This is a genomic window from Mycobacterium sp. 852014-52144_SCH5372336 (assembly GCF_001665615.1).
GTDB classification, from domain to species: Bacteria; Actinomycetota; Actinomycetes; order Mycobacteriales; family Mycobacteriaceae; genus Mycobacterium; species Mycobacterium neumannii_A.
Genome location: NZ_LZSW01000055.1, coordinates 1 through 57671, shown reverse-complemented (window position 1 = coordinate 57671; position 57671 = coordinate 1). Strand labels below are relative to the sequence as shown.

Sequence of the window (57671 nt, the reverse complement as noted above, 5' to 3'; positions counted from 1 at the left end):
CCGGCGACGCCGTCTTCGCGCCCGGCTTCGATAACCCGGAGTGGCACAACGGCTTCGAACACGACCCAGAAGAGTCGGCCCGCGTACGGATCGAACTTCTCCGGGAACTGGCCGCGACCGGTGAGTCCCTGGTGGCCACTCACCTGCCGTTCCCGTCGGTCTGCCACGTCGCGACCGCCGGCGACGTCTTCCGGTGCGTGCCCACCGTGTGGGACTACTGACGAGAGCGCCGCCGTGCGTGACCGACGACCCGCGCGACTTGTCTGGGGCGCACGAGGCTCGTCCCGGGGTCCACGCCTTGCAGCATGCGCAGGAACGTTTCGGTGAGCGCCATGTCAGTCGATGCGGCGGCCATGTAGGCGGTGGTGTAGCTGTTGAACCCACGCTGCGGCCATGACCTCCATCGGCTCGCCGGGGTGAAGCCGAAGTCGTTGAGCCGGTTGGCCCACCAAAGAGGAGCCAGCCGCCGTGCAACATCGCGAAAATAGTCTTGACTCGACGGTTCACCGTTGGAGGCAAGGGTCTGTCGAAGGCTGCGAGCCTGCATCAGCGCCGATGTCATGCCCTGGCCGTACATCGGGTTCAAGCTGCATACCGCGTCCCCAATCACCAACAGCCCCTGAGGAAATGAGGACGCCCTGTCGTAGCGGCGCCATACGCTGGTCGGAAACTGGCGATGATGCGTCTCCCCCAGCGGTTCGGCGTCGTGAAGCGCTTCGCCGATATGCGGGGGCACGCATTCGGCCACAGCGGCCAACACCTCCGGCAGCTCGGTGGGCAGCCTGTGCCCAGCGACACCTATCAGCGTCACGATCATCGTGTCGTTCTCGTAGGCGAGCATTCCGACGCCAGTTGGGCGTTGCAGCGTCGGGCTGACGAAAACCACCTTGTCGTCCAGCGCCCCCGGCGTCATGCGAAACAACTGACTGGCGTAGCTGAGCTGCACCCGATACGACCGCTCGACGGGACGTGTGAAGCCATGCGCCGCAAGGAAGGCCGGTGTACGCGCCGAGCGCCCCGACGCGTCGACCACGAGATCGGCGGGCAACGTCTGCCGCCGTGACCCAGCCCGGTCGCTGATACGAACACCGCGTACCGCACGATCGCTCAACACGGGCTCGACGACGTCGTGGCCGTCGAGCACCGTGACGTTGGGCAGTGCGTGAACCCGTTCGCGGACAACTGATTCCAGCAGCGGCCTGCTGGCCGGCTGCACAGGCATGGCGTCAGGGTCGGCCAATGCCGCCGTCCGACACAGCGCATGCCCACGGACCTCGACGTACACCGCCGACAGGGTGTGCGTGTCGATGATCGGTGCGCCCGCCGCTTTCAACTCCGTCGTAGCGCCGGGAAGCATCTCCTCGAGGATCTTCAAACCCGCACTGGTCATCATGTGCAGGTGGTGACTCTGAGGCACGCCTGCCCGATGCGACACGTCGACGGGCAGCTTGTCGCGTTCCACGACGGTCACCGAGTCGTACGCGTCTGCCAGCACTCTCGCAGCGAGCAGTCCCCCGATGCTCGCTCCACACACGACCGCTGCTCGCGTCGCCATCGCGCCCCTCTTCGGCAGGCTGTATCCCTACCGTCGCACAGAGAGCGGCCGAGAGTGCCGTTTCATCCGCGACGCGCAGTGGCAGCCGTATCAGAACGCACATCCGCGGTCAGACCCCCAAGCACCACCGGAGCACCGTCAGCGCCGCTGTCTGTAGCGTGGCGACCGTGAAATCCTCGCGTGTGTCTCTTCCCGTCGGACTGTTCGCCTGCACCGCATCGATGGTTCTGGCTCTTGCGGCGTGCGGCTCGGACACGGAAGCGTCATCGACCACTACGACGTCCTCGACGAGCACGTCCTCTCTGGCCGACGAGTTCATCCCCCCACCCGTCGAGACGGGCGATCCCGCCAGCGCGATGTGCCCGACGGCCCCGCCGCAGTTCGGCGGCACTCCCGAGTGGACCCTCAATGGCGAGACCGGCAGCGTCGCCGTCACCGGATCCACCGACTCGACGGCACCGCTGATCAACGTGCAGCCGCCGTTCAGCGTGTCCGAGACCCAGGTGCAGACGTTGAAGCCCGGTGACGGACCGGTCGTCTCCGAGACGGCCACCGTTTTCGTCTGCTACATGGGCGTCAACGGACGCGACGGGTCCGTGTTCGACAACAGCTACGAGCGCGGCATGCCGGTCGACTTCCCGCTCGACGGGGTCGTGCCCGGCTTCCAGAAGGCCATCGCCGGACAGAAGGTGGGGTCGACGGTCGCCGTGGCGATGACGTCTGCCGACGGCTACCCCGAAGGTCAGCCCGCCGCGGGGATCCAACCCGGCGACTCACTCATCTTCGCCATCAAGATCCTCGACGCCTCGAGCTGACCCGTAGCGGTCAGCCGCCGGCGGTGACCGGGTTCTTCGACAGGTGGATGAAGGCGCCGTTCTTCCACACGCCCCAGCGTCCGCCCCAGCCCGAGTGCCACACGACGGGCTCGCCGAGCCAGAACTCAGCGGGCTTCCGCGGTGCCCACGACGGAACCGGTTCCCCGGCCATCGGCCGCGCCGGCGGCGGAGCCACACCGGGCGGAGGCGGTGCATAAGGATTGGGGGCCTCCGCGGCCAGCATCGGCGGTGGGGGCGGCGGTGGAGACGGCTGGGCGCTTGCCGGAGCGGTCAGGCCTAGAGTCGTTGCTGTCAGTCCGCCTGCAATGGCAGCCAGCGTGGTCTTGGAAAACCTCATGAGCATGCCTCCAGCGGTAGTCGCGAATCCGATGCTTCGAATTTATAGCCTGCATTTGCTGCGGCCAAACCCAGGGCGTGTCTGTACCTACTACGGCTCGCGGCTCTCGTCGCGGTCCGACGCGTCGCTGTCCTCGGTTTCTTCCTGTGTGTCCCCCGTCGGCTTCGGTTGCAGCGCGACACTGCGCGTCCGCGGGATGATCTCCGACGGCTGATCCTCGGCCGGCAGCAGGTGCACGACGCGCCCGACAGCACGACGCAGCCCGGGTGGCCCTTCCTTGCGGACGAAGTCGCCGATCCGGCCGGCCCGGTAGCGCAGCGGCGAGCCGATGAACTCACCCAGCACCACGCCACTGCCCAGGGCCAGCGCGATCGCGATCGCCGACATCATCTGCCGGAGGCCGTTGTCGAAGTTGCCGTCGACGGCAAAGGAGAACACCGCGCGAAACACCGCCAGGCCCGGCAGCATCGGCATGATCCCCGCGGTGGCCGTCACCAAGGCAGGTGCTTGCCGACGGATCGAGATCAACGTGGCGACCAGACCGACACCCACCGCCGCGGCACCACTCGCGAACACCTGACCGAACCCCGCATTGCCCAGGGCTATCAGGACCGCCTCGGCGAGTCCGGCTGCAAGCCCTGCGGTGAGGATGGCCCGCAGCGGCGCATAGCTCGCCACGGTCAGGCAGGCGCCCGCCAGCGCCGCGCCGAACACCGCGACCGCGATCCGTACCCCCCCGCTCGGCGCGATGAACGATTCGGTCGCATCGACATGCAGCGAGATGGTCACGCCGGCGATCTCCGCGATCTGCAGGCCGGCGAGGATGCCCACGACGATCCCCGACGTCAGCAGCACCGCTTCGCCCAACCGGGCGAGCGAGGTCAGCATGTAGCCGGTCACCGCGTCCTGCATCGCGCCGACGAACGTCAAACCTGACAGCAGCACCACGATGCCGGTGGCCACCATGACCGTCGGTCCGATATCGGCATACAAAAAGGCCGCCACAGCGACCGAGGTCGCGATCGCCGCGCCTGCGACGTGTTGGAAGAAGAACGGCGTACCCCAGCGATTCAGCCGCCGCCCCACCTGGTCGATGACCCCCGACGTGACTGCGGCCAGGATGCAGGTCAACCAACCACCACCGAGAAGCATGGCGATGCCCAGAGCGAAACCCGCCCAGCCCGCGGTCGCGAGCCACCGTGGGTAGGGGTGCGGCCGCTCGGTCAACTCGTCCATCGCCTCGTGAGCTTGATCGACCGTCACACCGCCGGAGGTGATCCGCTGAACCAGCCGGTCGAGTTCTCCCAGTCGCGTGTAGTCCGTCGACCGGGCGTGCACTGCCCGAACGATGGTGACGGGTGGGCTGTCCGCGGTCGGCAGAGCGGACACGATGACGGTGGTGACGAAGATGTCGACGACACAGTCGGTCAGTCGATATGCCTGGGCGACGTCCTGGGCGGTCGCGACGACGTCGGCGGTGCCCGAGCCCGAAGACAGCATCACCTCGGCGAGGCGGATCGTCAGATCGAGCACCTTGCGGGTGTGCAGGTCGCCCATCCCGTCGGAACGGCGGCGCCGCTGACCCGCGACCGGCGCCGGATCGCGCGGGCCGCGCAGCGCATTGCGTAAGCCGCGGCGGACGCGGCCACGCGGTGTTCGATCTATCGGCATCTCCGTGAACGATACTGACGTGCGGGCATCATGGCCCAGGCGGCTAATCCCGCTGCGGCGCCCGACAACACATGCCAGAGGCCGTGGTACTGCCACAGGCTGTCGGGCCGGCACAGCGGCGAGCCCGTGCGCCCGGCGGCATAGGCGGCCAGGCCGAGCGCGAAGACCGCTGCAGCCGCGAGCCACACCGAGCGCCGCCCTCGCGCGCTGCCGACCACCCCGATCACACACACCGCCGCAAGGCCGACAATCGGCCAGTCGTGCACCGGTCCCGCCCAGTGCGGTTGAGGTCCGTGAAAGACGAAGCTGCCGAAGCCGACAGCCACCAGCGCCACTCCTGCGGCTCCCGCCAGCACCGCTCTACCGCCTAGGGCCCAGCACAGGACGGCTATCCCCACGGCGACGTACGCCAGGCTGGTGAGAGCGAGGACGGGTTGGCCAAGCATCGTGTCGCCAATGCGCTCGCAGTCCGAGCGTCCGAAGGCCGCCGCGGCGGTCCAGCCCTGCATTCAACTCACGATAGCCACCCATGGTGCCGGCGAAGCGAACTGAGCGTATTCCTCTGTGCTACAGCCGTATTGTGTGCGCAACCACCGACCATCCCGCCAGGCAGGAGTGGCCAGATTCCGTTGAATCTTGGCTACTTTGCCACTAGTCGGGCATGTCGGGAACCGGGCACTGTAAAGGCATGCGCACCGAAGACATGGCCACGCTGGCCGACGCGAAAGCCGACATGGACAGCTGGGCCCTACCCGATACCGAAATCTGCTCGGAAGCACTGCGATACGTCATCGACGTCTCCCCGGATTTCCTCATCAACCACTGTGTCCGCAGTTATCTGTTCGCGCGCGAGATCGCCTCGGGCCAGGGTATGCGCAGCGGTACCGACTACGACGACGAACTCGTCTTCCTCGCCTGCCTCCTGCACGACCTGGGTGTCACGGATGGCGGCAGGGGTGATCAGCGATTCGAGGTGGAGGGGGCCGATGCGGCGGCGGACTTCCTTCGCCGACACGGGCTTTCGGGCGATCGGATCACGACGGTGTGGCAGGCGATCGCACTTCACACCAGCGCCGGGTTGGCGAACCGGTTCGGGCCCGAGCAGGCGGTGGTCTTCAACGGAATCGCCCTCGACATCAACGGCATGGACACACACCTGCTCTCCCCCGGCTTCGCCGACCGGGTCCACGCCGCGTGGCCACGTCACGACCTGGGGTATGCGATCGCCGACGCCGTGGCCCGCGATGTGCGCCTCAACCCGATGAAGGCTCCCCCGTTCTCGTTTCCCGCGCACCTGCACGAATTGATCAACGGGTCGTCGTTCTCGTTCTTCGATTTCGTGCGCGCTTCCGGGTGGGGCGATCAGCCTTTGCGCGGCGACGCGGGTATCCCATGACGCCGATGCATGCGCAGATCGTGTTGTTCGACGGCTTCGACCCACTCGACGCCGTCGCCCCGTACGAAGTGTTCGTCGCGGGCAGCGACTTCGTCGCAGGCGAACTGGAAGTCGAGTTCGTCTCGGCCGAGGGTCCGCGGCCGGTAGTCAGCGGTTCGCGGGGGCTGACGTTAAACGCGACCGCCCGACTCGACCCCGCCAAGCCGGGTTTCGTGATCGTGCCCGGCGCGGCAGGCCCTATCGACGGCGACCCCGATGAGGGCGTCGCGACCATCCCCGTCCTGCTCGCCCGTTTCGGCGAGACCGCCGCGGTGCCGATGATGCGTAAAGCCTTCGCCAATCCGGACATCACGGTCGCGACCGTATGCGGTGGGTCGCTCGCGCTGGCGATGGCGGGCCTGCTCGACGGCCGCCACGCCACCACCCACCATCTCGGTGTGGACGTGCTCCACGCGACAGGCGCAATTCCGGTGGCGGCCAGGGTCGTCGACGACGATGACCTGGTCACCGCAGGCGGCGTCACGTCGGGGCTGGACCTTGCGCTCCATCTGCTCGACCGAAGCTACGGTCCGCGCATCGCATTGGCCGTCGAGGAGTTGTTCGCCTACGAGCGGCGGGGCACCGTCTGGACCGACACCGGGCGCGCACCGAAAGCCTCGGCATGACGAGCGTCGTCGGCGACTGGGATGTGCGCATCAAAACACCGGTCGGAACCTTGGAAGTGGTGTACAGCTTCGTCGAACAAAACGGTGCGATCACCGGCACCGCGCAGAGCAACTCAGAACGCGTGCCGCTGAGCGACATCACTCTGGTCGAAGACGTTGACGGACAACGGGTCACATGGCGGCAGACGGTGACCAAACCGATGAGGCTCAAACTCGAGTTCGATGTGCAGGTGCACGGCGACCACCTGACCGGTCACTCGCGTGCGGGACGGCTGCCGCGCTCGGCGGTCTCCGGGGTGCGACGCGCCTGACGGACGACCGTGTCAGCCGTCTTCTGGCGGTGCTACGTTCGCCTGCCACCGCCGGCGTCGCTGCTCGTCGGTCTGCTCCCACCACGGCGGCGAGCCCCGCTCACCCAACGCGACCTTGACCGCGTGCACACCGGCCCGCGCGGTCTGCTCGTCTGCAGTTCCCTTGGTGCGGCGCACTTCTCGGCGCCACGCCATGAGTATCCGGGTCAACTCCGCGCGCCGATCCTCGGGTATGGCCGGATCGGTGGCGCGCCACCGGCGACCGTTGATGACGAGGAAGTGGCCGTCATCGGTCAGCTGGGGCTCACCCATCGGCCGATACTAGCTCCGGGCGAATCCTGCTTTACGGGCACGGCCCGGGGATGAACAGCGACCAGCACCAGCCCGGCGGAAGGGGCGGGGTGAAGCCGGGCGGTGGTGGTGGCGGCGGTGGTGGCGCCTCGCCTTCGAAGATGTTCTGCGCCACGTTGCCCTGCCCGTGGTAGACGTACCAATACGTGTGGCACACGTTGTTGTCCCATACCACCGGATTCACCCGCAGATTCCCGGTCTGCACCGGCGGATCACCCGGGCACCACCGGCAGGGCCCCGACGGATTCTCGTCCGGACATCCGGGCCACGCTTGCTGCGGCGCCGGCCCGCCGGGCAGCGCTTGGGCCGTGCCCGCCAGCGACCCGAAGCCGGCGCTCGTGATCGCGAACGACATCAATGCCGCGCCGAGGATTCGCTTCGATGTGTGAGGTGTGGTCATGTTTCGCCCTCTTGCTCGGTTCGGCGCTCGATGGCCGTCGTCGAGGCAAGTACACGAGATCCGGTCGGCTACCGATCCCAACTCCGCGGTTTCCGTGACAAGGGGTTCGGGTATCGCTCGGCGAGACCATCGTGGACTAGGAGAGAACTGATGAGCTCACCCGAACAAGCCTCCGACGACGCGAACCAGGGTGAGGGCGCGGAGCAAGGCGTCCCGCCGACGGCTCCCGCGTATTCGTCGCCGCCGCCCGAGGGAATCCCTTCGGCCGACGACAAGGACGGAGCCAACTAGCGCCGCCGGCGCACTAGCGGAGGCGGTGCCGAGTCACGACCCCCTGCGCAGATCAGCAAGCGAGTTCTGCACACCGCCGTCCATGCGGATCTGAATACCGGCCACCGCCAGCATTACCGCTGAGGTGACCAGATGCACGATCGCGTCGGTGATGTTGTTGGGGAACGTGAACACGTACGCCACCTGGTGGGAGAAGAACGCCCAGATGCCCGGCAACGCGCCCGCCACCGCCGCGACGAGCAGATACAACACCGACCACGACTTGCGAAACGCGAACACCAGTCCCGGTCCGAACAGGGCGAGACCGGCGACGGCGTGCCAGCCGTTGTAGTCCATTCCGAGTACCTGCGCAGTCGGTGCGCCCGGGCCCGTCGCGAAGCTCGGCTCCACAATGAAGCCGATCACCGCCTGTATGACGTGGAACGCGGCGATGACCAGCAGGCCGACCTGGGCGAAACTCCACTTCACGGTGACACCCTTCTGGTTGTCGATACCTCGGCAAATACTACGCTCGGTAGTAGCACTTTGTTAAGGGGTCGAGTGAAAATCCCGCCAGGCGGCTCGCCCACTCCGTCGCTAACCTGTCCGGGTGGCAGAAGTGCTGTCGGTGAACGTTGCGCGAGTGCGGGTCAATCCCGATGCGCCGTCGAGGTCGACGGGCATCGACAAGGTCGCCGTGGCGGACCGGGTCGCGGTGCGCGCGCCGGGACCGATGCGCGGCGGCCTGGGCAGCGGACTCGTCGGCGACACCATCGGCCATAAGAAGCTGCACGGCGGTGACGATCAGGCCGTCTACGCATACGCGCGAGAAGACCTCGACGACTGGGAAAGTCGACTGGACCGCCGGTTGACCAACGGCATGTTCGGCGAGAACCTCACCACCACGAACGTCGGCGTGACACAGGCGCGCATCGGTGAGCGTTGGCGCGTCGGCACCGACGGCCTTCTGCTCGAGGTTTCGGCGCCGCGCACACCGTGCCGCACCTTCGCCGCCTTCCTGCAGATCGACCGCTGGATGAAAACCTTCACCACAGCCGCCAAACCCGGTGCGTACCTGCGTGTTGTCTCACCGGGAACGGTGGGCGCCGGCGACGAGATCTCCGTCGAGTACCGCCCCGACCACCAGGTGACCGTCGAGTTGGCGTTCCGCGCAAGGATGTCCGACGCGTCGTTGCTTCCACAGCTGCTCGCCGCCGACGCGTTGTCTGCCGAACTCAAGACCTACGTCCGCAAGCGCCTGTCGACCAACGGCAAATAGGCACCACCGCGGCCCGCCAGCGGAACCGTGACGCACCCCACGCTTCGGTAACGGGGCCGCTACCGGTGCCGACATAACCGTCAGCAGCGGCTACGCGCGGCGGGTGTCCCGTATCGCGGCAGGTGTGAAGCAGCAGCGCCTGAACCGGCAGCCCTGACCCGGCTCCGGTCCGCCCATCCGCGATGACCGCTCGGCGGTATCCCTCGACCAGGAAGTTCACAGCGATGACATTGCGACACAGTTGGGCGCGCCGCATGATGGCCGGCGCGCTAGCGGCCCTGCTCATACCGGGCCTGGTCGCGGCGGTGGGTGGCACGTCCACCGCAGCGGCATACTCACGACCGGGCCTTCCCGTCGAAACCCTGATGGTCCCGTCGGCCGCCATGGGCCGCGACATCCCGGTCAAGTTCCAGGGCGGTGGCCCGCACGCGGTCTACTTGCTCGACGGCTTGCGGGCGCGCGACGACAACAGCGGCTGGGACATCGAAACCGCCGCGTTCGAGAACTACTTCGAATCCGGTCTGTCGGTCGTGATGCCGGTCGGTGGCATGTCGAGCTTCTACACCAACTGGCAAGGACCCGCGGTCGGCAACGGCGGGCGCTACTCCTACCAGTGGGAGACCTTCCTGACCTCTGAACTCCCGGCGTACCTGTCCGCCAACAAGGGCGTCTCGCCCAGCGGCAACGCGGTGGTCGGCCTGTCCATGTCGGGCAGCGCGGCGCTGATCCTGGCGGCCTACCACCCCGGCCAGTTCCGCTACGCGGCATCGTTGTCGGGCTTCCTCAACCTCTCCGAGGGCATCTGGCCGCTGCTGGTCGGCGTCGCGATGCGCGATGCGGGCGGATTCAGCGCCACGGCGATGTGGGGCCCGCCGGGCAGCTCGGCCTGGAAGCGCAACGACCCGACGGTCAACGTCGGCAAGTTGGTGGCCAACGGCACCCGCATCTGGGTGTACTGCGGCAACGGTGTCCCGTCCGAACTCGGGGGCGGCGGCGACATCGCCGGCCAGTTCCTCGAAACCATCACGCTGGACAGCAACAAGAGCTTCCAGCAGGCCTACCAGGCAGCCGGTGGAGGCAACGGCACGTTCAACTTCCCCGCCAACGGCACCCACGGATGGGGCTACTGGGCTTCGCAGCTGGCCGCGATGAAGGGCGACATCCAGGCCACGCTGGGCGCCTGAGCTCGCTGACGCCGCTGGGCGACCGCCTCGTGCGGTCGCCCAGTGCGCGTTGGAGACAATCACGGGGTGACGCAGCAGCCGCGACCGACCGTTCCCGCGCTCCTGGCGCATGCATGCCACGAATTCGGCGACCACACCTATCTGATCACCCCGACGGACCGACTCACCTACCGTGAGGCGCACGATCGCTCGGCCCGCATTGCGCGGTGGCTTCTGGGGCAAGGCGTCGGCAAAGGAACTCGCGTCGGCCTGTTCTTTCCCAACGGGGTGGACTGGGTGCTCTGGTGGTTGGCGGCCTCCCGCATCGGCGCGGTGGTCGTGCCGCTGAGCACGCTCTACGCCCCGGCCGAGATCGCCAAAGTCGCTCGGCTGGCCGACGTTGCGCTGCTCGTCGCTCCCAGGCGCGTGCTGAGCATCGATGTCGCCGACCGGTTCGAAGCGGCCTGGCCGGAGTTGACGACCCAGCGGGGCGGAAAGTTGGCCATGACGGGCGCTCCGTACCTACGTCGGATCGTGTTCGTCGACGGCCCGGTCCCCCCTTGGGCCACGCGGTGGGACGGCGACGCCGACGGCCTACCGGACGAGCTGCTGGCCGCCGCGGAGGCCGAGGTGAGCCCCGCCGATCTGGCCGTTGTCATCCACACGTCGGGCTCGACAGCGGACCCGAAGGGCGTCATGCACACGCACGGTACCCTCGTGCGACAGACATCGACATGGCCGAACGCGATCCGCGCGGTATCCAAAAGCGAAGGTGCAGTGCGGATTCTGTGTGCGATGCCGTTCTTCTGGGTCGGCGGGCTGCTCGCGGCGACCGGTGCGCTGCACGAACCCGTCACGGTGCTCGTCATGCCGAAACTGGACGCCGAGGGTGCACTCGATCTGATCGAACGCGAACGGGCAGCTGGAGTCGTCGGATGGCCCGCGTTCACCCAGCGGCTCCGTGAGCATCCGAGCTTTCCCGGCCGCGATCTGGCCTGCGCGCCGATGTTGCGCGACGGACCGCTCGACATCGCGATGGTCGACGTACCCGACGGATATCCGGTCCACCGCACCATGTCCGAGACCGCGGGCGGGTTCGCATACACCGACATGTGCATCGTCGACGACGACGGCGCACTGGTTCCTGACGGGCAGGTCGGCGAACTGCTGATCCGCGGCATCGGCGTGATGGCCGGCTACAACAAACGCGAACGGTCGGAGACCTTCGACGAAGACGGTTGGTACCACACGGGCGATCGCGTCTACCGCAGACCGGGCGATCCGCGGCTGTTCTACGTGGGCCGGACCACCGACATGATCAAGGCCGCCGGGGCCAACGTCTCACCGCTCGAGGTCCAGGCGGTCATCGAGGAATCCCCTGCCGTGGCACAGTGTCTCGTGCTCGGTATCGACGACCCACAGCGCGGGGAGCAGGTGTGCGCAGTCGTCGTGCCCGCCGCCGCACGCGTCGACATCGACGCGTTGGCCGCCCACGCCCGCGCGCACCTGTCGACATACAAGGTGCCGACCCGCTGGGTGCTGGCCTCCAGTGACCAGATCCCGATCCTGCCCAGCGGAAAGTTCGACCGCAGGACGCTGAGCACCATGATCCTCGACGGCGTCCTCGAATCGGTTGTTCGGTGACTGGGATGGATGTCCTGCGAACACCGGACGACCGTTTCGCCGCGCTGCCCGACTACCCGTTCGCCCCCGGCTATGTCGACGTGCAGACACGTGGAATGGGTCCGCTACGAATGCATTACGTCGATGCGGGGCCGTCCGACGCGTCCGTCGTCGTGCTGCTGCACGGCCAACCGACCTGGTCCTATCTGTACCGGCACGTCATCGGTGTGCTGTGCGGGGCGGGTCTGCGCGTGATCGCGCCCGACAACATCGGCTACGGCCGCTCGGACAAGCCGACCGACCCGACCGCCTACACCTTCAAGCGGCACGTCGACTGGATCCACAGTGCCATCACCCGCTTGGATCTCACCGATATCACCCTGGTCGTACAGGACTGGGGCGGGCCCATCGGGCTCAGCGTGCTTGCGCGCGAACCCGACCGCTTCGCCCGCGTCCTAGCCACCAACACGATCCTGCACACCTGCGACCCAGGCCTGGCGGGCAAGCTCGAATGGCCGCATCACGCCGTCGGCGACGGTCAGGTCATTCTTCAGGAGACCCTCCTCGACTACGTGGCGTACTACCAACGCTCACCGGAACTCGTTCCGAGCTTCTTCCTCGACGCGGTGGCCGGACCATTGAGCCCGGACGTGCGAGCCGCCTACGACGCACCCTTCCCCGACCGTTCGTACACCGCGGGCCTACGCCAAATGACCGCGTTGATTCCGTTGACGCGCAACGACCCCGGGGCCGCGATCGGTCGCGAGACCATGGCCGCGCTCGGCCAGTGGCGCCGGCCGTTTCTCACCGCGTACTCCGATGGCGATCCGGCGACGCGCGGTTGGGACAAAATTTTCGCCGAACACGTTCCCGGCGCGAAAAACCAACCGCACACGACGGTCACGGGTGCGGGCCACTTCATTCAGGAGCAGCGGGGCGACGAACTCGGCCGTATCATCACCGAATTCATTGCCCGCACAGGGTGATCAGAGCCCGAACTGGTCGTCGATGATGCCGAGCCACACCTGAGCCGCGTCGATCGCCACCTTCTCGCTGATGAACGCGTGCTGGGTGCCGGTGTACATGTCGCGGAACGCACGTTCCAGGCGGCTGCCCTCGCGGATCGCACTGGTGCCCGCGGCCAGATGTGCCCACTCCGCGCACTGACGAGCCACGTCGGTGGCGTACACCGCGGCCACCCTCATGTCCGCGCGCAGGGTCGGCGTGAGGTCCTCCCCCGCCGCCACACTGGCTTCTGCCGTTGCGAACGCATCGAGCACCAGCAGCCGCGCCGCCCGCCACGCCGCGACGTGATGGGCCAGCCCTTTCTGGAAGGTCGGCCGGCTCGCCAGCGACGCCATGTCGCTCATCCGGAACTTCGTGGCGGCCAGCTCTTCGACATCGTCGAGCATGCTCTTGGCGACGCCCAGCGCCCACGACGCATGCCCGGCGGCGGTGACGGGCATCATCCCCATCCGTGTCGCGGGCGACGATCCGCGCAACGGCTCACGAGTGAACAACGCGAACGTGCGCTCGGCGGGAACGAACACGTCCTCGACGCTGTAGTCGTAGGAGCCCGTCCCCTTGAGCCCCTGCACGTGCCAACCGTCGTTGAAGCTGACCTGCTCACGCGGCAGGATGGCGATCTGCATGTCCGGCACACCTTCGCTGACCCAGCGCATCTCGGTCCCGTCCATCGGCAGGAACCCCGCGGCGACATACTGCGCATGCCCGATCCCCGAACCGAAGCTCCACGACCCGGTCAGCCGGTAACCACCGGGCACGGCGGCGCCCTGACCGTTCGGGAAGAACTGCCCGCCCATCGTGACCCGGTTGTCGTGGGCCGTGAACACCTCGGCGAACCCTGCGTCCGGCAAGTACGCGGCGGCAGCGAACGACGACGGCAGGTTGGCGATGCCGATCCAGCCGAAAGATCCGTCCTGCCACGCCATCTCGATCCAGGTCTCGATCATCTCGGTGAACGACGGTTCGCTGCCGCCGGCGGGAGCGGGGTTGAACGCCGTCATCAGGCCGGTGTCCCACATCGCCTCGACCACGGTCGGGCTCAGCGTGCGCAACCGCTCCGACTCGACGGCCTCGCGGGCGACGAGATCACGTAGCCCGCGCGCTTTCGCCGTGATGTCACCGGCCGATGCCGAGGTCTCCAATGTCGAGGTCATCCGTCTTCTCTATCAGTTGTCGGCGATCGGATGTCACAAATCCGGTCGCTGCATACGTCTGGGGTGTGTAAGGACAGACGAGAAAGGCAGCAACCCATGAAGAACATCGTGATCCTTGGCGGCGGCTACACCGGTATGGCGACGGCCACGGCGCTGGCGGGCCGGTTGAAGCGCCGCGACGACGTGCACATCACGCTGGTCAACGCGCAGACCCGCTTCACGGAGCGGCTGCGGCTGCACCAGGTCGCCTCCGGCCAGGAGCTGAATGACCTGCCGATACCCGACCGGCTCACCGGCACCGGCATCGAGTTCGTCCACGGCTGGGTGACCGGCATCGACGCCGACGCGCAGACCGTTCGCATCGATGACGCCACGATCTTGCGCTACGACACCCTGGTCTACGCGCTGGGCGCCGTCGCCGACAGCAACGGCGTCCCGGGCGTCGACGAGTTCGCCTACACCCTCAACAGCGCCCAGGACGCCCAACTGCTCGCCGAGCACCTGAAGCGGATCGGCGACGGCCCCGTCGTGGTCGCCGGTGCCGGGCTCACCGGCGTCGAGTCCGCGGCCGAGATCGCCGAACAACATCCCGAGCTCGACATTGTTCTGCTGAGCCGCCAGTTTCCCGGCGCAATGATGGGCGAGAAGGCGCGGGCACGACTGCACGCCGGGCTGGAACGCCTCGGCGTCCGGGTGCGCACCGGCGTCGAGATCGTGAAGGTGATGGCCGACGGCGTCGCGCTGGCCGCTGGCGAGGTGGTCCCGGCGCAGGCTGTGCTGTGGACGACCGGGGTGCGGGTGTCACCAATGGCTGCGACGGCGGGGCTGACGGTCGACGAGCGTGGACGCATCGTCACCGACGAGTCGCTGCGCTCCGTCAGCCACCCGAACGTCTACGCAGTCGGCGACGCGGCCGCGGTGCAGCAGGGATACGGCATCATTCACGGCACCTGCCAGAGCGGCATCCCCACCGGTGTGCACACCGCAGCGTCGATCGCACGTGAGCTGAAGGGCAAGAGCCCCAAGCGATTCCGCTTCGGCTACATCCACCAGCCGGTCAGCCTGGGACGTGACGACGCCGTCATCCAGTTCACCCATGCCAACGACAGCCCCGGATGGTTCTATCTGGCCGGCCGGTTCGCCGTCGCGTATAAAGAGGCGGTGAGCTCCAGCCCCTGGACGACTTACCGCCTGCTGAAGCTGATCCCGGCGTTCGGCGCCGCCATGTGGCGCCGCGGGGGCAGGTTGACAAAGTGACCGATGACCAGCAGACGTTCGCCGATCACCGCAACCTGTTGTTCGCGATCGCCTACCGCATACTCGGCTCGGCCGCCGATGCCGAGGATGTGGTCCAGGACGCGTGGTTCAAGTGGTCGGCGGACGACCGCTCCCAGGTATCCGACCCCAAAGCCTACCTGTCACGCATCGTGTCGAACTTATCGATGGATCGGCTGCGCTCGACACAGCGGCAGCGCGAAACCTATGTGGGGCCGTGGCTTCCGGAGCCGATCCTGACCGCGTCCGATGCCGCCGACGACGCCGTCACCGCCGATTCGGTCTCGCTGGCGATGCTCGTCGTGCTCGAGACCCTCAGCCCGCTGGAACGCGCGGTGTTCGTTCTCAAGGAGGCGTTCGACTTCAGCTACGCCGAAATCGCCGAAGCCATCGAACGTTCCGAGTCGGCGGTGCGACAGGCCGCCCACCGCGCACGCGAGCACGTCCAGGCCCGCCGACCGCGGTTCGAGGCCGACCGGACCAAGAAGCGGCAAGTCACCGAGCGATTCTTCGCCGCGAGCGTCGGCGGTGACATCAACGCGCTGTTGGAGATGCTCGCGCCGGAGGTGACCTTGTGGACCGATGGCGGCGGCAAGGTCCGCCAGGCGCTGCGACCGCTCATCGGCGCGGCCAACGTCGCCCGCTGGCTCGCCGGCACCGCCAAGCGGCCTTATGAAGGCATCGAAATCGCCGATATGACAGCTGAAGTCGTGGAGATCAATGGCGGCCCCGGAATCGTACTGAGCGGCGCTGGGCGCATCATCGCCACGCTCACCGTCGACCTCGACGACGACGGCCGCATCGCGACCATCCACAACATCGCAAATCCCGACAAGCTGCGCGCTATCGCCGGCGGTCAGGCCCGATCGCTCACTTGATGATGCGGACCAGGTACGGCGCCATGTCGCTGGTGCGCACCGGGGAGACCGTCACCCCGGTGTCCGCCGTCTCCAGCATCTGCCCGTTGCCGAGGAACAGCGCGACGCTCTGATTCCCGTTGGGGCCGTAGAAGATCATGTCACCGGGCAGCGCCTCGGACGGCAACACCTTCTGCCCGACGTTGTACTGCGCGCCCGAGGACCGCGGCAGCTTGACTCCGATACCGGCGAACGAATAGACCATCAGGCCCGACGCGTCGAAACCGACGGTGCTCAGCGCGGGATCCAGGCCGACGATGTGGCCTTCGCGGTCGAGTCCGGCGACGTTCTCGGGCGTGCCGCTGCCCTTCGTCGGCCCGTTGGCGTCTCCCCCGCCGTAGGAGAAGGGGACGCCGCGCTGCGCGAGACCGCGCGCGATCACGAGGTCGACCGCCTGCTGGTTCGCCGCGGACCGGGAGGATGGTGCAGCGACCGCCACCCCAGGGATGGCCACCAACAGGGCGACACCGATCACCAAGGCGTAGATGCGTCTCATGGTTCGTTGCTCTTTCTTCGTCTGCGCGCATACCGATGGCGCTGTAATCACTTGTACGCGTGGTTTGCTCGTGACGCCAATTCGCGCCTGGCTCAGCGTCAATGAGATGCAGTACCGTAACCGAACAGTGATTACCTCCCTTTGTTGTGGCGCCCGGCGATGACCGAACGGATCGCAGTGGTCGGTGGCGGCATCATCGGTGTCGCGGTGGCCCGCGAGATCGTGCGTCGTCGTCCCGACTCCGATGTCACGCTCTTCGAGAAGGAAAACCGTCTCGCGTCGCACCAGACCGGCCGGAACAGCGGGGTGGTGCACGCGGGTCTGTACTACCAACCCGGTTCGCAGAAGGCCGTGCTCTGTCGTCGCGGGGTGAGCCTGCTCGAAGAGTTCTGCGCCGAGCGTGGCATCCGCCGGATCGCGTGCGGCAAGGTCCTGGTCGCGCTCACCGACGAGGAGAAGGACAGGCTCGCCGACATCGAACGGCGGGCGTCGGCGAACGGTGTACCCAGGGTGCGGATCATCGGACCTGAGGAACTGCTTGAGCTCGAACCCAATGTGCGTGGCATCGCCGCGCTGCACTCCCCGTCGACCTCGATCGTCGACTATGCGGAGGTGACCAGGGAGCTTGCCGCCGACGCCACGAATGCCGGTGCGAAAGTCCTTCTCGGACACGAGGTGACCGGCCTACGGGTGGGCGACTCCGACGTGGTGGTCAGCACCCGTACGGAGGGAATCGGCGACCAGGCCCGGTTCGACCAGGCCGTCGTGTGCGGTGGCCTGCAGAGCGACCGGCTCGCCGAAATGGCCGGGGATGGCCCGAATCCGGTGATCATGCCGTTCCGGGGCGAGTACTACGCGCTGAAACCGCACCGGCGCGATCTCGTCAACGGTCTGGTCTATCCCGTGCCCGACCCGCGCTATCCGTTTCTGGGTGTGCACCTCACCCCGCGCGTGGACGGTCAGGTGCTCATCGGACCCAACGCGGTGCTCGCGCTGGCACGTGAGGGTTACACCTGGGGCACGGTGTCGCTGCGCGATCTGAGCGCGATCGCCTCGACGCCCGCTTTCTGGCGGTTCGCCAGGCGGCATTGGCGCACGGGTGTCCGCGAGGTGTCCGGTTCGCTGTCCAAGCGGCGATTCATCACCGCCGCCAGGGCCTACGTGCCGTCGTTGCGTGACGAGGACGTGGTGCCCGGCACCGCTGGCGTGCGGGCCCAGGCCCTCGATCCCGACGGCGGTCTGGTCGACGACTTCCGGATCAGCGTGCGCGGCCGCGTCGTGGTGCTCCGAAATGCGCCGTCACCGGCGGCGACCTCCGCGCTGGCGATCGCCGAGCGCATCGTGGACACCTTCGAGGCGTCGACGTGACGCCTCCCTGCTGATAACGCCATCCCCGGCAAAGGCCGGGTCGTACTGTGGGGGCATGGCCATCATCGAAACGGACGCCGCGCCTCAGACCCCGTTCGACCAGGAGGTCGCTGCCACGCAGCGGTACTTCGACAGCCCGAGATTTGACGGCATCATCCGCCTCTACTCGGCCCGCCAGGTCGCCGAGCAGCGCGGCACGATCCCCTCCGACTACATCGTGGCGCGCGAGGCCGCCACGGCCTTCTACGAGCGCCTGCGCGAACTGTTCGCACAGAAGAAGAGCATCACCACGTTCGGCCCGTACTCGCCGGGCCAGGCCGTGACGATGAAGCGGATGGGCATCGAAGGCATCTACCTCGGCGGCTGGGCGACCTCGGCGAAGGGGTCGACCACCGAAGACCCCGGCCCCGACCTCGCCAGCTACCCGCTCAGCCAGGTGCCCGAGGAGGCGGCGGGGCTGGTCCGAGCGCTGCTCACCGCCGACCGCAACCAGCAGTACCTGCGGCTGCAGATGACCAGCGAACAACTCGCGGCAGCGCCCCCTCCCGTCGACTTCCGCCCGTTTATCATCGCCGACGCCGACACCGGCCACGGCGGAGATCCGCACGTGCGCAACCTGATTCGTCGGTTCGTGGAGGCGGGGGTGCCCGGCTACCACATCGAGGACCAGCGGCCGGGCACCAAGAAGTGCGGCCATCAGGGCGGCAAGGTGCTGGTGCCCTCCGACGAGCAGATCAAACGGCTCAACACCGCGCGGTTCCAGCTCGACATCATGCGGGTGCCGGGCATCATCGTGGCCCGCACCGACGCCGAGGCGGCCAACCTGATCGACAGCCGCGCCGACGAGCGCGACCAGCCGTTCCTGCTCGGGGTGACGAACCTCAAGGTGCCGTCGTACAAGTCGTGCTATCTGGCGATGATGCGGCGCTTCTATGAGGCGGGCGTCACCGAACTCAACGGCCATCTGCTCTACGCGCTGCCCGAAGGTGAGTACACCACCGCCAACGCCTGGCTCGACCACCACGGCATCGGCGATGCGGTGGCCGAGGCCGCCTCGGAGTACCGGGACCGCCCCGACGGTGAGATCGACGCGATCTTCGACCGGGTCGAATCCAAGGCCGTCGACGCCTGGCAGCTCGACGCCGGCTTGATGACCTACGGCGAGGCGGTCGCCGAGCTGCTCGAGTTCCGCGAGAGCGAGGGTGAGCAACTCGACATGAGCGTCGCGGAGTGGCGGGCGTTCGCCGAGCGCGCCCCTCTCTACACCGCGCGCGAGAAGGCCAGGGAGATCGGGGCGGCGGTCGGCTGGGACTGCGAGCTGGCCAAGACGCCGGAAGGCTACTACCAGGTTCGCGGCGGTATCCCCTACGCGATCGCGAAATCGCTTGCCGCCGCGCCGTTCGCCGACATCCTGTGGATGGAGACCAAGACCGCCGACCTTGCCGACGCACGCGAGTTCGCCGAGGCGATTCACGCCGAGTTCCCGGAAAAGATGTTGGCCTACAACCTGTCACCCTCATTCAACTGGGACACGACCGGCATGACCGACGACGAGATGCGGGCCTTCCCCGAAGAACTCGGAAAGATGGGGTTCGTCTTCAACTTCATCACCTACGGCGGTCATCAGGTCGACGGTGTCGCGTCCGAGGAGTTCGCCACCGCGTTGCGCCAGGACGGCATGCTCGCGCTTGCGCGGCTGCAGCGCAAGATGCGCCTGGTCGAATCGCCTTACCGCACACCGCAGACGCTCGTCGGCGGGCCGCGCAGCGATGCCGCGCTTGCCGCGTCGTCGGGCCGCCTGGCGACCACCAAGGCGATGGGCAAGGGTTCGACCCAACATCAGCATCTGGTGCAGACCGAGGTGCCCAAGAAGCTGCTCGAGGAGTGGCTGGCGATGTGGGGTGAGCACTACAAACTCGACGAGCGGCTGCGGGTGCAGTTGCACCCGACCCGGCCCGGGTCAGACGTGCTGGAACTGGGCATCTTCGGTGAGCGTGACGGTGAGGACGAGAAACTCGCCAACGTGATCGTCGACCCGATCAAGGACCGGCACGGCCGCAGCATCCTGACGGTGCGCGACCAGAACACGTTCGCCGAGAAGCTGCGCCAGAAGCGCCTGATGAGCGTGGTGCACCTGTGGCTGATCCACCGGTTCAAGCCCGAGATCATGTACTACGTCACGCCGACCGAGGACAACATCTATCAGACCGAGAAGATGAAGTCGCACGGCATCTTCACCGACGTGTACCAGGAGGTCGGCGAGATCATCGTGGCCGACATCAACCAGCCGAGGATCGAGGAGCTGTTGGCCCCCGATCGCGAAGCGCTGGGCCGGTTGATCCGCAAGGAGGATTAGGGCCGCTGACCCCCGCGGGGCCGCGGACCCTTGCCCTCTCGCGCGGGGCCGCGGACCGGTGCCCTCTCGCGCCGACCTGCAGCGGACCCTTGCCCTCTCGCGGACTCGGTCGGCGCAGCGCCCACCTATCAGCGAAAAAGTCGCTGGGAGCGAATTTTTCGCTGTGAGGTGGGCATCGAAGGTGGTGCCGACAGCTGGGCGCTGGGAGCAAATGTTTCGCTGTGAGGTAGGCCGCGCGAGCGTGCCTCAGGTGTTCGGCGGCGAGATGTCTACGACCTTTATCACGGTCATCTCGTCGAGTAGTTCCGGGCCGAAGCCGAAGCCGTTACCGCTCGCGCGGCGCGGTTGCGACGCCCCGCCGGGCGCTCCGCCGAACACCTCGTTGATCTTCACGGTGCCCACCGGTAGAGCTCGCCACGCCTCTTGAGCGTGCCCCCTGTCAGCGGTCAGCACGGTCGCGGCCAGGCCGTAGCGGTCGTCGGCGGCTTCACGCAGCGCGGTGTCGAAGTCCGGGACGACGCGCACCGGGGGCCAGAACGGTTATTTCCATGGTCTGCGACACGCGAAGGGTGGTGGTACCCGCTGCGATCGTCATCAACCGCTCCACGCGCCGCGACGTGGCGGCCCTGCGGGATCAGCCGTAGAGCTCTTCGAATTTGCGAATCGAACGTTCGATGTCGCCTTTGACCGCGCGGACCGCCGTCGCGCCGATGGGCCCGAACAGCGGCGCTCCCCCGAGGTTCATGGTGAGAGTGAACGCCGAACCGGCGTCGACCTCGGCGACCGTCATCGTGAGCCCGTACCTGGTGCCGCCGACACCTTTTCCGGTGACCTCGATCAGCTTGGGCGGTTCGAATTGCTTGATGGTCCACGTGACGCGGTTGCGCAACCCCTTGGCCCCCGCGACGCCGACAATCGTGGTGCCGACCGTCAGCTTGTCGGGCAGCTCGCTGCGCCAGCCTTCGTGCATGACCATCCACTCCCCCAACGAGTTGAGATCCGATACGTGCTCCCATGCCTCTTGCGGAGTCAACGTGAGCTGACGTGACAACTCGAGTTTGGCCATCTTCGGATCGTAATCAGTTCAGCTCGGCGCGGGCAGGCGCAACACCAACCGGGCCCCTCCGAGTGGGCCGGCCTCCATCGCGGCCGTGCCGCCGTGCAACTCGGCTTGCTGGGCGACCAGCGCCAGCCCCAGCCCCGACCCGGATCGCGCCGCCGTCGAGCCGCGGGAGAACCGCTCGAACACCGCGGCGCGCTCCTCCTCGGGGATCCCCGAACCGTTGTCGTCGACGGTGATCTGCACGCCTTCACCGGAAGCGATCGCGCCGAGCTGGATTTCGGTGGCGTCGCCGTGCTTGATCGCGTTGGTGATCGCGTTGTCGACGACGAGCCGCAGCCCGGCAGGCAGCCCGACCATGAGCACCGTCGTCGACGACGACAGCGACACCTTCAGCCCGGGATAGTTGCGCATCGCGTCGTGCGCGGCACGGTCCAGCAATTCGGTGATGTCGACGGGGACGAAGTCGTCGACGGTGGTCAGTTCGCCCTGCGCGAGTCGCTCCAACGCCGTCAGCGTCGCCTCGATCCGGCTCTGGGTGCGCATGACATCGGCGATCACCTCCTGGCGCTGCTCGTCACGCATCTGAAGCGTGGAGAGCACCTCGAGGTTGGTGCGCATCGCCGTAAGGGGTGTGCGGAGTTCGTGCGAGGCCACCGCGGCGAAATCCCGCGCCGACTCCAGTGCCGCACGCGTGCGCTGCTGTTCATCACCGATCCGGGCGAGCATCCCCTCGACGGCTTCGGCGATCTCGACGGCCTCCTGAACGCCGCGCACCTGAACCTCTTCCGGTTTGGACTGGGCGTTGATCGCGCGCGCCTGCTGGGCCAGCAAGCGGAACGGGTTGATCATGATCGACCACATGACCCACCCGACCAGCACGGTGCCCACGATCACGCCCCCGCAGATCAGCAGCACCCGTCGGTGCAGTTCGTCGATGCGGCGTTGCGTCTCGGCGAGCGGTGCGCCGATCGCGATCAACGCGTCGCCGGCGGTGAACGTCCGGACCCGGTATTCGACACCGTCGATGGTGGTGTCGGCGTAACCGACGTCGAACCGCGGCAACACGATGTTCTCCGGAATGGAGACCGTGATCTCGTCGACGCGGGCCGTGCGGACCAGGCCGCCGTCGGGGATGGGCGGGTTGACGTCGGCCTGTTGCGCGGTGCGCAGCAGTTCGCTGATGTCGCCGAGGCTGCTCACCGAGTCGAGGCGACGGTCCAGCTGGCTGTACTGGTCGTTGGTGACGCCGAACCACACCCACGCGCCCAGCGTGATCACCAACGCGACCACCGACAGCGCCGCGACGATCACGATGATGCGCAGTGACATCACGCGGGTCAGCAGCTGGTACAGGGGTCCACCGAGTCGCACGATCAGCAACGATAGGACGGATCAGACCCGTCGCGGCAGTTGCGCGCCGATCAATGGCGCAATCTTTTCCGCCATGTAGGTATGACCGGCGTCGGTGGGGTGCACGCCGTCGGGGCCGATGAGCTCGGGCCTGTCCACGAACCACCGGGCGGCGATCGGGTCGACGAACGTCGCGCCCGCCAGTTCCGCCTGATATTTGAGGGTGTCACGGATGCGCATGACCGCGGCGGGAACGTCGGCCGTCGGCCACGGCGGCCCGATCACGAGGAAGAGCGCGGACGGCGCGATCCGCCGGGCCAACAGAAACGTGCCGTAGACCAGCACCGACAACTGTGTCGGGTCGACGTTCTGATCGTTGCGCGAACCGAAGAACACCACCAGCGTGTCGTCGGGCTTGACCGTCGCGGCGGTCAGATCCTCGAAGAGGCTGCCCCGGTTGCCACGGGTGCCGTAGCCGGCTCCCCCTTCGGCGCCGACGACCGCTGTGGTCGACAATCCCTGCTCGGCCAGGATCTGCCAGGCCTGGGTGGTCCAGGATTTCTCGCCGAGCCCGCCTTCCGGGCCGCCGGTCGTGTACGAGTCGCCGATCACCGCGATGCGGTTGAGCGTGAAGCTGAGCGCGTCGATTTCCTTGTGCTCCATCGGCTTCGGATGCTGGCAACCGGTGACCACGAGAATGGCGATCGCCACCGCGACGGTCAGTGCGCTCCTCACCGCGCCGGCGTACGACCGTGAGAACATGGGCGCCAGAAGCGTCGTCACCCGGCGCGGGCCGTCATCACCTCGGACCTTTCGCGCGGGCGCGACACGGTGTGCAACCTGCCTGTCGCATCCGGGATCGACGCGGTGGGGCCGTTCAGCATGCTGCGCATCCATTTCCGGGCGGGCTCCTCGACAAAGTGGTACAGCATGACCGCGCCGATCAGCGCGGTGCCAAGCAAGGCAACCATTATGAGCTTGCCCGTGAAGTCCGATGACAGCGTCAGCCCGAATTGCTGCACCATCCAATTCCAGGTGGTGTGCACCAACTCGTGAACCATGTAGAGGCAGAACGACACATGCCCGAGGTACACGACCGGCCCCAGCGAAAGAAGCCAGGGCAGCGATCCGGCGCCGATGGCCAGGGTGAACAGCAGCGGCACGAACAGCACGTCGACCAGGCCGGCACCGTCGACGATTTTGGGCAGTGGGTGTGCGTCGAGTCGGTAGAGGATCGCGACGATCGCGGCGCCGAGCAGTAGTGCGGCGTACCCGGCGGCGCGCCGAGCCTGATCGCTTGGGTCGAGCTTGCGCACCGCCGCTGCGATCAGGGCGCCGGCGGTGAACTGCATGACGATCCGCGGCAGCCAACTCCACGGGGTATAGAACTGCCCCGACGCCAGCAGAAGCAGGATCGGCGGCATCACGGCGACGAAGGCCAGCGCGATCAGGCCCCTCGCCCTAGTCGACCGAGCGATGCGGAAGATCACCAGGATCAGACCGCCGAACAGCAGATAGGCCAGCCACTCCGCGCTGATCGACCACGCCGGCCCGTCCCAACTGGCGCCGTCGAAGTAGGGCACGAACCACAGTTGGACCATCAGCGCCTGGCGCAGATAGTTCGTCGCCGTCAATGTCTCGGCTGCCGGTGACGGCACCCGGCCGACCTGCAGGGTGAAGATGATCCACAGGGCCGCCAGATGCATCGTCACCAGGTAGACCGGCCACACGCGGGCCAGCCGAAGCCACAGGAAGCGAAGCGTGGCTCGCCACTCGAACGACGGTCCCATGCGGTCGAGATAGTTCCATGCCAGCACGAACCCGCTGAGCATGAAGAACAGGTCGACACCTTGGGCACCGCAGTTGAGCAGCGGCGCGAACGCCGATCGGAACCCCGGCACGGACTGCTCTAGCAGGGGTCGGAAGTGAAAGAGCACCACCCATACGGCGGCGACGATGCGCAGGCCGGAAAGGGCCTTGATTTCTCCGGTGCGCACAACACTCTCTTCGCGGAAGTCCGTAGCGTTTTCGTTCGGGGTCCTGCCTGATAACCACACCGGGTTGGTCCGCTCCCCTGACCACAGACCCCGGCAGCCACCGAAGGGTAGCAGCGGGGCTCGCCGCGGTTCAGGCCCGAAAAGTGCGCGCAGGCGGCGTGCGACGTTCGAAACCGTTGGTAACAAGGCACTTCGGCGACGACAGCAACATCGGTGAAAAGTTGTCCGACACGCCGATGAACCGACTCTGAACACACTCTTGACTGATTCCAGAAAACAGAGCATATTGGCAGCGTGTCCCCCACGCCTGACTACGCGGATCGGCTACGCGCCGCCGATCTTCGCGTGACCCGCCCGCGGCTTGCGGTGCTGGAGGCGGTCTACGGCAACCCCCACGCCGATACGGAGTCGATCTTCGGCGCGGTGCGTCGCGCCCTCCCCGATGTCTCGCGGCAGGCCGTCTACGACGTGCTCGCCGCGCTCACCACCGCGGGGCTGGTGCGCAAGATCCAGCCCTCCGGGTCAGTGGCCCGCTACGAGTCGCGTGTCGGCGACAACCACCATCACGTCGTATGCCGGTCGTGTGGCGTCATCGCCGACATCGACTGCGCCGTCGGCGAAGCGCCCTGTCTGACGCCGTCGGACCCGAAGGGCGCGTTGGACGGCTTCGTGCTCGACGAGGCCGAGGTCATCTACTGGGGCTTGTGCCCAGAGTGCTTGGTATCGCAGGTTTCCCGATCACAACCGTGATCACAGCCCAAATAACCCACCGGAAGGAACGCTGTGTCATCTGATACGTCCGACGCTCGCCCGCCTCATGATGATTCCAAGACAGCCAGCCACAGCGAGAGCGAGAACCCGGCTATCGATTCGCCGAAGCCGAAGTCGCACGCTCCTCTGACGAACCGGGACTGGTGGCCCAACCAGGTCGACGTGTCGGTGCTGCACAAGCAGAACGAGAAGGGCAACCCGCTCGGCCAGGACTTCAACTACGCCGAGGAATTCAAAAAGCTCGACCTCGAGGCCTTCAAGGCCGACGTCCACAAGCTGATCACCACCTCGCAGGACTGGTGGCCCGCCGACTACGGCAGCTACGCCGGCTTGTTCATCCGCATGAGCTGGCACGCCGCAGGCACCTACCGCATCTTCGACGGCCGCGGCGGCGCGGGCCAGGGTGCCCAGCGTTTCGCCCCGCTCAACAGCTGGCCGGACAACGCGAACCTGGACAAGGCGCGCCGTCTGCTGTGGCCGATCAAGCAGAAGTACGGCAACAAGATCTCCTGGGCCGACCTCATCGCGTACGCCGGAAACGCCGCACTCGAAGTATCGGGCTTCAAGACCAAGGGCTTCGCGTTCGGTCGCGAGGACATCTGGGAGCCCGAGGAGATGCTGTGGGGCCAGGAGGACACCTGGCTCGGTACCGATGCGCGCTACGGCGGCACCAACGACAGCGAGCGCAAGCTGGCCGAGCCGTTCGGCGCCACCACCATGGGCCTGATCTACGTCAACCCGGAGGGTCCCGAGGGTAAGCCGGACCCGGTCAAGGCCGCGCACGACATCCGCGAGACCTTCGGCCGGATGGCGATGAACGACGAGGAGACCGCGGCGCTGATCGTCGGTGGGCACACCCTCGGCAAGACCCACGGCGCCGGCGACGGCGATCTGGTCGGGCCGGAGCCGGAGGCCGCGCCGATCGAGCAGCAGGGTCTGGGCTGGAAGTGTGCGTTCGCGTCCGGCAAGGCCGGTGACACGATCACCAGCGGTCTCGAGGTGGTCTGGACCCCGACCCCGACCCAGTGGGGCAACGGGTACCTGCAGAACCTGTACGGCTACGAGTGGGAGCTGACCAAGAGTCCCGGTGGCGCTTGGCAATTCGAGGCCAAGGACGCCGAGGCGATCATTCCCGATCCGTTCGGCGGCCCGCCGCGTAAGCCGACGATGTTGGTCACCGACATCTCGATGCGGGAAGACCCGATCTACGGCCAGATCACCCGTCGCTGGCTCGACCATCCCGAGGAGATGGACGAGGCCTTCGCGAAGGCCTGGTTCAAGCTGATGCACCGCGACATGGGTCCGGTCAGCCGCTACCTGGGCCCGTGGATCCCCGAAGAGGAGATCTGGCAGGACCCGGTGCCGGCGGTGGACCACGAGTTGGTCGACGAGTCCGACATCGCCCAGCTCAAGAGCAAGTTGCTCGACTCAGGCCTGAGCGTGCAACAACTGATCAAGACCGCGTGGTCGTCGGCGTCGAGCTTCCGCGGCACCGACAAGCGCGGCGGCGCCAACGGCGCTCGGATCCGGTTGGAGCCGCAGAAGAACTGGGAGGCCAACGAGCCCGCCGAGTTGGCGCAGGTGCTTCCGGTGCTCGAGCGCATCCAGCAGGAGTTCAACAGCTCGGCGACCGGCGGCAAAAAGATCTCGCTGGCCGACATCATCGTGCTGGGCGGCTCGGCTGCGGTCGAGAAGGCTGCGCGTGACGGCGGTTTCGAGATCAACGTGCACTTCGCGCCGGGGCGCACCGACGCCACGCAGGAGGACACCGACGTGGAGTCCTTCGCGGTGCTCGAACCGCGGGCGGACGGCTTCCGTAACTTCGCGCGGGCGGGTGAGAAGGCTCCGCTGGAGCAGCTGCTGGTCGAGCGGGCCTACATGCTCGACCTGACCGCTCCTGAATTCGCGGTGCTGATCGGTGGTCTGCGGGTGCTGAACGTCAACCACGGCGGCAGCAAGCACGGCGTGTTCACCGACAAGCCGGGTGTGTTGAGCAACGACTTCTTCACGAACCTGCTCGACATGAGCACCGAGTGGAAGTCGGGTGCGGCGGAGAACGTCTACGAGGGTGTGGACCGCGCGACGGGACAGCTCAAATGGACGGCCACCGTCAACGACCTGGTGTTCGGCTCGAACTCGGTGCTGCGCGGCATCGCCGAGGTCTACGCCCAGGAAGACAGCAAGGACAAGTTCGTCGAGGACTTCGTCGCTGCCTGGGTGGAGGTCATGAACAACGATCGCTTCGACTTGGATTAACACCCCGAGTCTGATCGTCGATAACGAAATGCGGCACCCCGCGGGCTCATCGGGCTCGCGGGGTGTCGCGCCGTCTGCGCCGTTTCTGTTGCTGTCCATCCGCGGCGAGGACGCCGCCGCCGAGGATGAGTACCGAGCGATGATGCGCTTCGGCGGTCTGGATACGACGGGCGTGCGCCGGATCAATCTGCTCCACGACTCGCTGGGTTCCATCGACCTCGCCGACTGGTCGGGCATCATCCTCGGCGGCGGACCGTACAACGTCAGCGATGCGCCGGAGTCGAAATCGACAACGCAACGACGGGTCGAGGCGGAGCTACTCGACTTGATCCGGCGCGTCGTGGAGGCGGACTACCCGTTCCTGGGATGCTGTTACGGCGTAGGCACATTGGGCACCGTCATCGGGGCTGTCATCGACCGTACGTACCCGGAACCCGTCGGCGGCATGAAGATCACGGTCACCGACGCGGGACGCGACGATCCACTCTTCGCCGAGCTGCCCGATGTCTTCGATGCCTACGGCGGACACAAGGAGGCCGCGGCGGTGCTGCCACCCGAGGCACTGTGCCTGGCGACCTCACCGCAATGTCCGGTTCAGGCGTTTCGGGTCAGACAGAACGTCTACGCCACACAATTCCATCCCGAGCTCGACCTGGACGGCCTCGACGTCCGCCTCGATGCCTACAAGAACCATGGTTACTTCGCACCGGAGTCGGCGGAGCAGTTGAAACTCGAAGCGCGGCAATGGAAAGTGCGCTATCCGCAGACCATTCTGCGCCGGTTCGTGGACCGGTATGCGCGCTGACGGTTGGTCTTCCTGCTGCCGGGGCACTCCAGGGTGATGCACACCGTCGAGTACTCCCCCGGCCGGTCCGCAGATGTCTACGGCGATCCGGCGCAACCGACAGTCCTGATGTGGCACGGCGCCCAGACCGATTCGCGCACTGCGATGCGACCGCTGGCCGAACGGGTGCACGCGCACGGGCTCGCGGTCGTGCTGGCCGACTGGGACTCACACGCCGATGACCGTGGCCGTGCCGACCTGCTGGCGTCGGCGTCGCATGCGCGCGAACACGCCGGGAATGCGCCGTTGGTCGTCGTCGGGTGGTCGATGGGTGGCCTGGCGGCGGCGGGCCTGACGATTCACGCCCGTGAGTTCGGCGTCGCCCATACCGTGTGCCTGGCGGGCGCATTCGTTGTCACGGACCCTGTCAGCGGCGCGCCGTTGCCTGGTTCGTTGGACGGTGACCCCGCCCCCTTCACGCTGTTGCACGGTGCGCACGACGACGTCGTACCCGCCTCGGTGAGCCGTGATTTCGCCGAGACGCTCTCGGGTACGGGCTGGCCGGTCTCGTGCGTCGTGCTGGAGGCCGATCACGGCTCGATCGCGGGTGCGACATACGACCCTGCCGCCGACCGTTATTCGGCCGCGACCGATGAGGCGTCGCTGGCCGTCGCTGCGGATGTGGCGGCGCGGATCGCTGCGGTGCTGTGATCACTCCGCGGTGTCGATGCGATGGGCCCATCGCAGGTGGCCGCCGCCCATGTCGGTACACACGAACGCCACACCGTCGGAGCCTTGAGCCGACGCGTTCTGTTGGGTGCAGTCCATCGCGACGTTGTAGATACCGATGAGCGGCCCAGCGGGTGTCCACACGCCCACCCGGTTGCAGACGAACGTCGCGCCATCGGAACCGAGCCCGTAGTTGAAGTACTTGCCGGGCTTGCACGGCGCTCCCCCGATGACGTTGCGGGCGACGTTGGGCACGCAGTCGGCGGAATAGCAGACCGCGTCGGCCTCGGGGGCCAGGGCGATGGGTGCCGCCGCGGTTGTGAGGGCCGCTGCCAGCGCCGCGGCGACGTGTGAGCGCGCCATTTTTCGATGGTGACATCTCACCGCTAAGTTTTGTCAGGAATCGCTTGACCTCAACAATGGTTTAGGTCGCAGAGTCGGTACATGACCAGCTCAACGACACAGGAACTGACCCGACTACGCGACGACCTGTGGCAGACGCGAATGGACACGCCGTTTCCCGGCCTCACCACGCACGCATATCTGTGGCGTGGGCCGCGCGGCAATGTGCTGTTCTACAGTCCTGCCACCGAGGCCGAGTTCGATGCGATCGACGCACTCGGCGGGGTCAGCGCGCAGTACCTGTCCCATCTCGACGAGGCGGGGCCGAACCTGGCCCGGATCGCGGAACGGTTCGGGCGCCGGTTGCACGCGCCGGAGGCGGAACTGGAGGCGATCACCAAGCACGCCCGCGTCGACGTGGCCATCGGAAACGTGCGGCACGTCGACGACAACGGTGTGGAGGTGCTTCCCACGCCGGGTCATTCACCAGGCAGCACAAGCTATCTCGTGACCGGTGTGACCGGCGAGCGTTACCTGTTCACGGGCGACACCATGTTCCTCACGGCCTCGGGAACCTGGGCGACGTTCCTGGTGCCGGGCCGCGGCGACGCCGGCCAGCTGCGCGCGAGTGTGGAGCTGCTGGGCACCGTCGATCCCGACCTGGTGATCTCGAGCGCGTTCGGTGGTAAGACGGCGTGGGCGGTCGTCGATTCGCGGTCGTGGGCCGACTGCGTGGCACAGGCGCTGGCGACCGTGCCTTCATAGACCGGTGCGCGTAGCGGTTTCGTGCCGCGATTTCTGCAGGATGGTTGTGATTCCGGAAAATCCGCAGCCCTGCTGCAGATTTCGGTGGATTCGGCTGGCCGGTCAGACCTCAGCACTCACCGGCGCGGTGGCCGCTGATCGTCGGGGTCGTTGGGGTCCGGGTCGCCGAACCACCGCCACGGCGTGTGCTGATCGTAGGTGTCGTGCCAACTCCACCACTCGTAGGGCGGACCCTGCGGATAGCCCTCGGGTGAGTCCTCCCAATCCTCCTGCCGGCCAAGTGCCGTCACGTCGAGTAGGTTCCAGGTGTTGACGAACACCTCGTCGCCGCGGCCGTTGACGAAGTATGTGCGGTAGATGCGATTCGCGTCGTCGCGGATGAAGACGTTGGTGCCGTGCCAGTCCTTGACGCCGAAGTCGGCGTCGAAGGCTGCGCCCTTGCTGGGGAGGATCGTGTACCACGGGTGGTGCCAACCCATCTTGGTCTTCATGCGCTCGAGGTCGGCCTGTGAAGCGCGGGACGCGTAGACGAACGTGGTGTCGCGGGCGTTGAGGTGAGCGAGGTTCGGCACATGGTCGGCCATCAAAGAGCAACCGGTGCAGCCGTGTTCGGGCCAGTCGCCCGTCCCGGGCTCGATGAAGGCGCGGTACACGATCAGCTGCCGGCGGCCGTCGAACAAGTCGAGCAGGCTGACCTCGCCCTGGGGACCGCCGAACGTGTAGTTCTTGTCGACGGCCATCCACGGCATCCGGCGGCGTTGGGCCGCCAGCGCGTCGCGGGCGCGCATGAGTTCCTTCTCTTTGACGAGCATCTCTTTCCAGGCCCTCGTCCACTCTTCCTCGGAGACGACCGGGGGCGTGTTCATCGCCGTCATGACGCCGCCTCCAAACCGCTCTTGAGGTTCGCCAGTTTCCACGGCCATCCGCCCGAGATCAAGTTGCGCACAGTACTTTCCGGCGGGAAATCGTCGTGCACGACTGTCAGCTTCACCTGGCCGTCCTCGACCGGTTCGATGTCGAAGGTGACCTTCGACCTCCGCTCGGTGGCGGCCTTCTTCACGACGTCTTCATCGAGGCCCAGGGCCGTCAGTTCGGGTACGAAGGTGTGGAAGGTGAACGCGAGCCTGCGATACGGCTCCGATTCGAGTATCACTTGCTCGGCGTCCTTGATCTCCAGGCCGCTGCAGTCGGACCACACATACTCCGAGCCCTTTTGGAAATCCGACACCAAGGCATGACCCATGTACCGGTTGGAGAATGCGGGGTCGGTGATGGCCTGCCACAGGCGCTCAGGCGTGGTTCGGATGTAGGTGACGTAGACGAACTCGCTACTGCTCATCGGGTGGGTCTCCAATGCTGTCTTGAGGTCCGCGAGCGTCTGCACACGCGCGCGGTCGTATCGATTGATCCAGCGGTCGGCGATCGCGTTGATCGGTTCTGCGTTGAGGTAGTGCAGCTTCTCCCGCCCTCGCCACAAAGTTGTGATGAGGTTGGCCGCTTCGAGCACGGCGAGGTGCTTGCTTACCGACTGGCGAGCCATCGACAGCCCCGAGCACAGATCCCGCAGTGATTGGCCGTTGCAGTCGTTGAGGCTGTCGAGAAGCAAGCGCCGGTTCGGATCGGCCAGCGCTTTGAATACGTCGTCCATCCCTGCCGCCTGGTTATATGCAGCCGTTTGGCTGCATGTCTGACAATAGGCAGCCCTGCGGCTGCGTGTCAATGGTCAGGACGTCATCAGCCCTCGCCGAACGTGCACTCAGCGCGAAAAATGGCAGCGAAATCGATCTCACCGCACGTTCGGCGGTCTAGTCCGATGCGCTGAGTTCCCGGAAGCGCAACAGCGCTTGGTCGCGGTCCTCGGGGTCGAAGGTCTCGATGTGCGTGACGTGATCGCCATCCAAGAGATTGATCATGAGGAACGGAAGTTCGATCGCGAGGCCGTCATTCGACGTGCCTCTGATCACGACGTGAACCGTGACGCCGATGGACGAGTGGGCGAGAATATCGGCCGATTCAATGCAGAAGTCGGGCGCCAGCGAGGCCATTGTTCGGATCGATGCGATGTAGTCGGCGGTGGTGGTACCTAGCTGTCGGTGATTGATATAACTCGCGCCTGCGCACACCGCGGTAAGCGCATCCCACTCATGGCGGTTCGTCATCTCGATGACTTTGCGATGCGCTTCGATTACTTCCGGATATTCGACCTCCCCCAAGGCGATCCAGCGGTCGTCCAGCCCTTTCATCGCGACGTCGAGGTCGTCACTGTCGAAAATGACTGACCGGCAGACCATTCCATCTTCAGTAACTTCGGTTATCGATAGATCTTCGACGGCGACGGGCTGGCCCGGAGCGTCGGTGTCGCGGAACCAGTCACGGCATAGCACCAAATGCCGTCCGCGGATGGCGATCGGTTCATATGTCCACTGCCAACTTCCAGGTGCTTCGGACAGCATGGTCGGCACGAAGTCCTGTCGGAGTGATCCCGAGTCGCGCAGACCTTTTCGGCGGTCGTCGTATCGCCCATCTTCCGCGATGTAGGAACAAAATGCGTCGAGGTCTCGAGAAGCGAATGCGTCTACCAACCTCGCGCGGGTGCGTGTCGCCGCGTTTGTGAGACGATGTGCCGGCCGCTCGAGCTCGCCGAAGTTCGCTAGGGCGGCGTCGATTTCGGCTTCGTCGAAAACTTCACAGCGACTGATCGCATCACCGTCGACGGTGAGCAGTACGACCTCACGCCATTCACCGTCGAAACCCTCGCGCGACGTCGCCGTGACCACCTGGGTGACGACTGCCCCGAGATCACCGAGTCGATGGACGACCTCGGCGTATGCGTGGATCCGCGGAACAACATCCCATGTGGCATTGACCAACGAGGTCTGTTCACCGGGTGCGAATGCGGTGCCTCCACGGCGGTGGTCGATATTGACCCAGTCCGGGGTGGTGCGGAACAGTTCCCTCCGGTTGAAGGCGGCGTAGCCATCGGCGATCGCTGACCAAGTACGGGCGTGTGCGGCCGCTTCGCCGGCGAGGTAACGGGTTTCGAGTTCTTCGAAGGCGGCAGCAAGGTCGTCGCTGTCGAAGTTGACGAAGTCACCCATCAAGCCGTCTTCGTTGATCTCGACGATTGCCAGGTGTTCTATCGTGACTGGCCGGGTGTCATCGTTGGTGTCGCGATAGAATTGGTGGACGAGGGAAAGTCGCGACCCTCTGATCGCGATATGGTCAATGTTCAGCCGCCACGTCCGTGGCGCTTCGAAGAGCGCCTGGGCAGCCCTCTTGCGGTCTGACCGATCATGGAGAGCCTGCAGGCCTTTTCGGCGGTCATCGATTCGTCCGTCGGGCGATGTGAGCGCCAGGAATTGTTCAATGTCACGGTGATTGAACGCGTCGGCGAGGCGCTCCCACATTCGGGTCGCGGTGTTCTCAATGCGTAGTGCATGGCTGAGTTCATCGAACCGCGTAAGCGCTTCTTCGAGGTCCTCCGGGTCGAACATCTCGAAGCGATCGGGACGGTTTCCGTCGACTGTCACGACTGCTATCTCGCGGTACTCGAAGGAGAAGCCTTCTTTGAAACTCCCCTTCACCACCTGATCAACTACTGCTCCACGTTCATTCAGCCGATGTACACGCGGTATACGCACCAGTACATCCGGCGCGAAGTCCCACGCAGCACCGAGGTTTGCGGTCAGGTCGCCTGCCTCGATCGTGGCGGTCACGCGGTGATCAACCCAAGCGGGTGGCGGCGAGGGAATTTCACGGCGGTTGAAAGCAGCGAACGCCTCGGCAATGGCCGTCCACGTTCGTGAGTATGGAGCGGCCTCGCCAGCGACATAACGGTATTCGAGTTCTTCAATGGCGCTCGTGAGGCCATCGGCGTCGAAGTCGACCGTGTCGTGTACGACCGTGTTGTCGCGCATCTCCGTAACGGTCAGTATCTCCACAACAATCTGGCCGTCGTCAGTAGCTGAATCACGGTAGCGCTGGCGCATGAGCGCCAGACGCGATCCTCGAACAGCGATGGGCTCGACTTCAATGCGCCAGCCGGCAGGCGCGGTCGTGAACATTGCTTCTACTGCTCGGCGTCGTTCAAGGCCTCTGAACGAACCGCGCAGGCCGCTTCGGCGGTCCTCCAAGCATCCGTCAACGCTGAGGAGGCTCAGCACCGTCTCGACATCGCGTCCATTGAATGCGTCCACCACCACAGTCCAGAAGCACGTCGCCGCATTCTCTATCAGCGGCGCTTGGCTGAGCTCGTCTAAGCGCGCGAACGCGGCGTCGAGATTGTCCGCGTCGAACATCTCGAAGCGGTCGGTGCGGTCGCCGTCGACCGTGACAAGCACCAGCTCGCGGTAGTCAAAGGGGAATCCCTTATCCGAGTGTCCCTGCACCGTGTGGTCGATGACCGCTCCGAGCTTCGTGAGTCGGTGCACGGTTGCGATTCGGAACCTGATGTCGGGTGCCATTTCCCAGGCCGCGCGCAGATTCGCAGTCAGGTCCGCTGGCTCGATGGTGGCGATCAAGCGATGATCTACCTATGCGGGCGTTGTGCCGGGCGCCTCGTGGCGGTTGACCACGGCGTACGACTCTGCAATCGCTAACCATGTGTGCGAAAACCGCGCTGCTTCGCCGGCGGCGAAACGACGGTCGAGATCCTCGAAGGCAGCGTCCGCATCCTCGGGATCGAAGAAAATTGTGTGCAGGTTTGCTTCACTGTCGGCGACTTCGGTCAGCACGACCAACTCGATTGTGATTGGCCGTGTCGGATCGTCGGTGTCTCGGAAGGTTTCTCGAGTCAGCGCTAGGCGACCACCCCTAACAGCGATCGGTTCGATGCTTATCTTCCAGCTGGCCGGTGTTTCGGAAAGAACCGCGAGCGCGTACTGCGCATCGGTGATTCCCGCGTCACGCAACCCTCGACGACGGTCCTCATAGCGGCCGACGGCACCCGCAGCGAAGGTTTCCGTGTCTCGGAGGTTGTATGCCTCGGCGACTCTGGCTCGCAGCCGAACCGCCGCGTTATCGAGTCCTAGCGGTGGTCCAACGAGTTCATCGAGTCTCGCAAAGGCGAAATCGAGGTCGCCTTCGTCGAACAGCTCACACCGTTGCACTGACTCTCCCGCGAAAGTGAGCAGTTGAAGAAATCGCCACTCGGCCTGAAAGCCATCGTGTGAAGTCGCGCCGACCACCGATGTCACGAGCACCGCGGCGTCGCTGAGACGATGCACAACTTCGATGTGAGCATTCAAGTCGGGCGTTACATCCCACACGTCGGGATGCGATGCGGCCGCTGAGGTGGTGGACGCGAAAGGTGTACCTTTCCGATGGTCAGCGAACGCCCAACCCCTGTCGAAATGCTCATGACGGTTGAGCGCGGCATAGCCCTGCGTCACGACCGTCCACGTGCGTGCGTGCGCCGCTGCCTCCCCCGAGGCATACATCGCGTCAAGCTCTGCGAACGCGGCGTCAACATCGTCGAGATCGAACACGGTGTTCGAGACCAGTCGGTTCGCGGCGTCGGACTCGACGATCATGAGCGCCTCTGCAGCGATCTCGCCGCTCGGCAGTTCGGTTGCTGCGAAACGGCTCTGGCATAACGCGAGGCGCTCGCCTCGAGTCGCGATGACGATGGATCCGGCGTTCCGCAAGCCAACCTCGCCGACCGACCGCATGTTTTCTAGATGTATCGCCCGGCCTCGCCGCACGCCGGCGTTCACGACATGGCGCCGGTCGTATGACGTGAAGTCATCGGTCATGACATCTCGCATCACATCCCAGTCCCGTGCGTCGAAGCACGCCCAAGCTCGTGCTAACGCACGGCTGGCCATGTTTTCCGGTCGGTGCGCGGAGTCGCTCAACTCATCGAATTTCGCGATGGCAGTGTCCAGATCGACCTCTTCGAACAGGTCGCAGCGGTTCGTGCCGTCGGGGCCATTCATCGTCAGGAGGGCGACCATTCGCCACTCGGCATAGAAGCCGTCCGAGGAACTGCCGTACGCCGTATGCGTGAGCACGGCGCCGCGATCGCTCAATCGATGGACGCACTCGACATACATCTTGTTATTCGGTGTGACATCCCACCCCGACCGCAGGTATGCGGCAAGGCCATCGCCGGCGAAGGTTTCGCGCACTCGGTGATCGGTCGTGACCCAATTCGACAAGACAGGAACCTCGTGGCGGTTGAACCTGGTGTAGGCATGCGCGATGCCCGACCAAACCTGGGCATACCTGGCCGCCTCCCCTGTGAGGTAGCGAGCGTCGAGTTCTGCGAAGGCTTTGTCGAGGTCATCGGCATCGAACACGACGAAAGCCGCGATCCGGTTGTCCAGGCAGGACTCGATGAGAACGAGGGCCTCCGTCCGATACGTGTCGGGTCGTGTATCCCTGCCGCGCAGGAGGACTCGAGTTAGCGCCAGGTGCTGACCGCGAATCGCGAGAATGGTCGATGCCACCGTGGTCGTACCCATATCGGCGGTCGCGCGGATGTTCTCAATATCGGCATCCCGGCCCCTCAAGACGCCCGTACCAACGACCCGACGACGATCGTCGTGAAGGAGGTCGTCAACGAGGAGTTGCGACATCGCGTTCCAGTCGCGCTTGATGAACAGTGCGCGGAAGCGCTCGTCGAGTCGAGTCGCGGTGTTGGTCAATCGTGGCTGCGGTCGAGTGAGCTCATCGAATCGAGCGATGGCGGCGCCTAGGTCTTTCTCGTCGAACAGCTCGACCCGGCTCAGCAGATCACCATCGAAGGTCACAATCGTGATGACTCGCCATTCGGCGGTGAAGCCGTCCTGCGAAGTACCGGTTGCCACCCGAGTGACGACGGCGCCGAGATCGTTGAGCCTGTGCACGACCTCGACGTAATTGGTGATGTCCGGCGCCAACTCCCATGGGGTGCGCACATAGGGGAAGAGTTGGCCCTGCGCGATTGGAGTACCGCTCCGGTGATCGATGTTGACCCAGTCGGGTGTTGTCGCGGGCAGCTCGCGACGGTTGAACGCGGCGAATGCCTTCGCGAGGAGGGTCCAAGTGAGGCGGTGTGGGGTCCCTTCGCCGGCTGCGAAACGGACGTCGAGTTCCTGGAGGGCGGCGTCGATGGCGTCGCGGTCGAACATCACGCATGCCGCGATCCGGCCCTCGACGTCGGACTCAACGACCGCGAGGATTTCGGTATGGAAGGCCTCAGGGCGCTGGTCGCGGCCCGAAGTCCGGAAACGGTTCAACGCCAGGCGATCACCACGGAGGGCGATCACGGTTGATGTCAGGGCACGGGTGCCGACACCGGCTACGGCCTGCCAGTCGGCGACGTTGAGTCGTGGTCCTTGGCGTGTCCCTACACCGACGAGCGGTCTGTTGTCGTCGGTGCGGACATTCTCGGCGAGAGTGTCGGCCATGCCGTCCCAGTCGCGGGCGCCGAAGCATTCGCAGAACCGATCTGCCGCTTGGCTCGCGGCGTTGGTCAGTTTCTGCGCCGCTGCGATGACCTCGTCGAAGCGGGCGAGCGCCGCGTCGAGGTCGGCAAGATCGAACAACTCTGAGCGGCTGATCACACCGCCCTCGACCACCAGGACATTGATCATCCGCCACTCGGCATCGAAGCCGTCTGGTGAAGTGCCAGAACCTACATGGGTTACGACGGCGCCGGTAGGCGTGATGCGATGAACGGCTTCGACATGGGTACTGATGTTCGTGAGCGTGTCGAATGTGTCCCGCAGGTAAGGGATCAACCCGCCCGAGTTGATCATCGGTAGCCGACGGTGATCAACGTTGACCACATTCGGCGATGTAAAGGCCAGTTCCCCCCGACTGGCGGCTGCATATCCGCGAGCGATCACCGACCATGTCTGCGCCGATCCCGATGCTTCCCCCGCAAGATATCGCTTTTCGAGTTCAACCAGTGCGGCATCCAAGTCGTCGCCGTCGAACACCACGGTCGATGTCATGACTTGTTGTTCTGCGTCCAGTTCGACGAGATTGAGCACGTCGGTGTGAAATCGTTCGCTTCGAACACGGGCCAGAACGAGGCGCTGGCCACGGGTCGCGACGATGGTCGAGGTGATGTCGCCAGTGCCCACCTCGGCGACTGCTCGCATGTTGGCGACGAAAGCTTCGCGGCCGCGGCGCATTCCGTCGTTGATGATGCGTCTACGGTCCTCGGCATAGATATCGAGCGCCAGTAACTCCCCTATCGCGGTCCAGTCGCGCTCGTCGAAGCGCCTCCAAAGCCGCTCCACCATCTGATAGGCGGCGTTCACAGACCGGGGTGCGGGGCGCGTCAGTTTGTCGAAGCGAGCGAGTGCGTCGTCGAGGTCGGCTAAATCGAACAACTCGCTGCGGTTGACGCGGCCACCGTCGACGGTCGAGAGACTCACTTCCCGCCACTCGGCTTGGAAGCCCTCGGTCGACGTTCCTCTGGCGACATACGTGACGACCGCTCCGAGGTCATTGAGCTGATGTACTGCCTCGATGTAGAGCGCGGCGTCAGGCATATCCGCCTGAGCTGCGTTGGTGTACGACGCCATCTCGCCAGGCGCGAACGCGACGCTGCGTCGGTGATCGACGTTCACCCAGTCCGTTGCGAACTCGGGTAGCTTGTGCGCGTTCACCGCGGCGAACACGTCGACGATCACCGACCATGTGTCGGCGTACGCGCCGGCTTCGCCAGCAATATAACGCGATTCGAGTTCTTGGAACGCAGCGTCCATGTCGGAGACATCGAACATGAGACACGTCGAGATCCGATTGGAAGCGTCAGTCTCACCTATGCCAAGCACGTCGTTGTGGTACGAGTCATCACCGGTCGAGATGAGGAAACGGCCCAAGACCAGGCGCTCGCCTCGTGTCGCGATCACGGTCGATGTGATGCTCGTGAAACCTACCTCGGCTACCGACTGCCAGTCGCCGATGTTGAGGGCCCGCCCGAATCGCAAACCGGCGCCCATCACAGGGCGGCGATCGACGGCCGCGACGTCATCGGCCAGCACTTCTGCCATAGCACCCCAGTCGCGAGCGGCGAAGCACGTCTGGAAGCGGTCGACAGCCCGGCTCGCCGTGTTCTCGAGAATGGGCGCAGCTGGCCGGTCGAGTTCGTCGAAACGTGCGAGTGCGGCGTCGAGATCCGCCTCGTCGAACAACTCGTTACGATTGACGAGCCCTTTATCGACGGTCGACAGGCTGACACCCCGCCACTCAGCCTGAAAGCCTTGCGCAGACGTCCCTTTGGCGACGTACGATACGACCGCCCCGCGGTTGTTCAGGCGATGTACCGCCTCGACGAAAGTTTTGAGGTCGGCGGTGTTGCTATGAGCAGCTTGGGTGTATGAACCTAGTTCGCCGGGTGCAAATGCGACCGCGCGCCGGTGATCGAGAGTTACGCAGTCTTGCGTGACTGCCGGAAGCTCGCCCCGGTTGACGGCGGCGAACGTCTCGAGGATCGCCGACCAGGTCTGCGCATATGCAGCCGCTTCGCCAGCGAGGTAACGTGATTCGAGTTCTTGGAGAGCGGCGCCGAGGTCGACATCATCGAAACAGACCATCACCGCCAATCGATTGCCCGGGTCTATCTCGACAACGCCGAGCATTTGACTCCCGATTTCACCGGGGGGTGTGTTGCTGTTGATGGTGTGGACACGACTGAGCACGAGACGTTCGCCACGAGTCGCTAGGACGGCCGACGCCACTTCTTGAGCACCGCCGACATCGGCCGCCGACTGGCTGTCGGCCAAGTGCACATTGCGACCATGGCGTTCACCGGCATTTACGACCCGGCGACGATCGTCGGTGATCACATCGTCGGCCAATGTCTCCGCCATGGCAGCCCAGTCGCGTGCCCCAAAGGCTGCGCAATAGCGATCGAGCACCTCACTCGCAGCGTTTTTCAGAACGGCAGGTTGGTTCAAGTCCTCGAACCGCGTGAGTGCCGCATCGAGATCGGTCTCGTCGAAGAGCTCCGACCGGTTGATCGAGTCGCCTTCCACCGTCGACATCCCGATCTCTCGCCACTCGGCACTGAATCCGTCGCGAGACGTCCCCTTGATGACGCGGGTAACTACCGCTCCTATGTCTGTGAGCCGATGTACGGCTTCGACGTAGATTTTGATGTCCTCCTCGAGGACATCCCACGTCGCCTTCAAGAACGGCGCGAGCTCGTTCGGTGCGAACGACGTCACCCGCCGGTGGTCGACGTTGACCCAGTTCGGTGTCGTTGAGGGCAATTCGCGACGCAGCACGGCGGCGTAGGCGCCCGCGATGACCGACCATGCTGGTCCGTGAGCGGCTGCTTCGCCTGCGAGGTAACGACGTTCGAGTTCGTCGAAGGCAGCATCGATGTCATTGACATCGAACACAACCACCGCTGAAAATCGTTCCTCGTCGTCAACCTCGACGACTTGCAGGAGATCGGATTGACTCGCCCCCGGGTCGGGGCCCGCGGCGTGGAGATGCAGCAGCGCGAGGCGTTCGCCTCGCATGGCGACGGTGCTCAATGACAGCTTCGCCCACAGTCCGACGTCGACGACCGCCTGGACGTCTTCGATCGCGTGGGCTCGGCCATGCCGCACACCCGAATTGACGATTCGGCGGCGGTCATCCAAGAAGTAGGTCTCGGCAAATGAGTCCGATATGGCGTCCCAGTCGTCCGCCTTGAAATGCGCCAAGAATACTTCGCCCGCTCTGCTAGCGGCGTTTTCGAGCTGTGACCCTCGCCGGTTCAAGCTTTCAAATCGTGCGATTGCTGCCTGGAGGTCGTCTTCATCGAAGAGCTCACATCCGCTCACCAGTGAGCCGTCGACCGTCATCAGGTTGAGCATCCGCCATTCGGCCGGAAAGCCGTCGGGCGAGGTTCCGCGCGAGACCTGCATGCAGAGTGCCCCATGGTCATCGAGGCGATGCACTTTCTCAATGTGACTCTGGAGATCTGGCGTGACATCCCAAATCGAGGCTACGACTGCACCGAGATCCGTTCCGGCGAGCGGTGTTCCTCGTCGATGGTCGATTGTCAGCCAATCCGACGTTGACGGAGGGATCTCGTGTCGAGCCAGACTCGCGAAGACACCGGAGATGACCGACCATGTCCGCGCATGAATGACGGCCTCCCCCGCCATGTAACGAGCTTCGAGTTCCTCAAAGGCAGCGTCGAAGTCGTCGGGATCCAGGCACACGTAACCCACGAGGCGGCCCTCGTTGTCGATCTCGACGACATCGAGGACGTCCGCGTGAAAGTCGTCGGCGCCTGAGAATTGCGTGCGGCTGAGGGCGAGCCGCTCGCCGCGTACTGCAATGACGGCTGACGACACCGTTGTGACCCCGATGTCAGCCATCGCTTGCAAGTTAGCGATCTCATCGTCCCGACCACGTAGCAATGGCGAGCTGACGACCTGTCGTCGGTCTTCGACGAGGCTTTCATCGGTCAGTAGCACCTTCAGAGCGTCCCAGTCACGCCGGACGAAGAACGTCCGGAATCTTTCTGCCGCCCGGCTCGCGGCGTTCTGGAGGCGTGGCCGCGGATGACTCAGCTGATCGAACTCCGCTAAAGCGACATCCAGATCGGCTTCGTCGAAGATCTCGCAGCGACTGAGCAACTCGCCCTCGATCGTCAGAAGATCGATCTCCCGCCACTCTGCGTAGAAGCCGTCACGGGAAGTGCCGCTGACCGTCCTCGTCACGACCGCACCTAGCTCAGAGATCGCATGCACTGCCTCGACGTAGATGTCGACGTCGGGCGTGTCAACCTGGGATGTCCGTATGTAAGCACCGAGCCGGCCGGCTGTGATCGGTGCCAACCGTCTGCGGTCGACGTTCACCCAGTCCGGGGTAGTCGGGGCAAGTTCATTGTGGTTGAGGCCGGCATATCCTTTGGCAATCACGGTCCATGTGCGTGCGTAAGGGGCGGCCTCCCCGGCGACGTACCGAGACTCCAACTCGGCCATCGCAGAGTCAAAATCGTCCACATCGAAGGTCACTCCTGCGCAGATGCGATCGTCGGAGCCGATCTCGACAAGGCTCAGATCTTCGGTGTGATAACCCTCGCTGGACGAGCTCCTGCCCGAGTACCGAGTGCGCAGCAACGCTAGTCGCTCGCCGCGCGTAGCGAGGACAACAGAGCCGATCGTTCTAGCGCCGAGCCCCGCGCCTGCCTGCATACTCGCAAGAGTTGCGTTCCTGCCCCGTCGGACTTCGGTATTCACCACCCGGCGGCGATCGTCGACGGTTATGTCCTCAGCCATCAGCTCGCCGGCAGCGTCCCAGTCGTGGTTTGCGAAATGCTCTCGCATGCGGTGGTGCGCACGACTCGCCGCGTTCTCCCGCGGTGTCGGAGTGCTGAGCTGGTCGAACCGCGTCAGCGCCGTATCGACGTCTTGTTCGTCGAATAGCTCGTACCGCTGGAGTTGGTTGCCTTCGATCAGCAGGATGTTGACTCCGCGCCACTCGGCTTCGAAGCCGCCTTGCCCGGTGCCGTGCGAGCTATAGGTCGCGACGACACCCCGATCGCTGAGCCGATGCACCGCCTCGATGTAAGTGCGGACATCCGGCGTGAACTCTCTCTGCGTCAGGGTTGCGGGTGTGAGGTGACCCGGTGCATACCGTGTCAGCCGGCGGTAGTCGGCGCTCGGACAGTTCACCCCACTGAAATCGTGTCGGTTGAACGCGGCGGTCAACTGTGTGACTGTCGACCACGTACGCGCGCAAGGTTCTGCTTCGCCTGCGCCGTACCGGGCATCGAGTTCTGCGAAAGCAGCGTCATAATCGTCGTAATCCAAGCCGATCATCGCCGTGATCAGCCCAGCGTCGCCGACTTCGTAGAGGGCAAGCGCTTCGGTCGCGAAAGCTTCCGGACGCGTATCGTGCCCTCGGAATATGAGGTGGGTCAAACAGAGTCGATCTCCTCTCACAGCCAGCGGTATTGCGGAGATCTGTGCCACGCCCAACGCTGCAAGCTGGCGGAAATTGGCCATCGCGGTTTCACGGTCGTTTTCGCCGACATGGCGCAACCCACGCCTGCGATCCTCGAAATGGATATCACTTACGAGTAATGAGCCGATTCCGTCCCAGTCCCGGCCGGCAAAAAGATCACAGAACCGACCGGTCGCCCGTGTCGCACCATTCTCAAGCAGCGACCGCGTATGGAGCCCTTCCTGCTGGTTGTACAGGGCGTCCAACTCCGCGAGCGCAGCCTCCATGTCGTCCAAGTCGAACCACACCTGCAGCGAAACCCTGCCGGAGTCGTCGATTCCGTATATCTGCAAGAATTCGTCCTGTGGTGCGCCAGGAATCACGTCTGTGCTGCCCACGAACAGTCGAGCGAGCGCCAAGCGTTCGCCTCTCACGGCGATGACCGATTGAGTAACCCGAATGTTGCCGCTCGCCTCGAAGAGGAGCCTGCTGTGGCGCACCCAGTCGCCGCCCGGCAGATCATCCAGGGTGAAGCCGACGATCCTGCGGCGGCTTTCTACCACAGTCCCCGGGGCAAAGAGCCCCTCGGACTCGTCCCAGGACTTGCGGTCGATTGCGCTGATTACTCGCTGACCCACTTCGACGCACGCATTCGTCAACTCGACAGCAGGTCGCTCGGCTTCGCTCGGCCTGGTCGCATCGTGGGAGCCCAGCACCTTCCGTGCCTTCTCTGTAAGCGCCGCAGCGCCTTTGCGGTCATACAATGCGACCGCCTGCTCGGCCGCAGCGCGCATGCCGGCGGTGTTGCCGGCGATACGCAACACCGTTGCCAGCGCCAGGCAGGCATCACCGTGGTCGACCAGGGCATCGGTCACCGCAGCCAGGCTCACGGCCTCCTCGGCGACCTCCCTGGCCCGATCGTGAGCACCGGCCCGTGCCAGCAGCTGGGCCCTGACCGACCTCCAGGCACTTGACGCCTTCGACCCGTGACCAGCGAGACGCTCGCTCACCGAGCACAATTCGTCCGCCTCGGCGTCTCGGTCCAACGCCAGGCAGGTCCTCGCCAACAACGCCGCCGTGTCCGCGGTGTCGGTGTCGAGGCCCATGCGACGGAAACCCTCGTAAGCCCGGCGCAGATACGGTTCGGCGGCCGCCGCATCATCGGAGACCAACTCGATGATGCCCGCGAACTGGTCCACCTCTAAAAGCGCGTGGCGCAAACCGAGTTCGGTCAACGTCCGTCTCGCCGACTCGATCAGGCGCCGACCCTCGGCGGCCCGGCCCCGGAACGCATCCAGCACAGCCTGGCACCGCGTGGACGTCGCCTCCACCAGCGGTGACCCCGTCGTGATCCGCAGCAGCCGCACCACATCCAGGCACCGCCCGCCCGCACGCGGAACCGGATTGGGTCCCCACAGCGCCGCCAACGGCGCTCCCGCGAGCACCGCGTTCACCCGGCTGTGTTCATGTGCTCGCCGTGCCGCCGTCAACGCCTGGTCCAAAGCCGTTTCGCAGTCCCCGATTCGACCGAGGCGCGCCAGGCAGCCCGCGCGGACGGTGTGCGCCTTCGCCTCTCCTGCCGCATCCTCGAGCGCGGCCAGTTGCTCGGCGGCCACGCTGACCGCCGTCTCGATCTCATCCAATCGCTCCGGATCGGTGAGCATCGACAGCTCACCGTCGAAACAGACACCCCACGCGCCGAGTCGCCCCGAATCCCCTGCAACCTCACGCAGTTGCGACACCGCGACCTTCGCCGATGTGACATCACCCGCGGCCAGCAAGGCTTCGCAGTGGGCGATCAACAACTCGGCCTGCAGCTCGTCGCGGTCTGGAAGCTCGTCATCCAACTCCTCGAGCGCATGGAGCGCCCGGTCATACAACTCGGCCGCGCCCTCGTACGCCACCCGCGACATCGCCTGATCCGCCGCACGCCGGCAGTACTCCACGGCCTTGGCCGCGTTTCCGGCCCACGCACATTCGAAGTAGTGATAGGCCAGCTCGGCCAGCAGCTCGTCGTCCGCGCCCGCCTCCGCTTCGAGCGTTCCCGCGATGCGCTGGTGCAGCCGCATGCGGCGAACGGACGGAAGCTCGGCGAGCAATGACTGCCGCACCAGGGCGTGGTTGAACCGGTAACGGCCGCCGGGTTCTTCGATGACGATGCCCGCCTTGCCGGCCTCATCGAACGCGTCCACGAGGTCTTCGCCGACCACCTGCTCGACGAGCGTCACCGCGAACCGGCTCCCGACCACCGCTGCCGCCGCGAGCGCCTTGTTCGTCTCGGCAGTCAGTCGGGAGAGCCTGCGGCTCACCGCTTCTCGGACACCCTGCGGCAGGGTGCTCGGGTCCCAACGGCCGCCGCTTTCCTCCACATGCCGCAACGCCTCGATGAGGAAGAACGGGTTGCCGCCCGTCACCGTCGCCAGCGCCCGCCCCAATTCCTCGTCGTCGTAACCGGCTTCGGCGACATAGGCGGTGACATCACCCTCATCGAGGCCGGACAGCTGCAGCCGGGTGGCGGTGCCGTCGCGATGAAGGTCGGCCAGCATCGCCGCCAGCGGATGGGAGCGGTCCAGATCGGTGCTGCGGTACGTGCCGACGATCTGCACGCGGGCCTCTTCGCCGAAGCGAAGCAGGTGCCGCAGAAGCAACAGCGTCGGCTTGGCCGCCCAGTGAAGGTCGTCGAGGATCAGCACCACGGGCGCCGTCGCGGAAGCCGTTCCCAGAAGGGCGACCACGGCGTCGAACAGCGCGTAACGCTCGGTGTCCGGATCCGCGCGCGGAGGAGCGGCCACATCGGGCAGCTTGTCGGCCAGCCCCGGAATCAGCGGTAACAGCGCCTCGATGCCCCGCACGTTGCGCAGGCGGTTCGAGTCGACGCACGAGACCAACGAACGCAACGCCTCGGCGAACGGCTGATACGGCGCGCCGAGGTCCTCGTCACACCGGCCGTACAGGACAACGGCGCCCTGGTCGTACGCGTTACGCGACCACTCCCCGGCCAGGCGCGTCTTGCCCACGCCGGGTTCGCCCGCGATGAGCAAGGCACGCGTGCCGGCGGCCAAGGTCGACTGCCACGCCGACACGAGTCGCTCCAGCTCACGACCGCGGCCCACGAACGGCCCCGGGCCGACGAGAACCGCGGGCAGCGCGGGCCGCGCCATCGGAGCCTCGGCGGGTGCGGGAGCGGTAACGTCCGCGGTCTCCATCCGCAGCTCGAACACATGCTCCGGCCGAGGGAGGTTGCGTAGCCGGCGCGTACCGAGGTCGGCGAGCACGACATCATCCGGAAGGGAGTCGATGACGAGCTCGGCGGTCGCGCCGGAGCAGAGGATCTGGCCCCCGGTGGCCAAGGACCGTAGCCGGGCGGCGCGGTTGACCGCTCTGCCGAAGTAGTCGCCGTCGCGGAACTCCACCTCGCCGGTGTGCAGCGCCACGCGGATCCGCATCGGGTCCGCCAGCTGCCACGCCTCATGACCGATCGCTTCTTGCAATTCGATGGCGGCCGCTGCCGCCGCCGACGGGCGATCGAACACCGAGAACGTCGCATCTCCTTCACCGCGCGTCTTGATGAGCCGTCCGCCGCGCGACGTGACGACCTGCTCGACGATCTCGTCATGGCGGGCGAGCGCCACCGCCATGGCGTCGGCGTCGGCCTCCCACGCCGCCGTCGACCCCTCGATATCGGTGAGCAGGAAGGTGACCGCCCGCGTGACCGTCGAAAGCTGCTGTGACGAAGGCACTTCCAGCGAGGCATCCTGCGCGACGATCGCCGCCTCCAGACGCCGCAGTTCCGGTCCGGGATCGACTCCCAACTCCTCGGCAAGCAGCGACCGCGCCCGCTTGTACGCGCCCAACGCCTCGCCCTGACGTCCCGCCCGGTACAGCGCGAGCATCAGGTGGCCCCAACGACGTTCGCGCAGAGGCGCTTCGGCGATCGCGGACTCGAGTTCCCCCACGATCTCGGCGGCGCGACCCGTCGCGAGCAGGGCGTCGGCCCGGTCCTCCACCAGGGCGGCGTGACCTTCGAGCCAGCGCGTCTTCTCCGACGATCCACGCGAGCTGTCCGGAAGTTCAGGAATGCCACGCCACAGGGCCAGCGCCTGGTCGAACAGGGTCACCGCGCGGGTCGGGTCGCCCGCGGCAAGGGCCTTACGGCCGAGTTTCGCGGCGGTCTTGTAGCCGACGGCGTCGATTTCGGTGGTGCTCAGGGTCCAGCCGGTGCCCTCCGTCAACACAAAGCCGTCCCCCAGGGCGCGACGCAGCGACGAGACGTGGGTCTGCAACGCCTTGGTGGCCGTCCGCGGCGGCTCGTCGCCCCAGAGCAGCGCGACGAGAGTGTCGGCCGACACGACCGAACCGCCGTGCAGCCCGAGCATGGTGAGGATGGCCCGGGGCTTGGCACCGGGGATGGCGACCGGCAACCCGTACTGCCGGACCTGCAGAGGTCCCAGAACCCCCAGTTCCACCTCTTGGAGCGTAATCACATCGCGATCGTCTGAGGGCCGATTCAACATGCGGTCAAGAACCGGTAAAGAACCCTGTGAGCTGGGTCTTTGCGCTGGCAACGAAACCCGATCCCCGGGTGTGGCAGGCTCAGCTCGTGGAGCTGCCCACACCGAATCCCGCCCTGCCCCATCTGGCCGTTGTGGTGCCGTCGATCCTGTCGGCGATGGGCGTTGGCGGTTTCGAGAACTCCCTCGGGCTCGCCGATGACCTCGGAGGGGCCTGTGTCCTGCTGATCGACGGTCTGGGCGCCGAACTTCTCGACCGGTACGCCGCCGATGCGCCCACGATGGCGTCGCTCCGAGGCAGGACGGTGACCGTCGGCTTCCCGTCGACCACCGCCGCGGGGCTGGCGGCGGTCGGCACCGGCCGCCGCTCCGGCGAGCACGGGTTCGTCGGCTACTCCTTCCGAGTGCCGGACGCCGGTGTCATCAACGCCCTGCGATGGCGCCCGCACCCCTGGGGCCAGGACCTTCGCGGCACCGTCATCCCTGAACAGGTGCAGCCACTGCCCACCACTTTCGAGCGGGCCACCTCGGCGGGCGTCGCCGTCAGCGTCATCTCTGGGGCCGAGTTCACAGGCTCCGGGCTTACCCGTGCCGTGCTTCGCGGCGGACGCTACGTGGGTGTTCATGCGCTCGGCGATCTCGCGGCGGCGGTGCAGACCACGCTGTCCGACGGCGGATTCTGCTACGGGTACCACGCCGAGCTCGACATGCTGGGCCACCTGTACGGCCCGGGGTCGACGCAATGGCGCATGCAGCTGCGACAGATCGACACGCTCATCGAATCGGTGGTCGAAGCGTTGCCGCCGGGCGGTCTGCTGGCCGTGGTGGCCGACCACGGAATGGTCGAGGTCTCCCCTGGCCGCACAGTCGACGTCGACGCCACCCCGGCGCTGCTCGACGGCGTGGAGGCGGTCGCCGGAGAGGCCCGGGCCCGGCACGTCTATATAGAGGACGGTTCGCAGGGCGATGTGCTCGACGCCTGGCGGACCGTGCTGGGTGAGCGTGCGTGGGTGCTCTCCCGGGAGGAAGCCATCGAGGCCGGGTGGTTCGGACCTCAGGTCAGCGACCAGGTCCGGCCTCGGATCGGCGATGTCGTGGCCGCCGCCCGCGACACCGCGGCGATCGTGCGGCGCACCGCCGAGCCGCTGGAATCGTCACTGATCGGGCATCACGGGTCGCTCACCTTCGCTGAACAGACGGTTCCGTTGCTGCTGGCGCTCGGATGAGTTTTCGTCGCAACCCTCGCGGAGCACGGCAGATTGATTGGAGTCCAAGGTGATTCAGATCGTGATACGGGATCGCGGTGGCAATTCGATTGCTGCACGGCCAAATTCGACCGGTGATAGTTGACGTTGCTAAGCCGACGCCAAAAGGGTGACTCTGCAATGCCATTCGTGAAGTAGGCAATAGAAACCGCAGGCTGTGAAGGCCATCACAGAATTTGGTGGCGTTGTCCGGAAACTTGTAGCGTCCGACCGCGTGTTTGCTATTGCCACGCTTTTGACGCTTGTAAACCAGGTGTCCGGCACGCCGTACGTCACCGGCGGCGACTCGCCTGCCGGTACGGACTGCTCGGGCCTGGTGTCTTGGGTGACGAATGCAGCGACCGGTCGGCCCGTGTACGGCGACCGGTTCAACACGGGAAACATCGAAAGCGCGCTGCTCGAGCGTGGGTTCCAGTACGGCACCCAGCCGGGCGCGCTGGTCGTCGGCTGGAACAGCGGCCACACCGCGGCCACCCTGCCCGACGGCACTCCCGTCTCGTCCGGTGAGGGCGGCGGCGTGAAGATCGGGGGCGGCGGCGCCTACCAGGACCAGTTCACCAACCACATGTTCCTGCCGGTGCCGCCTGAGCAGCCGATGGTCCCGGGCGCCCCGCCCGCGCCGGTGGTGATGATGGCCGGGCACGAGCCCGCCCCGCCGGCCGCTCCGTTCGCCCCTCCGCCGCCTCCGCCGCCGGGCGATCCGTTCGCCCCGCCGCCGCCTCCGCCGCCGGCTCCGATGCCGGGCGCGCCATTGGCACCCCCGCCGCCGCCTCCTCCGGCCGAACCGTTCGCGCCGCCGCCGCCGGCTCCGATGCCTCCGGCCTGAGCGTGACCCGCGCCCGGATAGCCTCTGCGGCGTGATCGTGCTTCTTCCGCCCTCGGAGACCAAACGGGTCGGAGGCGACGGGCCCCCACTGCGGCTGGAGTCGCTCAGTTCGCCTGAGCTCGGGCCCCTACGCGCCGAACTGCTCGACGAGCTGGCAAAACTGGCAGCCGACCGGCCTGCATGCCGGCACGCCCTGGGGCTCTCCGCATCACAGGACGCCGAGATCGAGCGCAACGCGCAGTTGCGCGTCGCGCCGACGTTGCCGGCGATCAGCCGCTACACCGGCGTCCTCTACGACGCGCTGGACGTCGGATCGCTGCGCGGGGCCGCCGCAGCGCGGGCAAGGGCACGGCTGGCCGTCGGCTCTGCCTTGTTCGGACTGCTGCGCGCCGACGATCCGGTCCCGGCCTATCGGCTCTCGGCGACGTCGAAGCTCCCCGGCCGGCCGTCATTGGCGACGCGGTGGCGCCCACTGCTGGAACCCGTGCTGGCCGACTGGGCCGCCGACGACCTGGTCGTCGACCTCCGCTCCGGTTCGTATGCGGCGCTCGGCCGGCTGCCCAATGCGGTACGGGTGGACGTGGTCGCCGAGCATCCAGACGGGCGCCGCAGCGTAGTGACCCACTTCAACAAGGCGCACAAGGGGCGACTCGCCCGCGTACTGGCGAGCTCGCGATCCGAACCCGCCGATGCGACCGCGGTCGCAGCTGTGGCGCGGCGCGCGGGTATGCGGGTGGAACGCCGCGGAGACGAGTTGACCGTCGTCGTCGCCGCCTGAGCGCACCGCCGTCAAATCTTGACGATCATGTCGCTGGTGTAGAACTCCTTGGGGTCCTGGGAGAACGGGTCGGGCCGCGTGATCCACACCCACGCCCCCGTCGCTCCCGGTTCGATGCTGTCGTGGAGGCTGACGGTGCCGTGACCGACACCGTTGGTCTGCAACGGAGCCATGGCGACACCGGGATCGCTGCCGAGACACGGCGCCGACGACGGCCGCGGAACCTGAATGAGCCGGACGTCGTAGCGCGTGTTGGGTACGGCCACGTCGAGCGTGACATCCGCGGACAGATTCGACCCGCTCGACCTGATGACGCTCGTGCCCCGCCCATAGCCGGTCGGGCCGTTGTAGTCGGTCTCGCTGTAATCGCAACGCCGCGACACCTGGTTCATCGGGACGAAGGTGTCATTGGCCGCCGCGATGCCGGCGGTCAGCAACCCCAGGGGTGCCGCGGTCGTGAGCGCGGCGGCCGAGGCCATCAGTCGGATCGATCGGCGCATGTCTTCGTCCCCGTTCCTCATCCGCGGTGTGTAGCCACCGGATTGACCGTCGTCGCTACCGTAAACCACCCGCCACCCGCGCCGGAACGGTTCGCCGGGTGTTCGGCGCCTGGGCGATCAGTCCCGGCACTCGACGACGTCGTAGCCGCCGTCGGCATACCGCGCCCTGATCAACTTCTTGTCGAACTTGCCGACGCTGGTCTTGGGCACCTCCTCGACGAATGCCCAACGCTCCGGCAACCAGAATCGGGGCACGTTGTCGCTCAGATGTTTCCGCAACTCGTCGGGGGTGACGGACGCGTCCTCGTCGAGGACCACCGCCGCCAACGGCCGCTCCTGCCAACGATCGTCGGGCACCGCGACGACCGCCGCCTCGTACACGGCGGGGTGGTCCATGATGCGCAGCTCCAACTCCACCGACGAGATCCACTCCCCACCGGACTTGATTACGTCCTTGGCCCGGTCGGTCAACGTGATGAAGCCCTGGGGATCGATCTTTCCGACGTCACCGGTGCGCAACCACCCCTCGTCGAACTTGCTCGAGTCGGCGTTGAGGTAGTACGACCCGGTGATCCACGGGCCGCGAATCTCGATCTCGCCCACGGCTTTCCCGTCGCTGGGCAGGACTGCGCCCTGGTCGTCGACGACGCGGATCTCCACACCGCACAAGGCGCGGCCGGCGGCGGCCCGCAACGTCCAGTGGTCCTCGCCGGTCACTTCCGGTGGCGGGACCGCAATCGCCGCGAGCGGAGAGGTTTCGGTCATACCCCAGCCCTGCCGGATGACGACGCCGAAGCGCTCCTGGTACTCCTTCATCATCGCCAGTGGGACCGCCGATCCACCACAGCAGACGTTGCGTAGCGACGAGATGTCCCTGTCCGGGTTGGCGTGCAAGAAGTTGAGCACGTCGTTCCATATCGTCGGCACCGCCGCCGACACCGTCGGGCGGTGACGCTCGATCATGTCGACCAGCGGGGCGGCCTGCAGAAACCGGTCGGGCAGCAGCAGATCGGCGCCGGCCATCACCGACGCATATGGCTGACCCCACGCATTGGCGTGAAACATCGGAACGACCGTCAACACGCGGTCACCGTCGGCCAGACCGATGCCGTTGGCCGAACACACGGCCATCGAGTGCAGATACGTCGACCGGTGGCTGTAGACGACGCCCTTCGGGTTGCCGGTCGTGCCGCTGGTGTAACACATTGCGGCGGCACTCTTTTCGTCGAGATCCGGCCAGTCGTACTCGAGCGGCTGCTCGGTGATGAGGTCGTCGTAGCGGATCACCGTGGGGCCCGCGTCGGCGAGTTCTGAGATGTCGCCCTCCCCCACCACGACCACGGTGTGCACGGTCGCCAGCTGCGGCAGGATCGGTGCGAACAACGCCACGAGCGACATGTCCACCAGCACAACGGAATCCTCGGCCTGGTCGGCGATGAACGCGACCTGATCGCCGCCCAGGCGGATGTTGAGTGTGTGCAGCACCGCGCCCATGCACGGCGCGGCGAAGTAGGCCTCGAGGTGTTCCTGGTTGTTCCACATGAACGTGGCGACCCGTTGCCCCTCGGTCACTCCGAGCGCGCGCAGCCCGTTGGCCAGCTGGGCCACCCGGCTTCCGAGCTCGCCGTAGCTGATCTCCCGCGAACCGTCGGGCGTCGCGGTGATCACCTTGCGGCCGGAGTGCCACCCCGTACCGTGGCGCAGGATCGTGGTCAGAGTCAGTGGAAAGTCCTGCATCGTGCTGTCCATCGGCACCTCCCGTGCGGCTGGCTCAATAGCGCCATGATGGTCCATGTCCTGGCGTTTCGACAGGAAACCGGGTATCGCGTCGCTAGCATCTGCGGTCATGGTCCAACCGAGCTATCCGCCCGCCTACCCGATGCCGCGGCCCCCGAAGCGGCCGGTGTCCGGCGCGGACATCGCGGCTTCGATAGTCGCCCTGGTGATGACCGCCGCGATGCTCGTCGTCGGCGCGGTGTTCGGGCTCTTCTCCCTCGCGTTCCTGGATCACTGCCCTCCCGAAAGTTGTAGCGAGGCGGGCGCGGTCGGCGCGATCATCAACGCGCTGTTGATCGCGGCTGCCATCGGTGTGGCCGGGTTGATCGTCACGGTCATGCAGCTGGTGCGACGTGAGCGGGGCTGGCCGTTCGCTCTGGGAACCTTCGGGCTCTGCCTGGCCACGCTCATCGTCGGCGGCTTCTTCTACACCTTGGCGGTCGGCTGAAACCCCCGAGCGCCGCGGTGACTTGGCCTACCGTTGGTCGCGTGGAGACACACCCGGCAAAAGCCCCCGGCCTGGTAGCGGTCGAGGCACTGCGCTCAGGGGACCCTGTCGTCGATGTCAACGGTGGCGGTCAGCATTACACGGTGTTGGAGGCCAAGGACCTCGGCGAGGGGTGTGTCGTCCTCGAACTCGAGTCGAAGGCCCACGACGAACTGCGGGTGATCGAGATGACGTTCCCCGCCGGTTATCAGATGGAAGTATCGCCGCGCCGACTGCAGTAGACCGCCGTCGGCGTTACCTCAGATGGGAGTACGCGTGCTGCGCGATATCCGCGAGTTGTCCGATTCACCCGAGGAGTATGCCGAGGAACTGCGCAGGCGCTGGGGCGGACTGCTGAGTTATCGCTACATCGGCCGCAGTTACGCGCAGATGGACCTCGTCGAGGAGGACAACACGGTCACCGTGCGCCGCGATATGCGCGACGCGGCCGGTGGGCTGCTGTTCGCCGTGCTGGGCATCTCGGCACCCGAGAGTGGCCACATGTCCGACCTGGAGGCGGTGCCGAACCCGGTCATCCATTCCTGCCAGATCCTCGATCCGGGCCTGGGCGTGCGACGCTTCGAGGTGGTATCCGAGGAACTGAGGGTCGGCCGCCAGATGGGCTACAGCCGCGCAAAGATCGTCGACGCCGACAAGCCGGACCGCGTGCTCGCGCTGATCGAGGGTCAGGGGGTCAGCATCGGCATCCCGCCCGAGGGACTGGAACGAATGGAGGCCAACCCGCTGGAGATCGTCGACTCGCCCGACCTGCCGCCGCTGTGGCAGGTGTTCGGCGGCCATCGCCGACCAGACGGCCGCTGGGGGCTGCCCGAACTGTCGGTCGAGGTCGCATCGCCCGATGCGGCCCTGCACGTCGGACCGCAGTTCGTCATCCTCGAGACCGCCGCCATCGACGCCGCGGCCGCCGCCGCGGGAACCGACCGCCTCCACGGCGTGTCGTGCCATGTGATGTTCATGGCGCGCGGAAAGGCCGGCCCATTCCGGGTGGACACCGAAGCGCTGCGCGGGTCCGACGACACGTTCGCGGTCCGGGTGCTGATGCATGACGAGGGCGTCGACGACCGAGTCACCACCGCCGCGTCATACGTGTTTCAGGTGGCCTGATCGGAATGATTGGCCGGGCGTCGTGAGACACTCTCGCCATGGTTGTCGCAATCGCCCGCCCGAAGCTCGAGGGCAGCGTCGCTGTCGGTGAGGATCGACGTATCGGCTTCGCCGAGTTCGGTGACCCGCAAGGCCGCGCCATCTTCTGGCTGCACGGCACCCCGGGTGCCCGCCGTCAGATACCGATGGAAGCGCGCATCTATGCGGAGAAGGCGAACATCCGCCTGATCGGCCTCGACCGGCCCGGGATCGGGTCCTCGACCCCGCACCGGTACGAGCGGGTCGTCGACTTCGCGGATGACCTGCGCACCATCGCCGACACGCTTGGTATCGACAAGATGGCCGTGGTCGGCCTGTCCGGTGGGGGCCCGTACACGCTTGGATGCGCGGCCGCGATGCCGGACCGCGTGGTTGTGGCGGGCGTCATCGGCGGCGTCGCGCCCACGGTCGGCCCCGACGCGATCCCCGGCGGGCTGATGGGCAACCTCGGCACACGCGTCGCACCGCTGCTGCAGTACGCGGGGATCCCGGTCGGGCTGCTGGCCTCGGCACTGATCCGGTTCATCAAGCCGGTCGCCTCCCCCATCACCGACCTCTACGGTCGCGTGTCGCCTGAGGGCGATCGCCGGCTTCTGGCCCGGCCGGAGATCAAGGCGATGTTCCTCGACGACCTGCTCAATGGCAGCCGCAAGCAGTTGGCGGCCCCGTTCTCCGACATCGTCGTGTTCGCCCGTGACTGGGGCTTCCGGCTCGATGAGATCACCGTGCCCGTCCGGTGGTGGCACGGCGACGCCGACCACATCGTTCCGTTCCGTCACGGTGAGCACGTCGTCTCGAAGCTCCGCGACGCGGAGTTGTACACGATGCCCGGCGAGAGTCACCTCGCTGGGCTCGGCCGCGCCGAGGAGATCCTGCAGACGATGTTGAAGGTGTGGGACGAACAGAAGCCCCAGCGTGCCTGACCCTCAGCTCAGCGTTTGAGCCAGCCGGACACCGTGGACAGGTCCCGGCTGTAGGCCATCAGGATGTCGTCGTGGTACAGCGCACCGCCGCTGATGGCGTCGTTTCCCTGCCAGATCACGTGGATACGCACCGGGCTACGCGTGTAGTAGTCGGTACGGTCCGCCTCCCTGCGGTCCCATCCGACCTCTACGGCGCGTTCAGACATCTGCTCGCGCGCGTTCTCCGCCATCGGTACTCCTCCTGTGTCGGACCCGTACGTTAGCCGATCCGCATGGCACCGCTGCAGGAGGCCGCGAACGCGCATCGCTCAGCTCAGCGCTCGGCGCAGCAAGTGCATGGCCACCGTGGTGGACCGCTCGCGGATATCGGCCCGGTCACCGGGCATCCGCATCGATCTGGTGACCGCAGTACCGTCCGCCAGCTTCAGGCTGAAACACACGGTGCCGACCGGTTTTTCCTTCGTCCCGCCGCCCGGCCCGGCGATGCCGGTGATCGCGACCGCGGTGTCCGCGCCGAACCGGTTCAGCGCTCCGTCGGCCATCGCTTCGGCGACGGGTTCGGAGACAGCGCCATGCTTTTCGATCAGCGCGGGGTCGACGCCGAGCAACCCGGACTTGGCGTCGTTCGCGTAGGCCACCACCGCACCCGCGACGTACGCCGACGAACCGGCGAGGTCGGTCAGCCGCGCGGCCAACAGACCGCCGGTGCACGACTCCGCGGTCGCGATGCGCCGCCCGGTCAGCAGCCGGGCCACCTGGTCGTCGATTCGCGAGCCGTCCTCGGAGAAGACCGCATCGCCATGACGATCGCGCAGCAACGCCATCAGTTCGGCGTAGGTCTCGGCGGCGTCGGGTTCGAACCGGGTGACGACCTCGAGTTCGCCGCGCCGCAGGCAGGTGGTGATCTCGAGCCGATCGAAGCCGTCGACCTCGCGTTCGGCGTCGCGCAGCGTATCGGCCAGACCGGATTCCGGAACCCCGAACATCCGCACCATCTCCTGGCGATACACCGTGCGGCCCGCGATCGCCTTCTGCACGGCGGCGGTCTGCATCGCCAGCGGCCACATGGGCTGCAGCTCGCGCGGCGGGCCGGGCAGCACGACGACCGTCGGCGTGCCGGGGACCACCACACCCGGCGCGGTGCCCACCGGATCGATGACGTCAGCGCCTTCGGGGATCAGGGCCTGTTTGCGATTGGCCACCCGGATCGCTTCGGCGTCGACGTCCGGGAAGCGTGCCATCAGCCGCGACACGATGTCGGCGATCTTCTCCTCGAGTCGGTTGTCCAACACCAACTCTCGGCCGCTGAACCGAGCCACGGTGTCGACGGTCATATCGTCGGCAGTGGGCCCCAGGCCGCCGGTGGTGATGATGAGGTCCACCCCCTCGTCGGCCAGGAAACGCAGCTGGGCCTCGATGTCGCCGCGCCGGTCACCGCACATCGTGATGTGTGCCAGTTCGACACCCAACTCCAGCAGCCGGTCGGCCAGCCAGGGTCCGTTGAGGTCTTGGATCCGGCCGGTGAGGACTTCCGTACCGGTGACGACGATGCCCGCGCGTGCGCTCACGATTGAGGACATTACGCACCCGACACAGCAGCGGCGCACGGCGGTAATGTCGTTACCCATGACCGCGCCCAAGTCGCTTCGCGAGTTGTTCGACCAACTCGGCCTGACGGAGGTGCCGTCGCCCGAGGGCACCGTGACGATGGAGATGCCGGTCGACGAGCGGACCACCAACACCGCGGGCGGTCTGCAGGGCGGCTTGATCGCGACGATGGCCGACGTGACGGCGGGTCAACTCGCCTCTCGAGTCACCCCGTTCGGTCACGCCATCGCCACCACGGACCTGTTCATCCGCTATCTACGGCCCATCAAGATCGGGCCGGCGAGGGCGGTCGCGCGGATCCTGCGTACCGGTAAACGTTCGGCGGTCGTGCAGGTCGACATCTACCGCGGCAACGACGACGAGGTCGGAGCGACCGCGACGGTGAACTTCGCCGCCGTCGACTGACCTGACCCGAACCACGCCCGCCCCCGGCCGACCC

General features: G+C 66.2%; 49 protein-coding genes and 1 pseudogene (1 of these 50 running past the window's edge). 27 read left to right on the top strand and 23 right to left on the bottom strand.

The genetic code is table 11. The features are described from left to right. Positions 1–221 carry the 3' portion of an MBL fold metallo-hydrolase gene (locus A5759_RS17310; RefSeq protein WP_068199805.1) on the top strand. 694 nt of this gene lie to the left of the window's left edge, so the window shows 221 of its 915 coding nt (coding positions 695–915); its start codon lies beyond the left edge, outside the window; it ends in the stop codon at positions 219–221. Here the strand turns inward: A5759_RS17310 and A5759_RS17305 are convergent. Further along, a complete protein-coding gene (locus A5759_RS17305) occupies positions 215–1555 on the bottom strand; it encodes an NAD(P)/FAD-dependent oxidoreductase (protein ID WP_068199803.1) in 1341 nt (446 codons plus the stop codon). The genes A5759_RS17310 and A5759_RS17305 overlap by 7 nt on opposite strands. A gap of 182 nt (positions 1556–1737) precedes the next feature. Between A5759_RS17305 and A5759_RS17300 the strand changes: the two genes are divergently transcribed. Then, positions 1738–2370: an FKBP-type peptidyl-prolyl cis-trans isomerase gene (locus A5759_RS17300; RefSeq protein ID WP_369816235.1), complete on the top strand. Its 633-nt coding sequence runs from the start codon at positions 1738–1740 to the stop codon at positions 2368–2370. A 10-nt stretch (positions 2371–2380) separates the two neighbouring features. On the opposite strand, the gene A5759_RS17295 is transcribed toward A5759_RS17300, so the two are convergent. The 3 genes from A5759_RS17295 to A5759_RS17285 form a co-directional block, all read right to left on the bottom strand. Continuing rightward, positions 2381–2728: a hypothetical protein gene (locus A5759_RS17295; protein WP_068200097.1), complete on the bottom strand. Its 348-nt coding sequence runs from the start codon at positions 2726–2728 to the stop codon at positions 2381–2383. A 90-nt stretch (positions 2729–2818) separates the two neighbouring features. After that, on the bottom strand, positions 2819–4399 hold the full coding sequence (locus tag A5759_RS17290) for a threonine/serine exporter ThrE family protein (protein ID WP_068199800.1): 1581 nt from the start codon (positions 4397–4399) through the stop codon (positions 2819–2821). Further along, positions 4390–4908: a hypothetical protein gene (locus tag A5759_RS17285; protein ID WP_068199798.1), complete on the bottom strand. Its 519-nt coding sequence runs from the start codon at positions 4906–4908 to the stop codon at positions 4390–4392. Before A5759_RS17285 ends, A5759_RS17290 begins: the two co-directional genes overlap by 10 nt. 179 nt (positions 4909–5087) lie before the next feature. Here A5759_RS17285 and A5759_RS17280 point away from each other — a divergent pair, with 179 nt between their 5' ends. From A5759_RS17280 to A5759_RS17270, 3 genes are read left to right on the top strand one after another with little or no spacing between them, the layout of a single operon-like run. Further along, a complete protein-coding gene (locus tag A5759_RS17280) occupies positions 5088–5795 on the top strand; it encodes an HD domain-containing protein (protein ID WP_082962178.1) in 708 nt (235 codons plus the stop codon). A 5-nt stretch (positions 5796–5800) separates the two neighbouring features. Further along, on the top strand, positions 5801–6460 hold the full coding sequence (locus A5759_RS17275; RefSeq protein ID WP_068200091.1) for a DJ-1/PfpI family protein: 660 nt from the start codon (positions 5801–5803) through the stop codon (positions 6458–6460). Further along, positions 6457–6771: a hypothetical protein gene (locus A5759_RS17270; protein ID WP_066840439.1), complete on the top strand. Its 315-nt coding sequence runs from the start codon at positions 6457–6459 to the stop codon at positions 6769–6771. Before A5759_RS17275 ends, A5759_RS17270 begins: the two co-directional genes overlap by 4 nt. Positions 6772–6783: 12 nt before the next feature. Here the strand turns inward: A5759_RS17270 and A5759_RS17265 are convergent, their stop codons facing one another. Beyond that, positions 6784–7083 (bottom strand): hypothetical protein, encoded by a 300-nt coding sequence (locus tag A5759_RS17265; RefSeq protein ID WP_066840441.1) that lies wholly within the window; start codon positions 7081–7083, stop codon positions 6784–6786. A gap of 31 nt (positions 7084–7114) precedes the next feature. Further along, complete coding sequence (locus tag A5759_RS17260; protein ID WP_231984680.1) at positions 7115–7522, bottom strand: hypothetical protein; 408 nt, start codon at positions 7520–7522, stop codon at positions 7115–7117. Positions 7523–7672: 150 nt separating this feature from the next. Here A5759_RS17260 and A5759_RS25985 point away from each other — a divergent pair, with 150 nt between their 5' ends. Next, positions 7673–7813: a hypothetical protein gene (locus A5759_RS25985; protein ID WP_156616962.1), complete on the top strand. Its 141-nt coding sequence runs from the start codon at positions 7673–7675 to the stop codon at positions 7811–7813. A 33-nt stretch (positions 7814–7846) separates the two neighbouring features. Here A5759_RS25985 and A5759_RS17255 read toward each other — a convergent pair whose 3' ends face one another. After that, entirely contained in the window at positions 7847–8281 is a 435-nt protein-coding gene (locus A5759_RS17255) for a DUF4383 domain-containing protein (protein WP_064393817.1), read from the bottom strand. Positions 8282–8411: 130 nt separating this feature from the next. On the opposite strand from A5759_RS17255, the gene A5759_RS17250 reads away from it, so the two are divergent. The 4 genes from A5759_RS17250 (at position 8412) to A5759_RS17235 (ending at position 12843) form a co-directional block, all read left to right on the top strand. Then, entirely contained in the window at positions 8412–9071 is a 660-nt protein-coding gene (locus tag A5759_RS17250) for an MOSC domain-containing protein (protein ID WP_197506105.1), read from the top strand. 224 nt (positions 9072–9295) lie between these two features. Then, on the top strand, positions 9296–10255 hold the full coding sequence (locus tag A5759_RS17245; RefSeq protein WP_068199788.1) for an esterase family protein: 960 nt from the start codon (positions 9296–9298) through the stop codon (positions 10253–10255). Positions 10256–10321: 66 nt separating this feature from the next. Further along, complete coding sequence (locus A5759_RS17240) at positions 10322–11878, top strand: class I adenylate-forming enzyme family protein (RefSeq protein WP_082962177.1); 1557 nt, start codon at positions 10322–10324, stop codon at positions 11876–11878. A gap of 5 nt (positions 11879–11883) precedes the next feature. Then, positions 11884–12843 carry a haloalkane dehalogenase gene (locus A5759_RS17235; protein ID WP_068199786.1) on the top strand — a complete coding sequence of 320 codons (960 nt, stop codon included), beginning with the start codon at positions 11884–11886 and terminating at the stop codon, positions 12841–12843. Here A5759_RS17235 and A5759_RS17230 read toward each other — a convergent pair whose 3' ends face one another. Beyond that, entirely contained in the window at positions 12844–14037 is a 1194-nt protein-coding gene (locus tag A5759_RS17230; RefSeq protein WP_068199785.1) for an acyl-CoA dehydrogenase family protein, read from the bottom strand. A gap of 96 nt (positions 14038–14133) precedes the next feature. On the opposite strand from A5759_RS17230, the gene A5759_RS17225 reads away from it, so the two are divergent. Further along, positions 14134–15294, top strand: a complete 1161-nt coding sequence (locus A5759_RS17225) for an NAD(P)/FAD-dependent oxidoreductase (RefSeq protein WP_068199784.1) — start codon at positions 14134–14136, stop codon at positions 15292–15294. After that, positions 15291–16190 carry an RNA polymerase sigma-70 factor gene (locus A5759_RS17220; RefSeq protein ID WP_156616961.1) on the top strand — a complete coding sequence of 300 codons (900 nt, stop codon included), beginning with the start codon at positions 15291–15293 and terminating at the stop codon, positions 16188–16190. The genes A5759_RS17225 and A5759_RS17220 overlap by 4 nt, the downstream gene beginning before the upstream one ends. On the opposite strand, the gene ripD is transcribed toward A5759_RS17220, so the two are convergent. Beyond that, complete coding sequence (ripD, locus tag A5759_RS17215) at positions 16183–16725, bottom strand: NlpC/P60 family peptidoglycan-binding protein RipD (protein WP_068199780.1); 543 nt, start codon at positions 16723–16725, stop codon at positions 16183–16185. The two genes, A5759_RS17220 and ripD, sit on opposite strands and share 8 nt — an antisense overlap. Before the next feature lie 159 nt (positions 16726–16884). Between ripD and lhgO the strand changes: the two genes are divergently transcribed. Further along, complete coding sequence (lhgO, locus tag A5759_RS17210; protein WP_068199778.1) at positions 16885–18093, top strand: L-2-hydroxyglutarate oxidase; 1209 nt, start codon at positions 16885–16887, stop codon at positions 18091–18093. 55 nt (positions 18094–18148) lie between these two features. Further along, positions 18149–20449, top strand: coding sequence for an isocitrate lyase ICL2 (gene aceA, locus A5759_RS17205; RefSeq protein WP_068199776.1), 2301 nt, complete (start codon positions 18149–18151; stop codon positions 20447–20449). A gap of 246 nt (positions 20450–20695) precedes the next feature. Here the strand turns inward: aceA and A5759_RS17200 are convergent. The 5 genes and pseudogenes from A5759_RS17200 to A5759_RS17180 form a co-directional block, all read right to left on the bottom strand. Beyond that, positions 20696–20974: pseudogene (locus A5759_RS17200) on the bottom strand (aldehyde dehydrogenase family protein); the annotation flags it as partial. 109 nt (positions 20975–21083) lie between these two features. Further along, the gene (locus tag A5759_RS17195) at positions 21084–21515 is read right to left on the bottom strand and encodes an SRPBCC family protein (RefSeq protein ID WP_068199769.1); all 432 of its coding nucleotides are present in this window, start codon (positions 21513–21515) and stop codon (positions 21084–21086) included. An 18-nt stretch (positions 21516–21533) separates the two neighbouring features. Continuing rightward, positions 21534–22841 carry a sensor histidine kinase KdpD gene (locus A5759_RS17190; protein ID WP_082962188.1) on the bottom strand — a complete coding sequence of 436 codons (1308 nt, stop codon included), beginning with the start codon at positions 22839–22841 and terminating at the stop codon, positions 21534–21536. Between the two features lie 63 nt (positions 22842–22904). Next, positions 22905–23597, bottom strand: coding sequence for a GDSL lipase (locus tag A5759_RS17185; RefSeq protein WP_231984679.1), 693 nt, complete (start codon positions 23595–23597; stop codon positions 22905–22907). Between the two features lie 44 nt (positions 23598–23641). After that, positions 23642–24859, bottom strand: coding sequence for an acyltransferase (locus tag A5759_RS17180; protein ID WP_068199768.1), 1218 nt, complete (start codon positions 24857–24859; stop codon positions 23642–23644). 294 nt (positions 24860–25153) lie between these two features. Between A5759_RS17180 and A5759_RS17175 the strand changes: the two genes are divergently transcribed. The 4 genes from A5759_RS17175 to A5759_RS17160 are packed head-to-tail and all read left to right on the top strand — an operon-like array spanning position 25154 to position 29381. After that, positions 25154–25609 carry a Fur family transcriptional regulator gene (locus A5759_RS17175; RefSeq protein ID WP_156616960.1) on the top strand — a complete coding sequence of 152 codons (456 nt, stop codon included), beginning with the start codon at positions 25154–25156 and terminating at the stop codon, positions 25607–25609. A 33-nt stretch (positions 25610–25642) separates the two neighbouring features. Beyond that, positions 25643–27886, top strand: coding sequence for a catalase/peroxidase HPI (gene katG, locus A5759_RS17170; RefSeq protein WP_068199766.1), 2244 nt, complete (start codon positions 25643–25645; stop codon positions 27884–27886). A gap of 28 nt (positions 27887–27914) precedes the next feature. After that, positions 27915–28691: a glutamine amidotransferase gene (locus tag A5759_RS17165; protein WP_068199765.1), complete on the top strand. Its 777-nt coding sequence runs from the start codon at positions 27915–27917 to the stop codon at positions 28689–28691. Between the two features lie 36 nt (positions 28692–28727). After that, positions 28728–29381: a S9 family peptidase gene (locus A5759_RS17160; RefSeq protein ID WP_068199762.1), complete on the top strand. Its 654-nt coding sequence runs from the start codon at positions 28728–28730 to the stop codon at positions 29379–29381. Here the strand turns inward: A5759_RS17160 and A5759_RS17155 are convergent, their stop codons facing one another. Then, positions 29382–29762, bottom strand: a complete 381-nt coding sequence (locus tag A5759_RS17155) for a hypothetical protein (protein ID WP_068199760.1) — start codon at positions 29760–29762, stop codon at positions 29382–29384. It lies immediately after the preceding gene. 81 nt (positions 29763–29843) lie between these two features. On the opposite strand from A5759_RS17155, the gene A5759_RS17150 reads away from it, so the two are divergent. Beyond that, on the top strand, positions 29844–30506 hold the full coding sequence (locus A5759_RS17150) for an MBL fold metallo-hydrolase (RefSeq protein WP_068199758.1): 663 nt from the start codon (positions 29844–29846) through the stop codon (positions 30504–30506). A gap of 116 nt (positions 30507–30622) precedes the next feature. Here A5759_RS17150 and A5759_RS17145 read toward each other — a convergent pair whose 3' ends face one another. The 4 genes from A5759_RS17145 to A5759_RS17130 form a co-directional block, all read right to left on the bottom strand. Next, positions 30623–31372: a DUF899 domain-containing protein gene (locus A5759_RS17145; protein WP_068200082.1), complete on the bottom strand. Its 750-nt coding sequence runs from the start codon at positions 31370–31372 to the stop codon at positions 30623–30625. A gap of 5 nt (positions 31373–31377) precedes the next feature. Further along, the gene (locus A5759_RS17140) at positions 31378–32154 is read right to left on the bottom strand and encodes an SRPBCC domain-containing protein (RefSeq protein WP_068199756.1); all 777 of its coding nucleotides are present in this window, start codon (positions 32152–32154) and stop codon (positions 31378–31380) included. A 157-nt stretch (positions 32155–32311) separates the two neighbouring features. Then, positions 32312–35026 carry a nuclear transport factor 2 family protein gene (locus A5759_RS17135; RefSeq protein WP_068199754.1) on the bottom strand — a complete coding sequence of 905 codons (2715 nt, stop codon included), beginning with the start codon at positions 35024–35026 and terminating at the stop codon, positions 32312–32314. A gap of 12 nt (positions 35027–35038) precedes the next feature. Further along, positions 35039–47770: a BTAD domain-containing putative transcriptional regulator gene (locus tag A5759_RS17130; RefSeq protein WP_231984688.1), complete on the bottom strand. Its 12732-nt coding sequence runs from the start codon at positions 47768–47770 to the stop codon at positions 35039–35041. A 224-nt stretch (positions 47771–47994) separates the two neighbouring features. On the opposite strand from A5759_RS17130, the gene A5759_RS17125 reads away from it, so the two are divergent. The 3 genes from A5759_RS17125 (at position 47995) to yaaA (ending at position 50774) form a co-directional block, all read left to right on the top strand. After that, positions 47995–49131 (top strand): alkaline phosphatase family protein, encoded by a 1137-nt coding sequence (locus tag A5759_RS17125; protein WP_068200080.1) that lies wholly within the window; start codon positions 47995–47997, stop codon positions 49129–49131. Positions 49132–49384: 253 nt separating this feature from the next. Next, positions 49385–49996, top strand: a complete 612-nt coding sequence (locus A5759_RS17120; protein WP_068199750.1) for an NlpC/P60 family protein — start codon at positions 49385–49387, stop codon at positions 49994–49996. 31 nt (positions 49997–50027) lie between these two features. After that, positions 50028–50774 carry a peroxide stress protein YaaA gene (gene yaaA, locus A5759_RS17115; protein ID WP_068199748.1) on the top strand — a complete coding sequence of 249 codons (747 nt, stop codon included), beginning with the start codon at positions 50028–50030 and terminating at the stop codon, positions 50772–50774. An 11-nt stretch (positions 50775–50785) separates the two neighbouring features. Here yaaA and A5759_RS17110 read toward each other — a convergent pair whose 3' ends face one another. Further along, entirely contained in the window at positions 50786–51295 is a 510-nt protein-coding gene (locus A5759_RS17110) for a hypothetical protein (RefSeq protein ID WP_082962187.1), read from the bottom strand. A gap of 96 nt (positions 51296–51391) precedes the next feature. After that, positions 51392–53023, bottom strand: a complete 1632-nt coding sequence (locus A5759_RS17105; RefSeq protein ID WP_068199746.1) for a fatty acid--CoA ligase — start codon at positions 53021–53023, stop codon at positions 51392–51394. Between the two features lie 97 nt (positions 53024–53120). Between A5759_RS17105 and A5759_RS17100 the strand changes: the two genes are divergently transcribed. Genes A5759_RS17100 through A5759_RS17085 form a run of 4 tightly spaced genes read left to right on the top strand, consistent with a single transcriptional unit; the run spans position 53121 to position 55624 of the window. Continuing rightward, positions 53121–53498 (top strand): hypothetical protein, encoded by a 378-nt coding sequence (locus A5759_RS17100; protein WP_082962175.1) that lies wholly within the window; start codon positions 53121–53123, stop codon positions 53496–53498. A 41-nt stretch (positions 53499–53539) separates the two neighbouring features. Then, positions 53540–53779 (top strand): hypothetical protein, encoded by a 240-nt coding sequence (locus A5759_RS17095; RefSeq protein ID WP_068199745.1) that lies wholly within the window; start codon positions 53540–53542, stop codon positions 53777–53779. A gap of 34 nt (positions 53780–53813) precedes the next feature. Then, entirely contained in the window at positions 53814–54662 is an 849-nt protein-coding gene (locus A5759_RS17090; protein ID WP_068199744.1) for a hypothetical protein, read from the top strand. 38 nt (positions 54663–54700) lie between these two features. After that, positions 54701–55624: an alpha/beta fold hydrolase gene (locus A5759_RS17085; protein ID WP_068199743.1), complete on the top strand. Its 924-nt coding sequence runs from the start codon at positions 54701–54703 to the stop codon at positions 55622–55624. A gap of 8 nt (positions 55625–55632) precedes the next feature. Here A5759_RS17085 and A5759_RS17080 read toward each other — a convergent pair whose 3' ends face one another. Both A5759_RS17080 and A5759_RS17075 read right to left on the bottom strand, forming a co-directional pair. Beyond that, positions 55633–55854, bottom strand: coding sequence for a hypothetical protein (locus A5759_RS17080; RefSeq protein WP_064393793.1), 222 nt, complete (start codon positions 55852–55854; stop codon positions 55633–55635). A 78-nt stretch (positions 55855–55932) separates the two neighbouring features. Then, positions 55933–57192 carry a competence/damage-inducible protein A gene (locus A5759_RS17075; protein ID WP_068200071.1) on the bottom strand — a complete coding sequence of 420 codons (1260 nt, stop codon included), beginning with the start codon at positions 57190–57192 and terminating at the stop codon, positions 55933–55935. A gap of 58 nt (positions 57193–57250) precedes the next feature. Here A5759_RS17075 and A5759_RS17070 point away from each other — a divergent pair, with 58 nt between their 5' ends. Beyond that, complete coding sequence (locus A5759_RS17070; protein WP_068199741.1) at positions 57251–57637, top strand: PaaI family thioesterase; 387 nt, start codon at positions 57251–57253, stop codon at positions 57635–57637. Positions 57638–57671: the final 34 nt, after the last annotated feature.

What these genes read in the sequence shown, in the direction of transcription:
- A5759_RS17305 (WP_068199803.1), bottom strand. Translation starts at nt 1,555, where the DNA reads ATGGCGACGCGAGCAGCGGTCGTGTGTGGAGCGAGCATCGGGGGACTG.
- A5759_RS17295 (WP_068200097.1), bottom strand. Translation starts at nt 2,728, where the DNA reads ATGAGGTTTTCCAAGACCACGCTGGCTGCCATTGCAGGCGGACTGACA.
- A5759_RS17290 (WP_068199800.1), bottom strand. Translation starts at nt 4,399, where the DNA reads ATGCCGATAGATCGAACACCGCGTGGCCGCGTCCGCCGCGGCTTACGC.
- A5759_RS17285 (WP_068199798.1), bottom strand. Translation starts at nt 4,908, where the DNA reads ATGCAGGGCTGGACCGCCGCGGCGGCCTTCGGACGCTCGGACTGCGAG.
- A5759_RS17280 (WP_082962178.1), top strand. Translation starts at nt 5,088, where the DNA reads ATGCGCACCGAAGACATGGCCACGCTGGCCGACGCGAAAGCCGACATG.
- A5759_RS17275 (WP_068200091.1), top strand. Translation starts at nt 5,801, where the DNA reads ATGCATGCGCAGATCGTGTTGTTCGACGGCTTCGACCCACTCGACGCC.
- A5759_RS17270 (WP_066840439.1), top strand. Translation starts at nt 6,457, where the DNA reads ATGACGAGCGTCGTCGGCGACTGGGATGTGCGCATCAAAACACCGGTC.
- A5759_RS17265 (WP_066840441.1), bottom strand. Translation starts at nt 7,083, where the DNA reads ATGGGTGAGCCCCAGCTGACCGATGACGGCCACTTCCTCGTCATCAAC.
- A5759_RS17260 (WP_231984680.1), bottom strand. Translation starts at nt 7,522, where the DNA reads ATGACCACACCTCACACATCGAAGCGAATCCTCGGCGCGGCATTGATG.
- A5759_RS25985 (WP_156616962.1), top strand. Translation starts at nt 7,673, where the DNA reads ATGAGCTCACCCGAACAAGCCTCCGACGACGCGAACCAGGGTGAGGGC.
- A5759_RS17245 (WP_068199788.1), top strand. Translation starts at nt 9,296, where the DNA reads ATGACATTGCGACACAGTTGGGCGCGCCGCATGATGGCCGGCGCGCTA.
- A5759_RS17235 (WP_068199786.1), top strand. Translation starts at nt 11,884, where the DNA reads ATGGATGTCCTGCGAACACCGGACGACCGTTTCGCCGCGCTGCCCGAC.
- A5759_RS17230 (WP_068199785.1), bottom strand. Translation starts at nt 14,037, where the DNA reads ATGACCTCGACATTGGAGACCTCGGCATCGGCCGGTGACATCACGGCG.
- A5759_RS17225 (WP_068199784.1), top strand. Translation starts at nt 14,134, where the DNA reads ATGAAGAACATCGTGATCCTTGGCGGCGGCTACACCGGTATGGCGACG.
- ripD (WP_068199780.1), bottom strand. Translation starts at nt 16,725, where the DNA reads ATGAGACGCATCTACGCCTTGGTGATCGGTGTCGCCCTGTTGGTGGCC.
- lhgO (WP_068199778.1), top strand. Translation starts at nt 16,885, where the DNA reads ATGACCGAACGGATCGCAGTGGTCGGTGGCGGCATCATCGGTGTCGCG.
- aceA (WP_068199776.1), top strand. Translation starts at nt 18,149, where the DNA reads ATGGCCATCATCGAAACGGACGCCGCGCCTCAGACCCCGTTCGACCAG.
- A5759_RS17195 (WP_068199769.1), bottom strand. Translation starts at nt 21,515, where the DNA reads ATGGCCAAACTCGAGTTGTCACGTCAGCTCACGTTGACTCCGCAAGAG.
- A5759_RS17190 (WP_082962188.1), bottom strand. Translation starts at nt 22,841, where the DNA reads ATGTCACTGCGCATCATCGTGATCGTCGCGGCGCTGTCGGTGGTCGCG.
- A5759_RS17165 (WP_068199765.1), top strand. Translation starts at nt 27,915, where the DNA reads ATGCGGCACCCCGCGGGCTCATCGGGCTCGCGGGGTGTCGCGCCGTCT.
- A5759_RS17160 (WP_068199762.1), top strand. Translation starts at nt 28,728, where the DNA reads ATGCACACCGTCGAGTACTCCCCCGGCCGGTCCGCAGATGTCTACGGC.
- A5759_RS17155 (WP_068199760.1), bottom strand. Translation starts at nt 29,762, where the DNA reads ATGGCGCGCTCACACGTCGCCGCGGCGCTGGCAGCGGCCCTCACAACC.
- A5759_RS17150 (WP_068199758.1), top strand. Translation starts at nt 29,844, where the DNA reads ATGACCAGCTCAACGACACAGGAACTGACCCGACTACGCGACGACCTG.
- A5759_RS17145 (WP_068200082.1), bottom strand. Translation starts at nt 31,372, where the DNA reads ATGAACACGCCCCCGGTCGTCTCCGAGGAAGAGTGGACGAGGGCCTGG.
- A5759_RS17140 (WP_068199756.1), bottom strand. Translation starts at nt 32,154, where the DNA reads ATGGACGACGTATTCAAAGCGCTGGCCGATCCGAACCGGCGCTTGCTT.
- A5759_RS17130 (WP_231984688.1), bottom strand. Translation starts at nt 47,770, where the DNA reads ATGCTCGGGCTGCACGGCGGTTCGGTCGTGTCGGCCGACACTCTCGTC.
- A5759_RS17110 (WP_082962187.1), bottom strand. Translation starts at nt 51,295, where the DNA reads ATGAGGAACGGGGACGAAGACATGCGCCGATCGATCCGACTGATGGCC.
- A5759_RS17105 (WP_068199746.1), bottom strand. Translation starts at nt 53,023, where the DNA reads ATGGACAGCACGATGCAGGACTTTCCACTGACTCTGACCACGATCCTG.
- A5759_RS17100 (WP_082962175.1), top strand. Translation starts at nt 53,121, where the DNA reads ATGGTCCAACCGAGCTATCCGCCCGCCTACCCGATGCCGCGGCCCCCG.
- A5759_RS17085 (WP_068199743.1), top strand. Translation starts at nt 54,701, where the DNA reads ATGGTTGTCGCAATCGCCCGCCCGAAGCTCGAGGGCAGCGTCGCTGTC.
- A5759_RS17080 (WP_064393793.1), bottom strand. Translation starts at nt 55,854, where the DNA reads ATGGCGGAGAACGCGCGCGAGCAGATGTCTGAACGCGCCGTAGAGGTC.
- A5759_RS17070 (WP_068199741.1), top strand. Translation starts at nt 57,251, where the DNA reads ATGACCGCGCCCAAGTCGCTTCGCGAGTTGTTCGACCAACTCGGCCTG.